The 57,671-nt window shown below is 35.3% G+C and carries 57 protein-coding genes (1 of these 57 running past the window's edge); 31 read left to right on the forward strand and 26 right to left on the reverse strand.

Annotated features, from left to right (window positions below):
* Nucleotides 1–254: 254 nt before the first annotated feature.
* Nucleotides 255–2,750, reverse strand: a complete 2,496-nt coding sequence (locus ACFOUY_RS14810; RefSeq protein ID WP_378961675.1) for a M14 family metallopeptidase — start codon at nucleotides 2,748–2,750, stop codon at nucleotides 255–257.
* An 83-nt stretch (nucleotides 2,751–2,833) separates the two neighbouring features.
* On the opposite strand from ACFOUY_RS14810, the gene ACFOUY_RS14815 reads away from it, so the two are divergent.
* Nucleotides 2,834–4,135 carry a UDP-N-acetylmuramoyl-tripeptide--D-alanyl-D-alanine ligase gene (locus ACFOUY_RS14815; RefSeq protein WP_378961676.1) on the forward strand — a complete coding sequence of 434 codons (1,302 nt, stop codon included), beginning with the start codon at nucleotides 2,834–2,836 and terminating at the stop codon, nucleotides 4,133–4,135.
* A 33-nt stretch (nucleotides 4,136–4,168) separates the two neighbouring features.
* Here the strand turns inward: ACFOUY_RS14815 and ACFOUY_RS14820 are convergent, their stop codons facing one another.
* The 3 genes from ACFOUY_RS14820 to ACFOUY_RS14830 are packed head-to-tail and all read right to left on the reverse strand — an operon-like array spanning nucleotide 4,169 to nucleotide 7,251.
* Nucleotides 4,169–4,660, reverse strand: coding sequence for a gliding motility lipoprotein GldH (locus tag ACFOUY_RS14820; protein WP_378961678.1), 492 nt, complete (start codon nucleotides 4,658–4,660; stop codon nucleotides 4,169–4,171).
* A complete protein-coding gene (locus tag ACFOUY_RS14825; protein WP_378961680.1) occupies nucleotides 4,629–6,101 on the reverse strand; it encodes a PSP1 domain-containing protein in 1,473 nt (490 codons plus the stop codon). Before ACFOUY_RS14825 ends, ACFOUY_RS14820 begins: the two co-directional genes overlap by 32 nt.
* Nucleotide 6,102: 1 nt before the next feature.
* On the reverse strand, nucleotides 6,103–7,251 hold the full coding sequence (locus ACFOUY_RS14830) for a DNA polymerase III subunit (RefSeq protein ID WP_378961682.1): 1,149 nt from the start codon (nucleotides 7,249–7,251) through the stop codon (nucleotides 6,103–6,105).
* Between the two features lie 241 nt (nucleotides 7,252–7,492).
* On the opposite strand from ACFOUY_RS14830, the gene ACFOUY_RS14835 reads away from it, so the two are divergent.
* The 7 genes from ACFOUY_RS14835 to ACFOUY_RS14865 all read left to right on the forward strand — a co-directional run bounded on the left by ACFOUY_RS14835 (nucleotide 7,493) and on the right by ACFOUY_RS14865 (nucleotide 14,966).
* Nucleotides 7,493–9,892, forward strand: coding sequence for an outer membrane beta-barrel protein (locus ACFOUY_RS14835; RefSeq protein WP_378961683.1), 2,400 nt, complete (start codon nucleotides 7,493–7,495; stop codon nucleotides 9,890–9,892).
* Nucleotides 9,893–10,012: 120 nt separating this feature from the next.
* Nucleotides 10,013–10,429 carry a Holliday junction resolvase RuvX gene (gene ruvX, locus ACFOUY_RS14840; RefSeq protein ID WP_378961684.1) on the forward strand — a complete coding sequence of 139 codons (417 nt, stop codon included), beginning with the start codon at nucleotides 10,013–10,015 and terminating at the stop codon, nucleotides 10,427–10,429.
* Between the two features lie 9 nt (nucleotides 10,430–10,438).
* Nucleotides 10,439–11,074: an O-methyltransferase gene (locus ACFOUY_RS14845; RefSeq protein WP_378961686.1), complete on the forward strand. Its 636-nt coding sequence runs from the start codon at nucleotides 10,439–10,441 to the stop codon at nucleotides 11,072–11,074.
* Between the two features lie 48 nt (nucleotides 11,075–11,122).
* Entirely contained in the window at nucleotides 11,123–11,800 is a 678-nt protein-coding gene (locus ACFOUY_RS14850) for a glucosaminidase domain-containing protein (RefSeq protein WP_378961688.1), read from the forward strand.
* A gap of 46 nt (nucleotides 11,801–11,846) precedes the next feature.
* Nucleotides 11,847–12,683 carry a glucosaminidase domain-containing protein gene (locus tag ACFOUY_RS14855; RefSeq protein ID WP_378961690.1) on the forward strand — a complete coding sequence of 279 codons (837 nt, stop codon included), beginning with the start codon at nucleotides 11,847–11,849 and terminating at the stop codon, nucleotides 12,681–12,683.
* Between the two features lie 48 nt (nucleotides 12,684–12,731).
* On the forward strand, nucleotides 12,732–13,484 hold the full coding sequence (locus ACFOUY_RS14860; RefSeq protein WP_378961692.1) for a hypothetical protein: 753 nt from the start codon (nucleotides 12,732–12,734) through the stop codon (nucleotides 13,482–13,484).
* A 480-nt stretch (nucleotides 13,485–13,964) separates the two neighbouring features.
* Complete coding sequence (locus tag ACFOUY_RS14865; RefSeq protein ID WP_378961694.1) at nucleotides 13,965–14,966, forward strand: DUF3078 domain-containing protein; 1,002 nt, start codon at nucleotides 13,965–13,967, stop codon at nucleotides 14,964–14,966.
* Between the two features lie 3 nt (nucleotides 14,967–14,969).
* Here the strand turns inward: ACFOUY_RS14865 and ACFOUY_RS14870 are convergent, their stop codons facing one another.
* On the reverse strand, nucleotides 14,970–15,698 hold the full coding sequence (locus ACFOUY_RS14870) for a siderophore-interacting protein (protein ID WP_378961695.1): 729 nt from the start codon (nucleotides 15,696–15,698) through the stop codon (nucleotides 14,970–14,972).
* Between the two features lie 96 nt (nucleotides 15,699–15,794).
* Between ACFOUY_RS14870 and ACFOUY_RS14875 the strand changes: the two genes are divergently transcribed.
* On the forward strand, nucleotides 15,795–16,064 hold the full coding sequence (locus ACFOUY_RS14875; RefSeq protein ID WP_378961696.1) for a hypothetical protein: 270 nt from the start codon (nucleotides 15,795–15,797) through the stop codon (nucleotides 16,062–16,064).
* Nucleotides 16,022–16,783, forward strand: coding sequence for a helix-turn-helix transcriptional regulator (locus tag ACFOUY_RS14880; RefSeq protein ID WP_378961698.1), 762 nt, complete (start codon nucleotides 16,022–16,024; stop codon nucleotides 16,781–16,783). The genes ACFOUY_RS14875 and ACFOUY_RS14880 overlap by 43 nt, the downstream gene beginning before the upstream one ends.
* A 96-nt stretch (nucleotides 16,784–16,879) precedes the next feature.
* Here the strand turns inward: ACFOUY_RS14880 and ACFOUY_RS14885 are convergent, their stop codons facing one another.
* Nucleotides 16,880–19,303, reverse strand: coding sequence for a DUF5916 domain-containing protein (locus tag ACFOUY_RS14885; protein WP_378961699.1), 2,424 nt, complete (start codon nucleotides 19,301–19,303; stop codon nucleotides 16,880–16,882).
* Between the two features lie 466 nt (nucleotides 19,304–19,769).
* Here ACFOUY_RS14885 and ffh point away from each other — a divergent pair, with 466 nt between their 5' ends.
* Nucleotides 19,770–21,107: a signal recognition particle protein gene (gene ffh / locus ACFOUY_RS14890; protein ID WP_378961702.1), complete on the forward strand. Its 1,338-nt coding sequence runs from the start codon at nucleotides 19,770–19,772 to the stop codon at nucleotides 21,105–21,107.
* Nucleotides 21,108–21,533: 426 nt separating this feature from the next.
* Here the strand turns inward: ffh and ACFOUY_RS14895 are convergent, their stop codons facing one another.
* The 6 genes from ACFOUY_RS14895 to ACFOUY_RS14920 all read right to left on the reverse strand — a co-directional run bounded on the left by ACFOUY_RS14895 (nucleotide 21,534) and on the right by ACFOUY_RS14920 (nucleotide 27,304).
* Complete coding sequence (locus tag ACFOUY_RS14895; RefSeq protein WP_378961704.1) at nucleotides 21,534–22,148, reverse strand: ABC transporter ATP-binding protein; 615 nt, start codon at nucleotides 22,146–22,148, stop codon at nucleotides 21,534–21,536.
* Nucleotides 22,149–22,275: 127 nt separating this feature from the next.
* A complete protein-coding gene (locus tag ACFOUY_RS14900) occupies nucleotides 22,276–22,638 on the reverse strand; it encodes a GNAT family N-acetyltransferase (RefSeq protein WP_378961706.1) in 363 nt (120 codons plus the stop codon).
* 56 nt (nucleotides 22,639–22,694) lie between these two features.
* Nucleotides 22,695–23,480, reverse strand: a complete 786-nt coding sequence (gene lpxA / locus ACFOUY_RS14905) for an acyl-ACP--UDP-N-acetylglucosamine O-acyltransferase (protein ID WP_029274294.1) — start codon at nucleotides 23,478–23,480, stop codon at nucleotides 22,695–22,697.
* Complete coding sequence (locus tag ACFOUY_RS14910; RefSeq protein WP_378961708.1) at nucleotides 23,480–24,892, reverse strand: bifunctional UDP-3-O-[3-hydroxymyristoyl] N-acetylglucosamine deacetylase/3-hydroxyacyl-ACP dehydratase; 1,413 nt, start codon at nucleotides 24,890–24,892, stop codon at nucleotides 23,480–23,482. The genes lpxA and ACFOUY_RS14910 overlap by 1 nt, the downstream gene beginning before the upstream one ends.
* Complete coding sequence (lpxD, locus tag ACFOUY_RS14915) at nucleotides 24,882–25,958, reverse strand: UDP-3-O-(3-hydroxymyristoyl)glucosamine N-acyltransferase (RefSeq protein ID WP_378961710.1); 1,077 nt, start codon at nucleotides 25,956–25,958, stop codon at nucleotides 24,882–24,884. The genes ACFOUY_RS14910 and lpxD overlap by 11 nt, the downstream gene beginning before the upstream one ends.
* 122 nt (nucleotides 25,959–26,080) lie before the next feature.
* Nucleotides 26,081–27,304 (reverse strand): HD domain-containing protein, encoded by a 1,224-nt coding sequence (locus ACFOUY_RS14920; protein ID WP_378961712.1) that lies wholly within the window; start codon nucleotides 27,302–27,304, stop codon nucleotides 26,081–26,083.
* 111 nt (nucleotides 27,305–27,415) lie between these two features.
* Here ACFOUY_RS14920 and porX point away from each other — a divergent pair, with 111 nt between their 5' ends.
* The 4 genes from porX to ACFOUY_RS14940 all read left to right on the forward strand — a co-directional run bounded on the left by porX (nucleotide 27,416) and on the right by ACFOUY_RS14940 (nucleotide 31,564).
* Nucleotides 27,416–28,969, forward strand: a complete 1,554-nt coding sequence (porX, locus tag ACFOUY_RS14925; RefSeq protein ID WP_378961714.1) for a T9SS response regulator signal transducer PorX — start codon at nucleotides 27,416–27,418, stop codon at nucleotides 28,967–28,969.
* A 128-nt stretch (nucleotides 28,970–29,097) separates the two neighbouring features.
* Nucleotides 29,098–29,514, forward strand: coding sequence for a tRNA (adenosine(37)-N6)-threonylcarbamoyltransferase complex ATPase subunit type 1 TsaE (tsaE, locus tag ACFOUY_RS14930; protein WP_378961716.1), 417 nt, complete (start codon nucleotides 29,098–29,100; stop codon nucleotides 29,512–29,514).
* Between the two features lie 97 nt (nucleotides 29,515–29,611).
* Nucleotides 29,612–30,841 (forward strand): alanine dehydrogenase, encoded by a 1,230-nt coding sequence (locus tag ACFOUY_RS14935; protein ID WP_378961718.1) that lies wholly within the window; start codon nucleotides 29,612–29,614, stop codon nucleotides 30,839–30,841.
* A gap of 39 nt (nucleotides 30,842–30,880) precedes the next feature.
* Entirely contained in the window at nucleotides 30,881–31,564 is a 684-nt protein-coding gene (locus ACFOUY_RS14940; protein WP_378961720.1) for a M15 family metallopeptidase, read from the forward strand.
* Nucleotides 31,565–31,611: 47 nt separating this feature from the next.
* On the opposite strand, the gene ACFOUY_RS14945 is transcribed toward ACFOUY_RS14940, so the two are convergent.
* From ACFOUY_RS14945 to ACFOUY_RS14960, 4 genes are all read right to left on the reverse strand, one after another.
* On the reverse strand, nucleotides 31,612–32,112 hold the full coding sequence (locus tag ACFOUY_RS14945) for a phosphoglycerate mutase family protein (protein ID WP_378961722.1): 501 nt from the start codon (nucleotides 32,110–32,112) through the stop codon (nucleotides 31,612–31,614).
* Nucleotides 32,113–32,275: 163 nt separating this feature from the next.
* Nucleotides 32,276–33,316, reverse strand: a complete 1,041-nt coding sequence (locus ACFOUY_RS14950; protein WP_378961724.1) for an aminotransferase class I/II-fold pyridoxal phosphate-dependent enzyme — start codon at nucleotides 33,314–33,316, stop codon at nucleotides 32,276–32,278.
* Nucleotides 33,317–33,327: 11 nt separating this feature from the next.
* Nucleotides 33,328–34,125 carry an alpha/beta hydrolase gene (locus ACFOUY_RS14955; protein WP_378961726.1) on the reverse strand — a complete coding sequence of 266 codons (798 nt, stop codon included), beginning with the start codon at nucleotides 34,123–34,125 and terminating at the stop codon, nucleotides 33,328–33,330.
* A 4-nt stretch (nucleotides 34,126–34,129) separates the two neighbouring features.
* Entirely contained in the window at nucleotides 34,130–35,458 is a 1,329-nt protein-coding gene (locus tag ACFOUY_RS14960; RefSeq protein WP_378961729.1) for a D-alanyl-D-alanine carboxypeptidase/D-alanyl-D-alanine-endopeptidase, read from the reverse strand.
* Nucleotides 35,459–35,508: 50 nt separating this feature from the next.
* Here ACFOUY_RS14960 and ACFOUY_RS14965 point away from each other — a divergent pair, with 50 nt between their 5' ends.
* The 5 genes from ACFOUY_RS14965 (at nucleotide 35,509) to ACFOUY_RS14985 (ending at nucleotide 39,259) form a co-directional block, all read left to right on the forward strand.
* Nucleotides 35,509–36,759 carry an aspartyl protease family protein gene (locus tag ACFOUY_RS14965; protein WP_378961731.1) on the forward strand — a complete coding sequence of 417 codons (1,251 nt, stop codon included), beginning with the start codon at nucleotides 35,509–35,511 and terminating at the stop codon, nucleotides 36,757–36,759.
* A gap of 82 nt (nucleotides 36,760–36,841) precedes the next feature.
* Entirely contained in the window at nucleotides 36,842–37,708 is an 867-nt protein-coding gene (locus tag ACFOUY_RS14970; RefSeq protein WP_378961733.1) for a phosphodiester glycosidase family protein, read from the forward strand.
* Nucleotides 37,709–37,749: 41 nt separating this feature from the next.
* On the forward strand, nucleotides 37,750–38,679 hold the full coding sequence (locus tag ACFOUY_RS14975) for a hypothetical protein (protein ID WP_378961735.1): 930 nt from the start codon (nucleotides 37,750–37,752) through the stop codon (nucleotides 38,677–38,679).
* A gap of 104 nt (nucleotides 38,680–38,783) precedes the next feature.
* Complete coding sequence (locus ACFOUY_RS14980; protein ID WP_010599196.1) at nucleotides 38,784–38,975, forward strand: cold-shock protein; 192 nt, start codon at nucleotides 38,784–38,786, stop codon at nucleotides 38,973–38,975.
* A gap of 68 nt (nucleotides 38,976–39,043) precedes the next feature.
* Nucleotides 39,044–39,259: an RBBP9/YdeN family alpha/beta hydrolase gene (locus tag ACFOUY_RS14985; protein ID WP_378961773.1), complete on the forward strand. Its 216-nt coding sequence runs from the start codon at nucleotides 39,044–39,046 to the stop codon at nucleotides 39,257–39,259.
* A gap of 41 nt (nucleotides 39,260–39,300) precedes the next feature.
* On the opposite strand, the gene ACFOUY_RS14990 is transcribed toward ACFOUY_RS14985, so the two are convergent.
* The 4 genes from ACFOUY_RS14990 to ACFOUY_RS15005 form a co-directional block, all read right to left on the reverse strand.
* The gene (locus tag ACFOUY_RS14990) at nucleotides 39,301–39,786 is read right to left on the reverse strand and encodes an anti-sigma factor family protein (protein WP_378961737.1); all 486 of its coding nucleotides are present in this window, start codon (nucleotides 39,784–39,786) and stop codon (nucleotides 39,301–39,303) included.
* On the reverse strand, nucleotides 39,783–40,364 hold the full coding sequence (locus tag ACFOUY_RS14995) for an RNA polymerase sigma factor (RefSeq protein WP_378961739.1): 582 nt from the start codon (nucleotides 40,362–40,364) through the stop codon (nucleotides 39,783–39,785). The genes ACFOUY_RS14990 and ACFOUY_RS14995 overlap by 4 nt, the downstream gene beginning before the upstream one ends.
* A gap of 143 nt (nucleotides 40,365–40,507) precedes the next feature.
* Nucleotides 40,508–40,831 carry a DMT family transporter gene (locus tag ACFOUY_RS15000; protein WP_378961741.1) on the reverse strand — a complete coding sequence of 108 codons (324 nt, stop codon included), beginning with the start codon at nucleotides 40,829–40,831 and terminating at the stop codon, nucleotides 40,508–40,510.
* Nucleotides 40,832–40,898: 67 nt separating this feature from the next.
* Nucleotides 40,899–41,465, reverse strand: coding sequence for a Crp/Fnr family transcriptional regulator (locus tag ACFOUY_RS15005; RefSeq protein ID WP_378961743.1), 567 nt, complete (start codon nucleotides 41,463–41,465; stop codon nucleotides 40,899–40,901).
* A 137-nt stretch (nucleotides 41,466–41,602) separates the two neighbouring features.
* On the opposite strand from ACFOUY_RS15005, the gene ACFOUY_RS15010 reads away from it, so the two are divergent.
* The 3 genes from ACFOUY_RS15010 to ACFOUY_RS15020 are packed head-to-tail and all read left to right on the forward strand — an operon-like array spanning nucleotide 41,603 to nucleotide 43,068.
* The gene (locus ACFOUY_RS15010; protein ID WP_378961745.1) at nucleotides 41,603–41,956 is read left to right on the forward strand and encodes a DUF6249 domain-containing protein; all 354 of its coding nucleotides are present in this window, start codon (nucleotides 41,603–41,605) and stop codon (nucleotides 41,954–41,956) included.
* A 33-nt stretch (nucleotides 41,957–41,989) separates the two neighbouring features.
* Complete coding sequence (locus tag ACFOUY_RS15015) at nucleotides 41,990–42,193, forward strand: hypothetical protein (RefSeq protein ID WP_378961746.1); 204 nt, start codon at nucleotides 41,990–41,992, stop codon at nucleotides 42,191–42,193.
* On the forward strand, nucleotides 42,136–43,068 hold the full coding sequence (locus ACFOUY_RS15020) for a serine hydrolase domain-containing protein (protein WP_378961748.1): 933 nt from the start codon (nucleotides 42,136–42,138) through the stop codon (nucleotides 43,066–43,068). The genes ACFOUY_RS15015 and ACFOUY_RS15020 overlap by 58 nt, the downstream gene beginning before the upstream one ends.
* Before the next feature lie 35 nt (nucleotides 43,069–43,103).
* On the opposite strand, the gene ACFOUY_RS15025 is transcribed toward ACFOUY_RS15020, so the two are convergent.
* From ACFOUY_RS15025 to ACFOUY_RS15035, 3 genes are read right to left on the reverse strand one after another with little or no spacing between them, the layout of a single operon-like run.
* The gene (locus tag ACFOUY_RS15025) at nucleotides 43,104–43,526 is read right to left on the reverse strand and encodes a hotdog fold thioesterase (protein ID WP_378961750.1); all 423 of its coding nucleotides are present in this window, start codon (nucleotides 43,524–43,526) and stop codon (nucleotides 43,104–43,106) included.
* Entirely contained in the window at nucleotides 43,516–44,025 is a 510-nt protein-coding gene (locus ACFOUY_RS15030; protein WP_378961751.1) for a DinB family protein, read from the reverse strand. Before ACFOUY_RS15030 ends, ACFOUY_RS15025 begins: the two co-directional genes overlap by 11 nt.
* Nucleotides 44,006–45,211 carry a sensor histidine kinase gene (locus ACFOUY_RS15035; RefSeq protein ID WP_378961752.1) on the reverse strand — a complete coding sequence of 402 codons (1,206 nt, stop codon included), beginning with the start codon at nucleotides 45,209–45,211 and terminating at the stop codon, nucleotides 44,006–44,008. The genes ACFOUY_RS15030 and ACFOUY_RS15035 overlap by 20 nt, the downstream gene beginning before the upstream one ends.
* Before the next feature lie 212 nt (nucleotides 45,212–45,423).
* On the opposite strand from ACFOUY_RS15035, the gene gltX reads away from it, so the two are divergent.
* The 8 genes from gltX to ACFOUY_RS15075 all read left to right on the forward strand — a co-directional run bounded on the left by gltX (nucleotide 45,424) and on the right by ACFOUY_RS15075 (nucleotide 54,991).
* Nucleotides 45,424–46,932 carry a glutamate--tRNA ligase gene (gene gltX / locus ACFOUY_RS15040; protein WP_378961754.1) on the forward strand — a complete coding sequence of 503 codons (1,509 nt, stop codon included), beginning with the start codon at nucleotides 45,424–45,426 and terminating at the stop codon, nucleotides 46,930–46,932.
* Between the two features lie 163 nt (nucleotides 46,933–47,095).
* Nucleotides 47,096–47,935 carry a KPN_02809 family neutral zinc metallopeptidase gene (gene ypfJ, locus ACFOUY_RS15045; RefSeq protein ID WP_378961757.1) on the forward strand — a complete coding sequence of 280 codons (840 nt, stop codon included), beginning with the start codon at nucleotides 47,096–47,098 and terminating at the stop codon, nucleotides 47,933–47,935.
* A gap of 99 nt (nucleotides 47,936–48,034) precedes the next feature.
* Nucleotides 48,035–49,186, forward strand: a complete 1,152-nt coding sequence (locus tag ACFOUY_RS15050) for a sensor histidine kinase (RefSeq protein ID WP_378961758.1) — start codon at nucleotides 48,035–48,037, stop codon at nucleotides 49,184–49,186.
* Nucleotides 49,187–49,233: 47 nt separating this feature from the next.
* Nucleotides 49,234–52,818: a response regulator gene (locus ACFOUY_RS15055; protein WP_378961759.1), complete on the forward strand. Its 3,585-nt coding sequence runs from the start codon at nucleotides 49,234–49,236 to the stop codon at nucleotides 52,816–52,818.
* 16 nt (nucleotides 52,819–52,834) lie between these two features.
* Nucleotides 52,835–53,206: a response regulator gene (locus ACFOUY_RS15060; protein WP_378961761.1), complete on the forward strand. Its 372-nt coding sequence runs from the start codon at nucleotides 52,835–52,837 to the stop codon at nucleotides 53,204–53,206.
* 1 nt (nucleotide 53,207) lies between these two features.
* Nucleotides 53,208–54,026 (forward strand): CheR family methyltransferase, encoded by an 819-nt coding sequence (locus ACFOUY_RS15065; protein WP_378961763.1) that lies wholly within the window; start codon nucleotides 53,208–53,210, stop codon nucleotides 54,024–54,026.
* Entirely contained in the window at nucleotides 54,011–54,595 is a 585-nt protein-coding gene (locus ACFOUY_RS15070) for a chemotaxis protein CheB (RefSeq protein WP_378961765.1), read from the forward strand. The genes ACFOUY_RS15065 and ACFOUY_RS15070 overlap by 16 nt, the downstream gene beginning before the upstream one ends.
* 30 nt (nucleotides 54,596–54,625) lie before the next feature.
* Complete coding sequence (locus ACFOUY_RS15075) at nucleotides 54,626–54,991, forward strand: response regulator (protein WP_378961766.1); 366 nt, start codon at nucleotides 54,626–54,628, stop codon at nucleotides 54,989–54,991.
* On the opposite strand, the gene ACFOUY_RS15080 is transcribed toward ACFOUY_RS15075, so the two are convergent.
* The 3 genes from ACFOUY_RS15080 to ACFOUY_RS15090 form a co-directional block, all read right to left on the reverse strand.
* Complete coding sequence (locus ACFOUY_RS15080; RefSeq protein WP_378961767.1) at nucleotides 54,988–55,941, reverse strand: DUF3137 domain-containing protein; 954 nt, start codon at nucleotides 55,939–55,941, stop codon at nucleotides 54,988–54,990. The genes ACFOUY_RS15075 and ACFOUY_RS15080 overlap by 4 nt on opposite strands.
* On the reverse strand, nucleotides 55,941–56,498 hold the full coding sequence (locus ACFOUY_RS15085) for a LemA family protein (RefSeq protein WP_378961769.1): 558 nt from the start codon (nucleotides 56,496–56,498) through the stop codon (nucleotides 55,941–55,943). The genes ACFOUY_RS15080 and ACFOUY_RS15085 overlap by 1 nt, the downstream gene beginning before the upstream one ends.
* A 71-nt stretch (nucleotides 56,499–56,569) precedes the next feature.
* Nucleotides 56,570–57,671, reverse strand: the 3' portion of a protein-coding gene (locus ACFOUY_RS15090) for a hypothetical protein (protein ID WP_378961771.1). 701 nt of this gene lie beyond the right edge of the window; 1,102 of the gene's 1,803 nt are visible here — the last part of the coding sequence; its start codon lies off the right edge, out of view — the gene reads right to left on this strand; its stop codon occupies nucleotides 56,570–56,572.

Below are 57,671 nucleotides of genomic sequence, written 5' to 3' on the forward strand. Positions count from 1 at the left end.
AATGAAATTTTAAACAAAACACTCATATTAAATGATGAGCAAAAATACCTGAGTCAATTATTTGATTTCTAAAATTGGGTGTCCCAGCGCGGAAGACAGGAAAAAGGTTATGAAATAAAAGCCTTTTAAAGCATTAAGATGCCCAGTCAAGCTGAGCATGACGATGCCGCCAAATTAAATTCTTTTACAATAGCTGAATTTTTTATTGTGATACAGCCTCTTTTTTTGAAAAGGGAGAAAAAATATGTAACAGGTTAATAGCTACAAAAAATAATGTTACCGAATAAGGTTTTACCATTTTCCCAGAAATTACGGAATAATGGGTCGTTTGCTAAATACACAATATTACCTCTGCCCGAATCCTGAACCCCGATTAATAAGCCCGTTTTTAAATCTTCTTTCACCTTTTTGCCTACAACACCAGCCTTTAAGCTTTTATCGCTAAGCTGCCCAACATTCCAGCCTTTAATAAGCGGTTCGTATATTCTTCTATCTGTTTTAAGTGTATAGTAAGATTTACCTATTCCATACGCGAACGGATGCGAAGCGTCCATGTTAACCTTATATATAGCCCCTGGAATGGTGTTCTCATAATCGTCTTTCTCTTTATCTTTAAAAAGAAGCTTACTAGCCTCAGGTTTTTCATCCTTTTTTACTAAAGCTTCTTTCTTTTTAATATCAAAGCCTTTTTTCTCTAAAACACTTTCAATAGCATCTTCCATTAAGATAAGTTTACCACCTCTGTTAATCCAACCTTTTAACCCTTCATCAATAAAACTACTATAACTACCATCTGGAAGGATAAGTGTATTTACTTTATTAATATCCAGATTATTAATATCGCGAGCATTTAAAATAATTGGAGATAAGCCCAAATCATGCTCTAAATAATACCAGACTTCTCCAAAAGCTAATGACGATACCTCACTTCCAGATACTACGGCAACTTTCGGCTGTTTTAATATTGGGTAAACATTAGACCCGAAATCTTTACCTTTTTCTACAAAGCCACTTGATACAGCCTGCATAGGCTTTTCGAGTTTATTTGAAGCCTGAGTAATTTTGCTTTTAAGATCTTTAACCGATTTTTCATTCTCAACGCGAAGAACAATCAATGTTCCGGCGGGATAATCTTTCCCATTTACCGAAAAAGGTTGATCTGCCTGGCGAACTTTTATATTTTCCTTTTGTAAGGCAACAAGCAATTGTAAATCTTCGCTATTTCCCCAACCAAATAACCAGGCTAATGGTTTATCAACATTCGAAGAGGTTATCTTCCCTTCATCAATAGAAGCATACTTGCCTTTAATACTTTCTTTAGATGCATATGCTTTTAAACCATAAACATAAGGAAGTGCCCATGCCGTAATATCATAAGTATTAGAATCTGTAACAAAGGTTTGTGGCTCTAAAAGCACGTTAGCCAAAACAGCTCGGGGCTGTAAAACATTAACAATTAAATCGTTTCTTCCTAAAGTATAACTTTCCTCCTTTTGTGTATCATAATCATAGCCTCTACCAGCTTTATCGCCACCATAAGCGAATTCGATTTTATTTTTCGTTAATAACTCCGCAAGTTTTTTCAATCTTGAAATGTTATCCGGCTTTATAATATAGCTCTTATAAATTCCAGGGGCAGTTGTTAATGCCTGTTGAAAATATTTTTTATACTCTTCTAATAATTTACTGTGGTTTTGAGAAGTAACCTCAACGGTAGACATACCAGTTGTAAAGTGATGCGCAATACGATCTTTTAAAGTTAAGGTATCACCATCATTTGTAACTACAGATAAACCAGCTCTTATCCCACCCTGCTCGTAAGTCATTCCTATAGAACCATTGTATAACGGATAGGTATCTCCGTAAGATGGATATAAAAGATCGAAACGCTCTTTAGTGAAATATTGCCAGCCTTGTTCATCAAAATACTTTGCATTGTTTTTTCCAACTACAACCTGAAAACTTTTTTGCCACGGCGTAATATCCTGATGAACAGGCTCTGCTGCTGGAGCAAAATAATATGGTTCGTTATAGCTTTGCTCATGAAAATCGACATGAACTTGCGGCATCCACTGATTGTACAATGCTAAACGCTGCTTACTTTCTAATTGCGTTTGCCATGCCCAATCTCTGTTTAAATCGAAATAATAGTGATTTGGTCTTCCTCCCGGCCAAGGTTCGATATGCTCTCTTGAAGATGGATCCGAATTAGGTACCTGCCCAACAACGCTATTAAAATAATTCACATACCTATCTCTGCCATCAGGATTTAAGCAAGGGTCTATAACAACAACTGTGTTTTTTAACCATTCGTTAGCTTGTGCGTTTGTACCAGATGATAAAGTATATAGCATTTTCATGGCTGTTTCGGTAGAATTTGCTTCGTTACCATGCACATTGTAACTCAACCATAAAATTGCTGGCTGTGTTGTTAAATCTACACCTATTGATTTTCCAGTTGCTAAGGATAAATTGTTCGCTCTAATCTGCTCTAGTTTGCCAATATTTTCGGGCGAAGATATTACAGCGGCAAGTAATGGCCTACCTTCGTTGGTTTTGCCATACTCTATAAGCTTTACATTTTTAGCAGAACCGGCAGCCGTTTGCCTAAAATATTCTGCAACCTTATAGTGAGGTGTGAAATGAGAACCGAGTTCATAGCCCAAAAAATCATCGGGCGATTTAACCTGAGCCTGTACAAATAAAATAGAAGACAGCGTTAGTAAGCAGATGGTAAAGAGTTTCTTCATAATTAATAATTTTATCTAATGTACTAATTTTGTTTTTTGTTGATGCGAAAGCTTAATTTTACAACAAAAATTTTTCAAATAGCATGATTACGACCGAAGAATTATACAAGCACTATCTAAAAAATCCAGTAATTTCTACAGATACCCGAAATATTTCTGAAGGTTGTATCTTTTTTGCCTTGAAGGGCGATAATTTTAATGCTAATGAATTTGCTGAACAAGCCATTGAAAAAGGAGCCTCATTTGTTGTAATTGATGAAGATAATTTTGCCGTTAGCAGCAAATGTTTAGTAGTTAATGATGTGCTTTCTACCTTACAGGATTTAGCTCGTCATCATCGTAAGCAGTTGAATATTCCAGTTATTGGATTAACGGGTAGTAATGGCAAAACCACAAGCAAAGAATTGATAAACGCTGTTTTAGCAGAGCGATACAAAACTTTTGCCACTTTTGGCAACTTAAATAATCATATTGGTGTTCCACTATCTATTTTATCAATTACAGACGATGCTGAAATTGCAATTATTGAGATGGGTGCTAATCATCAAAAAGAGATTGAATTATTATGCACTATTGCGCAACCAACTCACGGCATTATTACTAATGTTGGTATGGCACATTTGGATGGTTTCGGTGGATTCGAGGGCGTAAAAAAAGGTAAAGCAGAGCTCTACTCTTATCTTAAAAAAATCAACGGCTATACTTTCATCAATAGAAATAATGATTTTCTATTGGAAATGAGTGCTGCAGCAGGTTTAACAAAACTAATTTATTACGGGACTGAAAACGGCAACACCATTAAAGGAAGCTTAAAAAGCAGTGACCCATTTATAGAGGTTGATTGGACAAACCACGATGATTCTACATCAGTTAAAACTAATTTAACAGGAAGTTATAATTTTGAGAACATTTTGGCGGCGATTTGTATCGGCGATTTCTTTGACATGGAGGCTGAAGAAATCAACCGTGGCTTAGCTAATTATCAACCTAAAAACAATCGCTCTCAACTAACAAAAACTGAAAGAAACACTGTTATTTGCGACTTTTATAATGCCAATCCAAGCAGTATGAGTGCCGCATTAACTAATATTTCTACACTTACTGCTGATAAAAAGATTGCAATCCTTGGCGATATGTTTGAACTTGGTCCAGAGTCTGAAACACAGCATCAGCTTATTGCAGAACAAGCTTTTAACAGTGATTTAGATGAAATAATCTTTATTGGCAAATATTTCTACGCTTTTAAAAAATCATCAAAAGGAACTTTCTTCGAAACTCCAGCAGAAGCAGCCAATTATCTTAAAGCAAACAAAATTACAGATGCTTTGGTATTGCTCAAAGGCTCCAGAGGGATGAAACTAGAAAGTTTGTTAGAATATTTATAGTTTCAAGATCCGTAATTGCGAATTTTCTAATTGCTATTTCACTTCCTCTACCAAAACGCCAACATCACTTATTTCCACAAGTGGGTTATCACGCATATTTTGCTCAATTTCTATCTCGAAATTACCCGTGTGCGCAAAGTGATGATTTGTTAATAGCGGAAGTTTGTAACTAAACAAATTCCCGGAGCCACTACCTAGCCATTCGCCATCATTTTTTGCAAGGCGATATTGATAACGCTTGGTTATTATGTTTTTTCCATCCTTAAAATGAACCAAAACAAAAATATTGGCGTAATGGTAATCTGCTGTATGCCTTAACTTAAAATAGATGTTATAAGCTTTTGCGCTATCCTTAATTACAACAGGAGTTGATATATGATTGCGATAAGTCCATTTTCTTTCTGGAATTTCTACATTACCATCTACAATACTCGAAGTACAACCCGCAAAAAGTGAAGCAAAAAACATAAAAGACAGTAAAATAACTTGCCTTTTATTCAGTAGCTGGTTTATTTTCTGAGCCATTATTATTATTTCGGCGGTTATTGTTTTTCCTGCGGTTATTTCTACTTTTATTCTTGCTCGGTTCAGGCATATTTCCTCCTTCCGCTAACGGTTTAGCTTCAGTTTTAACAACAGGCTTAGCTGCCTGATTTTGCTGAGGCTTCGACCCATTTTGTGGTTTTGGCCCTTGCTGCTGAGCTTGTTGAGCATTAGGTTGTTGCTTTTGTTGATTAGGATTTTGCTGAGATTTAGGCTGCGCTGTTTTCTCGTTAACAGTAACCCTTTCTCTTTTATTTTGATTATTACTGCGATTATTTTTCTGATTAGCGTTGCGGTTCTGATTATTGTTTTTGCCTTTAGAACGCTCATCTAAACGAGTTAAACTATCCTGACCAACAACATTTTCATAATCGAAAGATTTCTCAACAACAATAGGAGCAGCAATTTGAATCGCTTCTTCTTTTAAATTAGGCGCTTTCTTACCTGCTTTATTCATTACCATGATTTCTTTTACACGAGCTGCTGCAACCGGAATCCAGTTTTCATCGCCCTGGTAACTAAACCACATAATTTTTTTGAAAATATCTGTTTTTTGGTGACGGGCATAACCTGCTTCCGTATCCAGATTTTCAATCCTATCCGGAATATCTTTTAAAGCATCTAGATAAGTATCTAATTCATAATTTAAACAGCATTTTAACTTACCACATTGTCCTGCAAGCTTTAAGGTATTTAAAGAAAGGTTTTGATAACGAGCCGCAGCTGTAGAAACCGTTTTAAAGTTTGTTAACCAGGTAGAGCAACACAATTCGCGACCGCAAGAACCAATTCCGCCTAAACGGCCAGCTTCCTGGCGCATACCAATCTGACGCATTTCTATACGAATACGGAAACTTTCAGCCATTTTTTTAATCAGTTCGCGGAAATCTACACGACCATCAGCAGTATAAAAAAATGTTGCTTTGGTTTTATCGGCCTGATAATCAACATCACTAATCTTCATAGAAAGACGTAAATCTAATGCCAGCTTACGAGCCTTATGCATGGTTTCCCATTCCATTTCTTTCGCGGCATTCCATTTTTCTACATCAGCCTCTGTTGCTTTGCGATATATTTTTTTAACCACTTGGTCCATTGGCGTTTTGCGACGCTTCATTTGCACACGAACCAACTCACCTGTTAGCGAAACATGACCAACATCGAAACCACCAGTTGGGCCTTCAACAGCAACCAGCTCACCAATTTCAAGGTAAATATTATCGTTATTTAGAAAAAATTCTTTCCTCGAACCTTTAAATTTTACTTCTGTAACCTGAAAAGGTTTATAATTAGAAGGCATATCCAGGTTGGATAGCCAATCGTGAACTTCCATTGTTTGGCAACCACCGGTGCCGCATGAGCCATTACTTTTGCATCCATTAGGGGTGCAACCACCACCTGTCGAACAACTTCCACATCCCATATTAATTGTATATATATTGAGTCCCCGTAGGGAGCGTTTTAAACTTGATAATTTTTACCAATTGTAAAGATACATCTAAAAACAGAATTTTCGGATTTGCATTTCTTTCAATGTGATAGTGTGCCTTCTCTAATTCGCCAATAATTGCCTCGGCCATAGGTAAGGTAAGCACATGCTGGCTCAATTTTTTTGCCGTTTCCATGGTTAATGGCGGTAATTTTACTAATTCTTCGGCTCCGCTAATAATTAAACAACATTCGCGTAAATAATTTACACCGTATTTTAAAAAATTCTTCTGATTTTCTCTTCCCCACTTTGCGGCCTCGTCTGTAAAATCAATTAAATCAGGTACTCTGTTTCCATAGCCCATCCTTAACCAATTAGCAAATATACCCGAACTATCATTTTGCGTATCAGCGGCTAATGCTTTTGCTTCGATTAAATTTCCATCAGCCAAGAAAGAATAATCTACAGCTTGGTGCTCGGTTAACCCACTATTTTCGAGCAGATAAGCAGAAACCTCTTCACTTGATAATTTCGGGATTTTAACAATTTGTGTCCTCGATAAAATAGTTGTCAAAATCTGATCCTGACTTTGCGCAATAAGAATAAATAATGTATTTGCAGGTGGTTCTTCTATCAGTTTCAACAAAGCATTTCCTGCCTTATCTAAATATTCGGGCAACCACATAATTAAAACTTTAGTTTCGGCCTCAAAAGCTTTATAACTTAGTTTTTTAATAATATCGTGGCATTCTCCTATCGGGATATTTGCCTGTTTATTTGCCGCTTCGAGTTTTGAGCGCCAAACATCCATATCAAAATAAGGATCGCTAAGCAACATATTTCTCCAGTCATCTAAAACATCAACAGCAGTTTTAATACTTGCTGAGGCAAAAAACGGGTAAGAAAAATGTAAATCGGGATGAATTAATCTCTCGTATTTACGACAGCTTGAGCATTCGCCGCAACTATCTGCTTCTTGTTTGTCTAAACAGTTAATAAATTGCGCATAAGCTATAGCCAAAGGTAAAGCTCCTGAACCAGCAGGCGACAAAAATAGCTGAGCATGGCTTACGCGGTTTTCTTTAACCGTTTGCACCAACTGTTGCTTAATTCTTTCCTGACCGATGATTTCTCTAAACTGCATTTGGTGCAAAGTAAGAAATAGATATGAAATGTTTGTTATTATTCACAAGATTTTGACTTTTACCAAACCTCCACAAAGCGTCAACTAATCATTAAGTTTATTACTTATAAATGATAGTTCATTTTATATTTTAACTATTCCGAGTTATTTTATCTATTTGGTTTTCATTATATTTGACCCTCATCAAAACTTCTAACCTAACTTATTGCTCATACAAATGAACTTTTTAAAGTCTTTGTTAATGCTTTTTTTATTGCTCTCAACAATAACAAGCTTTAGCCAGAAAAAAATTAAAACGATCAAAATAATCGTTTTAAACGAAAGGAATATTCCATTCGAAAACGCTACCGTTCAACTACTTTCGGCCAAAAAATTAAGCTTTATCAAAGCAGGTAAAACTGATAAAAAAGGTGTGGTAATTTTTGGTGAGCCTACTTTTGGGGATTATGTTTTTAATGCAAAAGCTGTTGGTTACGAAAGTCGTAAAACAGCTCTTGTTAAATCTCCATTTGCATTTAACAGTTTAACTGTTAAAATATTACCAACAAGCATGGTTCTTAGAGAAGTCATTGTAGAAGGTAACAAACCGCTCGTTCAGCAAGTAAAAGGTAAAATTGTTGTAAATGTTGATGCAGGTTTAACAAATACAGGAACTACAGTTTTAGAGCTTCTTGAAAAATCGCCTGGAGTCATGGTAAATCGCGAGGGTGAAATAAGCTTACAAGGTAAATCGACAGTACTGGTTATGATTGATGAAAAACCTACTTATTTATCGGGAGTAGACCTAACCAATTTACTTTCGAGCATGAGTTCTGCCCAGGTTAGTCAGATAGAATTAATTACCAACCCATCAGCTAAATACGATGCAAGTGGAAACGGTGGCATTATCAATATTAAAACAAAAAAGAACACACAAGAAGGTTTTAATGGAACAATTACGGTTATTGGTGGATGGAGTCGTGATTATAAAAACAATAACAGCCTTTTAATTAATTATAAAAAAGGAAAAATAAATGCTTTTGCTTCTGCAAGCTATAATGCAAATAATAATTTTGTTGATATTAATGCGCACAGAAGTTACCTTGGAGCAAACAACTCTATAACTGGTTTGCTTGACCAGACTACAGCAATTTCTAACCTTACGCATTATCAGTTTTTAAAAACGGGATTAGACTTTAATGCTTCTAAAAACACAACAATTGGTTTAGCATTAAGTGGTACATTAATTAAAAGAGACGGAGAAAGTGATGCACTTGCTACCTGGAAAAAAGCATCTGGCAGTATAGACTCTGCTGTTTCAACTAATAGCACAAGCTTATACAAATTTAAAAACGGTGCTATAAATCTTAATCTAAAGCAATCTATTGGAGAGCAACAAGATATATCAGTTGATTTAGATGTGTTAAACTATACCATGAATAACAATCAGGAGTTTACAAACAGGCTGTTAACATTTAATGGTTATACCCAAGGCATCGATATTGATATTCCTTCTACAATAAAAATATATTCTGCGAAGATAGACCATACCATTCATTTTGGTAAAAATGCACAGTTAGAATCTGGATTAAAGACATCTTCAATTCGAACAGATAACATTGCCGGATACACAAACTTCAATGATATTATGCGTACCATTGATTTAAACAGAAGCAATCACTTTAAGTACAAGGAAAATATCAATGCTTTTTACAGCACCTATCAACAGAAAATAGGACGAATAAGTGCTCAGTTAGGCTTAAGGTATGAACATACAAACTACGATGCCAATCAACTTGGAAATTCAGCAAAACCCGAATCCTCTTTTTCCAGGACTTATGACAACCTTTTTCCGTCGGGCTATTTAAGTTATGATATCGATTCTCTAAATTCATTTACATTAACCGCCAGTCGAAGAATCGATCGTCCTGCTTATCAAAAGCTAAATCCTTTCACTTTCATTATTAATAAATATACTATTCAAAGGGGTAATCCATATATTGTACCTCAATACAGCTGGAATTTGGAACTTAGTCACCGCTTTAAGCAAATTATTACCACATCGTTATCATACAGTGTTGTTAACAACTACTTTTCACAACTTTTTCTTTCAGAAGGAACGGATGTTTTAATTTATACCGATGGTAATGTTGGAGAAATGAAAAATCTGGGCTTATCGGTTTCCTTGCAAATCTACCCCACCAAATGGTGGGCATTGAATGGGCAGGGAAATTTCAATTATAAAAAACTCGAAGGTTACCAAAACATCAATTATCAATCTTCTATAAATCAATTTCAATTTAGCCTTAGCAACCAGTTCAATATTTCCAAAACCCTTAACGCCGAGCTGTCGGGTTTCTACATTACAAAAGCACGAAACGATTTGCAAGAACTATTATACCCTAATGATCAAATTTCGGCAGGTTTATCTAAATCAATTTTAAAAGGCAAGGGAAGCTTGAAATTTAATGCCCGCGATATTTTCTTTACACAGCGAATGGAAGGACTTACGGAATTTCCGCAAGCACAAGAATATTTCAAAATAACCCGAGATAGCAGGCTTTTTGTACTTAGTTTTACTTATCGTTTTGGCAAACCATTAAAAGTAACTAAACGCTCAAATGGTGGCGCAACCGATGAAATGAGAAGAGCTGGTTCTTAATTTCATAAAATGCTTTTCCATTCCCTACTGTTAGTGGTTATTACACCTTTTATATTTAGAAACTGGGGTTAAAAAACCCATTCCTCAAAAAACCTTACATTTGGGGCTTTATATATTTTTATGCCCAGAATTCTCGCATTTGATTATGGAACTAAACGTATTGGCATTGCCGTTACCGATCCTTTGCAAATAATTGCAACAGGTTTAGATACCGTACACCCGCTAGATGCAATAGAATACATTAAGAAATATTTATTAACAGAACAGGTTGAAGCTTTTGTTATAGGCGATCCAAAGCAAATGGATGGCTCTGATTCTGACTCTAAACAACATGCTAAAGGGTTTTCAACATTGCTAAAAAAAGCATTCCCAACTATCCCCCAATATTGGGTTGATGAACGTTTTACATCGAAAATGGCTCAACAAGCCATTATGCAAAGTGGGTTAAAAAAAAGCGACAGACAAAATAAAGAACGGGTAGATACTATCGCGGCAACGATTATTTTACAATATTTTATGGAAACCAACCGTTTATAACCAAATAAAATGAGCCTGATAAACGACGACTTACAAGATTTATTAATCAAATACTGCGAACCTGAAAGCGAACTACTACAAAATATAGATCGCGAAACCAACCTTAAAGTATTAATGCCTCGCATGTTATCTGGCCATTATCAGGGCCGTGTTTTAAGCATGTTAAGTAAAATGAATTCGCCAAGAAGAATTCTTGAAATTGGCACATTCACCGGTTATGCCACACTTTGCCTGGCTGAAGGCTTAACCGCCGATGGTTTAATTTACACCTTAGATATTAACGAAGAACTCGAAGATATGGTTCGGGAGAGTTTTAGCAAATCGGCTTATAACGATAAGATAAATTACATTTTAGGCGATGCAACAAAAACTATTAACAGCTTAGAGGATAGTTTCGACATCGTTTTTATAGATGCTGATAAAAAAAACAATGGAACTTATTACGACCTGATTTTCGATCGTGTTCGCCCCGGCGGAATTATAATTGTAGATAATGTTTTATGGAGCGGCAAAGTACTTCAGGACAAGCAGGATAAAGACACTAAAAACATAACTAGCTTTAACGATAAAATAGCTGGCGATGAGCGGGTTGAAAAGCTAATCCTTCCAGTTAGGGATGGTTTATTTATAATTAGGAAGAAATAGCATAATCTTCTTTGCTTAGCACCTTGCAATGAAGAAAACACTAAAAAAATGAAAAGAATATTTACTTTTTGCCTTTTAATAATCGCTACGGTTATTGCAAAAGCGCAAAGCACTGAAGATTACATTTCAGAACATGTAGAGTTTGCTCAAGGTTTAATGCGGGATCATAAAATTCCGGCAAGTTTAATTTTAGCGGTAGCCATTCATGAGTCTGCAGCAGGTAACAGCAGAATTGCGCAGCAACTTAACAATCATTTCGGTGTAAAAGGTCCAAATAATAATACAGAGATCCGTTCATCTTACCGTGATTATTTAAGTGCTGACGAGTCTTACAGCCATTTCGTAGAAATTATGGAAACACGTTCGCCTTTTAATAACCTGTTTGAAAAATATGATCAGTACGATTATAAAGGTTGGGCGAGAGGCATTCAGCGTTCGGGTTATGCACAAAGCAGAAGTTGGGCAAGTCAAGTAGTGGCATTGATAAAAAAGTACGAACTTTATAATTATGACGAACGCCCAGAAGGCTATGAAGAACCAGTTTATGCGACTACAAAACATCGAAAAAGAACTTCTAAAACTAGAAATAGTAAAAGTTATACTGTAAAATCGGGCGATAATTTAAGTGTTATCGCAAAAAAGAAAGGAACTACGGTTAAGACATTAATGAAAAAAAATGGTCTGAAAAAGGCTAACCTCAAACCGGGACAAAAAATCAAACTATAACCTTTTGTTTTCTACTTAATATTAAACCTATTATTTTTAACACCAAATGAATTTTAGATATCTCTATTTACTGCTAATCGTTGCTTTTCTTAGCTCTTGCGGAACACGTAAGTACTCAAAAAATAATAAACAGATAGAAAAGGCAGCAAACAAAGCCAACAATAACACTTATAAAAGCTATAATACTTTAAGTTACATAGAAGAGTTTAAAGCCGTGGCAATAGAAGAAATGAATGCGAATGGAATACCGGCAAGTATTACTTTGGCTCAGGGCATTTTAGAATCAGGAAGTGGTAATAGTGATTTAGCCAAATATGCAAATAACCATTTCGGTATAAAATGCACCTCAGATTGGAAAGGCAAGAATTATTTTAGAAATGACGATCAAAAAAATGATTGTTTCAGGGTTTATAAAGATGCTCGGGAATCATTTAAGGATCATTCTGAATTTTTAAAACGAAAACGCTATAGCGCATTATTTCAATTAGATAAAAACGACTATAAAAGCTGGGCTCAAGGACTAAAACAAGCAGGTTATGCAACTAACCCCAAATACCCAGATCTTTTAATTAATACCATAGAGAAATACCAGCTTTATCAATACGATCAATCAGAAAACGAAAAGCAAAAAATTGCTCGAGAGGATAGAGTTTTTAGTGAAATAAACCAGAATATTCCACAAGAAAAGGCAAAATTTACACCTGTTGATACGCCCCCGGCTGGTGCAAAACCGATTTTAGCCGATGGAACTTATACGGTTATCAAAGGCGATACACTTTACAATATTGCAAAGCGTTTTAACATCAGCATTGAAGATTTAAAAACGTTGAACAATATAACCACCGATGGCATAAAACTTGGGCAGGTATTGAAGGTTAAATAATGTTAATCAAATTTAATGCTGACCAGTAAATTGTAGTTTTGTTATCTAATGAAATTTTTAATTGCTTTTATATATTTCTTTTGCCTATCGGCGATGCTTTATGCGCAGACAAAACCTGTGCAAGGCGTTGTTATTGATAAAGAAACTAAACAGCGGTTGGCAAAGGTTTATATTTACAACACCCGTAGTGGCGATGGGATGTATAACACAACAAAGGGCGAATTCAGCACATTTGCAATCCCTGGAGATACATTAGTTGCAGCACTTTCTGGTTACGGTGTAGATACTGTTATTTTTAAAGGGCAGCCTGCAGCCTATTTTCAACTAAAATCGTTAGGGATTAGATTAAGGGATGTTTTAATTCAGCAAAAGAAATTATCGCCACAAGAACAATATGAAAAAACGATAAAAGAATATCGTTATGCCACCCAAAGAGGCAGCAGTAAAGATTTAATTAACTTAGGGAATGGCGGAGTTGGCCTTGGCATAGATGCAATATATAATTTATTAAGCCGGCAAGGTAAAAACGCAAGGCATTTGCAAAAAATACTCGAAAAAGATTATCGGGAAGATATGATTGATTACCGCTTTACGCCTGGCCTCGTTCAACAAATTTTAGGTTTAAAAGATCCGGAGTTGAAAGATTTTATGCAACAATATCGCCCAACTTATCAATTCGTGTTAGACGCGAATGATTATGCTTTTAATCTTTTCGTTAGAAATGCTTATAGAAGTTACCGAATGAATCCACAGGCATTGCGATTACCAGCATTGCCGCAACTTAGCATTGATAAGCTGTGAAAGCACCTATATTGATTGTTAAAAATCTACCCGCCGAAGGAATGGCTATTTTCCCTTTCATTTTACTAAAAAAGGAAAGCTACAAATCGGATAAACAGATTGTCAATCATGAAAAAATTCATTTAAGGCAACAGTTGGAGCTTTTGGTTTTCCCTTTTTATCTTTTGTATCTCATTAACTATTTAATTAATCTACTGCGATATAAAAAACACGATTTAGCCTATAGAAAAATTATTTTCGAAAAGGAGGCTTATAGATATGAAAATGACTTGAATTATCTTAAAAATGGCAACTGGTTTGGGTGGCTGTTAACTGACAAAAAACAGAATTAACTTCCACAGGGCAAAGTTTTAAAGTTTTAAATTATATGCTTTAATTTTATTCATTGACTGTTCAAAAACCTAAAATTCTAATACTCAAATTAAAATCATTTCGTTAAACCTTTTTATCTCTAAGTAATTTTCTTTTTCTTTGTAGCCAATGAAGAATTTTTTAGCCTTCCTAATCGTCATTTTAAGCCTCAGTTCAGCGAAATTATACGCACAGGAGATTGATACAATTCCTATCAATACCAAAGATATGAACATTAAGCTTAAACGAAGTCCGTTGCCGAGCCGAAACTTACCTCTATCTTTTGAGCCAGTAAAACTTCGTCCGGCTGTTGTTAATGCAAAGGTTAATTACTGGAAAACGAAAACTTCTATTGGCATAAATATTAATCAGGCACAATTTAGCGACAATTGGAAAGGTGGTGGTGTTAACTCGATTGCTGTTGGTGGTTTACTAAACTGGAAGGCAGAATACAGTAAAAATAACTACAGTTACGTAAGCGAACTTATTCTTCAGTATGGAAAAATAAAAAACAAAGATCAGCTTCAGAAGAAAACCAACGACCGTATTTTTTGGGACAACAAAGCATCGTTTCAATTATCTAAAAATTGGTATTTCTTCGGTTCCATTAACTTTGAATCTCAGTTTGATAATGGTTACTCATATACTACTGTTAATGGTGCAGAAACCGCTACTTTAATTTCTAAATTTATGGGCCCTGGCTATTTAACCGAATCTATCGGTTTTGAATACAAGCCAAATAAATATTTCTCTACCAGAATTGGTACAGGAACAGCACGACAAACTTTTGTATTAGATACCGCGCTATATCGTACGAATGCTAAAAACTTTGGTGTAAGTCCTGGCAAACAATTTAGAAATGAATTAGCCTTTCAGATAGTAGCTGCATTTGATAAAGACATTTTCACAAACACGAATTTAAAAGCACGTTACGCCATGTTTATTCCATACGAAGACATTGCTATAAAGCGAGTAGATCATAGGCTGGATGTTGCCTTAACCGCAAAAATTAATCGTTACATGAACACCAGCTTAACAGGTGTTTTGCTTTATGACATGGATACAGGAACAAACAAAGTTCAGGCCAGTCAAACTCTTGCTCTAGGCTTTGCATTTGTATTTCCACGATAAAACCTAACCTCCTTTTTTTCCGTTTTCCCAGTAACAGGTTGTTTGAATTTGCTTATAGCTAACGCCTCTTTCTTTTAGGTATTTTTTAAACCGTTGAACAGATTTACCCCTTCCTGTAAGGTAAAAACTGGCATCTTTCCACATTTCCCAACATTGTGTGTGCATATTTTCCATCCATTCAATAGCGTTTTCCGCAGGAGCAATTAGTTCAGATTGAACAGTATCAATTAACAAACTAATATTCTTCAACGCAGCATCATTTTCTGCCTTTATTTCTAAAACACCAAAGTATTCATGTTCAGATTCTACTGCAACTTTTCCAAACCATTCGTATAAGCCTACGGAGGTTTCATCACCAAAGAAAAAATGTTGGTTTGAATTAAAATTGTACTTTATTTTAGCGTTATCAGCAATTAGTTTCAATCTATCCCCTTTTTGAATATTTATAGCCCAATTATTGCCTACGCCTTTTCTATTTAAAAAGAAAATGATTTTACAGGTTTCTGTTTCCATGTTAAAATCGGCTAGAGTATAATGTCTGTATTCATTAGAATTTACTCGGATAAGCACTTCATTTCCTGGAATAAAATCTGCTGTTAGAAAATCACCTTTAAAAGTAACGCACTTCAAATTGTTGCCAAGCATTTCTGTTTCCACTACATCAACCTCGTAAATTTTATTGCTGATAATTTTTTCCATTGTATTGGCGAACCAAGAGGGTATTTTCGGCATATTATTAATTTGTTTAGTAACTTTAGCCAAAAGTAATTATCCAATGTTTGTAGTGTTTTACACCAAAAGGATAAATATTTATACCAAACGGATTTTATGGCTCTAAGCGTTTACGATAAATTGAACAGGGAGTACGTTATTGGAAATACTTTAGATAATTTTCTGATAAACCAGCCACTTGTAACCGAACGCCGAGAAAAGTTCAGCTTCCCTTTCGGCGATGCCGAGCTTGTACAGATTGGTTTTTCGGGGATTTTTATTGTTTATGGTGATGTAATGGTGCGGGAAAATCAACTGCGTATTAAATCTTTTGACGAAATGAATTGGTTGAGCTTCATTTTTCTATTTATGGCGGTGGTATTGTAGAAAACTTTCTAACTAAAAGGCGTATTGCTATTAAGCCTAATCATCATAACATTGTTTACACGCCAGATTTTGATGGAACCGCAGAATTTCCAACACATCAGAATTTAAAATTTTTTGAAGTTCATTTTGATCGGAAGCGATTTATTGATTTAACAAAAGATAGCAGTGTTTTGCTTAGAAGGTTTGCAGATAAGATTATGAATAATAAATCTGTAGAAATATCGCAAACCGATTTACCTATAAGTTTAGCCATGCATAGTTGTCTTAACGATATTATGAATTGTCATTTTACAGGTGGCTTAAAGCTATTATTCTTACAATCCAAGTGCATGGAATTGCTTGCACTACAGGCTCAAGCTTTTGAATTAGAAGATAAAAAAACAGAAAAACCTAAGTTAAAATCTGCCTATGATAAAGACAGAATTCATTACGCCAGAGAATACTTGCTTAAACATGCAAATAATCCTCCATCGTTAACTGAATTGTCAAAACTTGTAGGTATTAATGAATTTAAGCTGAAGCAGGGCTTTAAAGAAACTTTTCAAAATACAGTTTTCGGATACCTTAGTGATTATAAGCTTATGAGAGCTAAAGAGCTTTTGGCCGATGGAGGAATGGATATTAAAAACATTGCAGACGAGTTAGGCTATTCTTCTGTTCAGCACTTTAGCAATGCATTCTGTAAGAAGTTTGGTGTAAGTCCGGGCAAGGCAAGGTAGGCTAAGCTAAACAATTAATCATCTGCATCAGACGAAACAGATTGCCGTAATATAGGGGCTTAAAATTCCAGGAATTATGCCCACTCCTTTCAAATATTAAATTTTCTTGTGCTTTTTCTTTAAATCGAGATAATCTACATAGTACAACACCTTAACCGAAAGACTGTTATTTTGCGGCGATGCTAAAATTCCGCTCAAGTTTTTATTATAACGCTGGGTGTAAAATGTATCATAGGTTTCGGCGGCATCCTTGTAAGATAAAGAGAGGGTGCTACCAGGAGCAAATTGCCAGGTATAAACAAAATCGATATTGAACACATTGTAGTTTCTATCGGTTCCAGTTAAGGTTGGACCTTGATAATCGGTTAAGTTTCCATCAGGTTTAAGCAGATAGAAATCCTTATTTCTTCTATCGCTCCAATAATGTCTTAAAACCACCGTTAAACCCATTAAATTGGTAAAAGTGTACTTCGCATCAAAAGAGTTTTCTACCGTTCTTCTATCATATTTAGAAAATATTGCCTGGCTTCCTTGCGATGTTACCCAGTTAACATAATTGTAATTCGGATTGAAATTTAAGTCTAAACCGAAGGCTATTTTATCATTTAACCTTAAATTTTGGAAGAAATAGAAATTGTATGATTTCCCTTTAAACAACTCCTGCTCGCGATAACGAATATTACCGCCAAAATTATAAGCCTTTGCTCTGTTTGGATTAATGTACAGACCAATTGTGAAGTTTTCTGGCGCTTTATATACCTGCCCGTTTCTGGCTTCGTAAAAGTCGTTAGCTTTCGCATCATAGTTAACATCTAATTCCGCTGACCACAAATTTTTAAATCGAACATAAGAACCTGCCTCAATTCCGAAACTTTGATAATCGCCTGGAGTTGCCCTTCGCGAATATGATGTATTAAACCAGTTTTGCCACTCGTTATACCATTTACTAGGCTTAAAAATATTATATCCGAAACCTATACGCTGATCTAAAAAGTTATTATTGGTGAAAAAACCCATATCCGACGGATCGAATTTATCATCTGCATAAACCTGGTTGTAGCTCCAGGTAAAATTGCCGCTCTGTTTACCAAAACGTAAGGTATAACTATAGCCAGTACTAGTTTCCTCGCCGCGTAAGTAACTCATTTTACCACCGCCATTAACAAAATATTTATTGCCTTTGTTATTTAAATTAAAAAGTAGCGCACTCACATTGGCATCATAAGCGCTGCCTTGTCTTAAAACATTTGTATTAATAAACGTTGCTGAGCTATTGTTTTTTAATGATTGATCGAAAACTAAAATATTGTAATTGGTTAAAGGCTGTGTTTCAACCTCACGAAGGTTCCCATTTGCATCTTCTACTTCAGTTTGCATACTATTGGTTATCGCGTTAAAAATACCAATACCTAAACCTTTTGCCGTACGACCTGAAATTTTAGTAGCATTTAAAACTTTAGCTTCGGTTTGGTCTTTGATAATTTTATCATCGCCTTTTATTTCGCTGTAATTGGAATATGCAGGAATAGAGCCAATTCGTTTCGAATAAAACAAATCGCCTTTGTTAAAAAGCTCTGTTCCTTCGGTAAAAAACTGTCGGTTTTCATTAAACTTAACTTCGAAAGGTGTAAGATTTAGAATTCTATTATCAGATTGGACCTGACCAAAATCGGGTACCAGAGTCATATCTAAAGTAAAACTATTATTAATGCCATATTTCACATCCATACCGCCATTAAACCTTGAAGTCATATTTTTTACCCCAGGAATATTTGCTGGATAGTGATTTGCATACGCTGAAATATAAGGGGAAAATGATAAACGAAGCGGTGGTTTAATATCCTTTATTCCAGTCCAAAGCCCTTCCTGATTAATAAAGCCATTAACGGTTGGGCTTACAAAATTCCAAAAGGTTTGGGTATTTGATCGCTGAATTCTTCTGCTAAAATTTAAGCCCCAGTTTTGAATATCTTTACCTGAAAAACGCAAAGCCGAATAGGGGATTTTCATTTCGCAAGTCCATCCTAAGTCATCTATTTTAACGGCACTTTCCCAAACAGCGTTCCAGTTTGGGTCTTCATCACCAACCTGCGAATATTTAGCATCGAACTGAACACCTGCAGCGGTAACAAAAAAACCATTTCCATTCATTTTATCGTAAAACGGATCCAAAATAATGGATATAAAATCTGCATTACCAATATTATCACGAGATACCAGCTCGTGCGAAACACTATCCTTATTATCGTACATTCTAGCACAAACGTACACTGCAACATCATCGTAAATTACTTTCATTTCTGTGCGCCTATCCTTTGCTTCAACTCTTCCGGGTACAGGTCTAATCTCAAAAAAATCGGTTGCAATTGGTACATTTATCCAACAGCCATCGTCTAAAACACCATCAATTTTGGGTATATCTACTGTTCTGACAGCAGGTAATTGCTTTTGCTTTGCAGAATCCTGAGCCTGAGTACAGGTATAAAAAAATATGCTCAATAGAAGCAATAGGAATTTCATTTGGATGGTTTAGTCATCATAAGACTAATGCTTTGCGAAAATGTTGCACCAAAAGAAAAAAATAACCCAGGTAATTTAGATTTTTTTGAAGCGCAAAAGTTCTGCCTTTCAATTTCTTGCTTCCCGTGTTTCGCGGTGTCATGCCTCCTTGCTTCAGGCTATAGCGCTGCACCCAAGGCTAAAAAGGCAAAATAGAGGCTATTTTAACGTTCTTCAACAAGCCACTGTCCCTAACGACAGAAGCGGGGCAGCCCCGAGTATTTAACGAGGGCTACAGCGAATGGCGGGGCTGAAGTTTCCGAATGCTATAGACCGTTCATTTTCAAAAACCCTGTAAAACTGTTTCATCAAAAAAACATTTTTGATACTATGTTGCAGCGATTTACCATCAAAATTTGATACATTTGCGTTTCATTAAAATCATTAGCTTTTGCTTCAGGGCAACAAGCTTTTAGCTTATAAAAAGATGTTTGATAATTTACAGGACAAGCTAGACAGAGCATTTAAAGTATTAAAAGGACAGGGCAGCATTACGGAAATCAACGTGGCAGAAACCATGAAAGAGATTCGTAAAGCATTATTAGATGCCGATGTTAACTATAAAACAGCCAAAGCATTTACCGATGATGTAAGGCAAAAGGCGTTAGGGCAAAACGTGCTAACAGCCGTTTCTCCTGGTCAGTTGCTTACCAAAATAATGAACGACGAACTTGCTGCTTTAATGGGTGGCGAAGTTGCAGAGTTAGAAACAAAAGCAAACCCAACAATTATTTTAATTGCAGGTTTAAACGGTGCGGGTAAAACCACATTTGCAGGTAAATTAGCATTACACTTAAAAGGTAAAGGCAAAAAACCTTTATTAGTTGCTGGCGATATGTATCGCCCGGCTGCTGTAGATCAGTTAGAGGTTTTAGGAACTTCAGTTGGTGTTTCAGTTTACGCCAACCGCGATTCGAAAGACCCGGTTGCTATTGCTTTAGAAGGTATTGCTCACGGTAAACAAAATGGAAATAACGTAATTATCATCGATACAGCTGGTCGTTTGGCGATTGACGAATCTTTGATGAACGAAATTTCTGAAGTTAAAGCTAAAACCCAGCCACACGAAATTTTATTCGTAGTGGATTCGATGACTGGTCAAGATGCCGTAAATACCGCAAAAGTATTTAACGATAGATTGGACTTTACAGGTGTTGTTTTAACCAAATTAGATGGCGATACACGTGGTGGTGCTGCGCTTTCAATTAAATCGGTAGTTAACAAGCCGATTAAATTTATTGGTACTGGCGAGAAAATGGAAGCACTTGATGTGTTTTATCCAGACCGTATGGCATCGCGTATTTTAGGTATGGGTGATGTGGTTTCGCTTGTTGAACGTGCTCAAATGCAATTCGACGAGAAAGAAGCTGCAGAGCTACAGAAGAAAATCCGTAAAAATAAATTCGATTTCAATGATTTCTACAACCAGATTCAGCAAATTAAGAAGATGGGTAATATGAAAGACTTGATGGGAATGATTCCTGGGGTTGGCAAAATGATGAAAAATGTTGATATCGAAGATGATGCATTTAAATCAATCGAAGCTATAATCCAATCGATGACACCTTTCGAAAAGGAAAACCCAGATAGCATACAGCAAAGCCGTCGTTTACGTATTGCAAAAGGCTCTGGCCGCAAAATCGAAGAGGTTACCAAACTAATAAAGCAATTTGAAGATATGCGCAAAATGATGAAGCAGTTTTCTAATCCTGCCGCAGCAGCAGCAATGATGAAAGGTATGCCGAAAATGCCATTCGGAAGATAATATAAAGCTTAAAGAATATTAGAATCTCAATCAGAAATGGTTGAGATTTTTTTTTGGAAATGATTTATCATTTTATGATTGCTGCCATTCGGCTTTTCTTTCTGCACATATAAAATCAAAGCTTATTCAACCTAAAAAACACCGTATAAAAGAAATGCCTTTGGGAACCACTCCAAAGGCATAATCAACCTAAACCTCAAACTAAACTATGAAAACTCTTTGCCTTTTCAGGCTATATTATCAACTCTGCGCTTGCAGAAATATTATCATTTCCTTTAGGAGATAAAATAAATAATTTCTTTCTCTTTTTGGTGGTGCAAAGGTAACAACAATTTTTCAATTACAAAATATTTATTTAAAAATAATTATTTAATACAAATCCGTGACAATTAGCGTGTTTTATACAGTAAAAATATTCAAATTAAACTACTTATAATCAGAGATTTGAATATAATCCGTACAGAAATCATATTCCTGAATTTGGTTAGAACCAATTATTGTTAACCTGTCTTTAGCAAAGTTTTTCATCAATTCTCGATACCAATTAATACCCTGAACGTCTAAATTGCTGGTAGGTTCGTCTAAAAACAATATTGGTGTATCTGCGCAACAAGCCAAAGCTAGTTTGGTTCTTTGCTTCATTCCCGACGAAAAATACTTAATTTCTTTGTTTGCAGATTTTTCTAAACCTAACAGTGAAATCAGCCTCTTTGAATCTAAATCTTCGGCTATTTTTTTAAATTTGAAATGGAAATCAATGATTTCCTTAAGTGTAAAGGTTTCAACCAATTCTAAATACGGAGCGGCTAAACTAATATGCTTATAAATATCTTCAACCGGAATGTCTTTGGTATCCGAAAATGATATTTCGCCTTCAGAAGGAATTAAGCTACCCATCAAAACACTTAATAAAGTTGATTTACCAGAGCCATTTGGTCCAAGTATAGCGTAACTATTACCTAATACAAATTCTTTATTAAGCCCTCTAAAAATCCATTCTTTATTAAAACGGCGACCAACATTATCTAATTTTATCTTCATTATTTAAGTATCACGTATCAAAGTTCCTTTCAGACACTTAAAGGTTTTTTCATACAAACGCTATTCTCTACACCAATATACTGACCATAATTTTCTGTGATTTGATAACCAACCTTTTGATAGAGCGCTATGGCTTCTGGTTGCTTTTACCTGTTTCTAAAACGCATTCAGAAAAGCCTAATGCTTTAGCCCAAGTTTCTAATTCATTTAGAATTTCGGCGGCAATACCTTGTTTTCTGTAATTAGGATGAACAAACATCCTTTTTACTTCAACGGCATTTTTAGAGAATGGCTTAATTGCACCGCAAGCTACAGGCACATTATTTTGGTAAGCAACAATAACTTCTTTAATTGTATCAATCTTATTAAATTGAGCATAAAAAGCATGTCCATTACCATCTATTACGGCTAAATCTTCATCCAATAAAACGACCAATTGTTTAAAATCAGTATTATCTGAATTGCTTCGAATTAGCGTTAAATTAATCATGAATATTTAGATTTTGTTTTAAGGTTATTGGTTTTACCTTAATACCTTTCACTTTACTAGCTTCCCATCCCGAAGCCCTTCATCACACCTCTGTTAGAATTGCGGATAAAATCTACAATCTCATCGCGAATTTCGGTAGGTTTAAATTCTGCCTCAATCATATCTAAGGCTTTAGTTACATTATTGTGCTTTACGAAAAGTACCCGATAAATTTCCTGAATCTCATCAATTTGCTCATTTGTAAAGCCTCTCCTACGTAAGCCAACGGAGTTAATACCAGCATATGAAAGTGGCTCTCGAGCGGCTTTAACATAAGGCGGAACATCTTTACGAACTAATGAACCACCAGTTACGAAAGCATAAGAACCAACTTTAACAAACTGATGTATTGCAACCAATCCTGCTAAAACTACGTTATTTCCAATGGTAATATGACCGGCTAAAGTTGTGCTGTTAGAGAAAATACAATTATTCCCAACCTCACAATCGTGAGCAATATGCGAATAAGCCTGGATTAAGCAATTGCTACCAATTGTTGTTTTCCATTTATCCTTAGTACCACGATTAATGGTAACGCATTCTCGGATTGTTGTATTATCACCAATTTCTGCGGTTGTAACCTCGCCGGCAAATTTTAAATCCTGGGGTTCACCAGAAATAACTGCGCCTGGAAAAATACGACAGTTTTTACCGATACGTGCGCCATCCATAATGGTTACGTTCGAACCAATCCATGTGCCTTCTCCAATTACAACATCTTTATGTATAACTACAAATGGCTCAATAACTACGTTTTCGGCAATTTTTGCTTGTGGGTGTATGTATGCTAAAGGCTGTATCATTATTGAGCTGGTTCTATTTGTTTAATTTTAGATATTTGAGCCATCATTTCAGCCTCAACCACGATTTTTTCGCCGACCATACCAACACCTTTCATTTGGGCAATGCCTCTTCTGATTGGCTCCAGTAAGTCGCAACGAAAAACAATTGTATCGCCAGGAAGCACTTGTGCTCTGAAACGTACATTATCAATTTTTAAAAAATAAGTTAAATAATTCCTTGGATCAGGAACGGTACTTAATACCAAAATACCGCCAACTTGCGCCATTGCCTCAATCTGAATTACACCAGGAAAAACTGGCGCACCAGGAAAATGTCCTTTAAAAAACTCCTCGTTCATAGTTACGTTTTTAACGCCCACAACGTGATTTTTCGAAAGTTCTAATATCTTATCAACAAATAGAAAAGGCTGGCGATGTGGCAATATGTCCATAATTTGAACAATATCATATAATGGCTTTGCGCTTGGATCGTACACCTTTTGAATTTTTTTATTTTTCTCCTTTTTAATCGCAGCCTTGATTTTTTTGGCAAAAGCTACGTTTGCAGCATGACCCGGACGGGCAGCCATGATGTGACCTTTCAAATGCATACCAACCAAAGCTAAATCGCCAATCATATCTAATAATTTATGACGGGCAGGCTCGTTTTGATAGCGAAGTTCCATATTATTCAGGATTCCCTGAGGAGCTACATCAATATCTTTACGGTTAAATAATTTTGCTAAATGATTTAACTCATCTTTGGTTACTTCTTTATCTACAATTACAATTGCATTGTTTAAATCGCCACCTTTAATTAAGTTATGTTGTAACTGATATTCTAATTCGTGCAAGAAACAGAAAGTTCTGCAAGAAGCTATCTCCTTTTTAAATTCAGCTATTGTGTTAATTCCAGCATGCTGACTTCCCAAAACAGGTGAGTTATAATCAATCATGCAAGTAAAACGATAGTCATCCAATGGCATGGCTACAATTTCTACTTTTCTATCGGCTTCAGTATAAGTTATGTTATGAGGAATGGTAAAATATTCGCGGTCGGCATTTTGTTCAATTGTACCAGCCTCTTCCAATAAATCTATAAACTGAATAGAGCTGCCATCCATAATTGGTGTTTCAGGACCATCAAGTTTAATTAGAACATTATCCAAATCCATACCCACTAAAGACGCCATAACATGCTCTACAGTACTTACGCTTGCTCCATTTTGAGTAATTGTTGTACCTCTTGAAGTATCGGTTACGTTATCTGCATCAGCATCGATAATTGGTTGTCCATCCAAATCAACACGTTGAAATTTAAACCCATGATTTTCTGGTGCAGGGCAAAAAGTTAAGGTAACATTAGCACCGGTGTGTAAACCCACTCCCGAGGCTGATATTTCTTTGTTAATCGTTCTTTGTCTAACGTTCATTGTTTATTGTATTCTTTTCCAGTTCTGATGTAAGTCTTTTCAATTCTTCTTCGAGCACGTTAATCCTTTTTTCTACATCTGGAAGATGCTTAAAAATTACAGAGGCACGCATCCAGTTACGCAAAGGTTGTGCTGGGCTGCCATGCCATTGTTTATTTTCTTCGGTGATATTAAAGTTAATCCCAGCTTGAGCACCTATCTGTGTGCCTTTTGCCAATGTTAAATGGCCTGCGATACCTACTTGTCCACCGATGACACTGTTTGGTCCTATTTTGGTACTACCAGAAACGCCCGACTGCGCAGCTAGAACTGTATTTTCGCCAATTTCTGCATTGTGCGCAATCTGAATCAAATTGTCGATTTTTGCACCTTTTTTAATAATTGTAGAACCCATTGTAGCTCTATCAACAGTTGTATTTGCCCCAATTTCGACATCGCTTTCTATGATAACATTGCCTATTTGTGGTATTTTATTGTAAGTGCCATCTTTTTGCGGCGCAAAGCCGAAACCATCGCTACCAATAACTGTGTTAGAGTGAATGATTACTCTATCGCCTATTACGGAGTTATGATATATTTTTACGCCAGGAAAAAAAGTGCAATTTTCACCGATTTTTGAATTAGCACCAATATAAGTTTGCGTAGTTACTTTAGTTCCTGCAGCTATTTCGACATTTTCTGCTACATAAGCAAAAGCACCAATAAAAACGCCTTTTCCTATTTTAGCGGTTGGGTCTACGTAAGCTAATTTATCAATACCAGATTGTTGTTCCTGAGCGTTTATAGCCTCATTATATTTATCTAATAAAACGGTAAACGAACTATATGGGTTTTCGACACGAATTAATGTGCTTGTAAAATCTTGTGTAGGATTAAAGTCTTTAGAAACGATAACGACCGATGCACGAGTTGAATACAAAAAGTTTTCGTACTTAGGATTGGAAAGAAAAGACAAAGAACCTTCTTTACCATCTTCTATTTTAGAGAGTTCAGTTACAGCTACATCAGGGTTACCATCTATGGAACCGTTTAAAAACTCGCTTATCTGCTTGGCAGTAAATTGCATCGTACAAAGGTAAATGTTAAATTGATATGAACAAAAAAACCTGTGAGGGTTAAATCTTGTATATTCTACACAATAATAAGACTTAAAACGGCACCAGAACTTAAATATTTTGTTAAAAAAACTTAAATCCCCCGAGGGTAGCAAAGGATATATTTTTCTACTGTTTTCTGCAACGACTCTAAATTAGATAAATCGGATGCTTTAGCAATATCAATAATATCGTTATTTTTCATTAATATCTTAATATTACCTACGCCGGCATTGTATGCCCTATTCTTAATAGAATCAGTAAAAACGAAGTATTTAGCTTCTTCGGGTTTTATTTCGAGCAAATCAATCGCTGCATTTTGTAAAAACGCAATACGATCAGCGTTAGCCATTTCATTACTCATTTCCACTTTGTACAAATTTCGTGAGGTTAACATTTTACAAAGCGTTGATAAAATTTTATCAGGATGCTTAACCCAAACTTTAACCGCAGCATAAATATCCTGATCATCTAGATTGGTAAAATGTTCTAAATTTTCTTGCTGCTCAAAGAAATTTTCTTCATTGATATCGTTTTTAAGGAAATAATTGAGTGATGGCGCAGCAAATAAGTTTTCGCCCGCGGCAGATAATTGCTTGGCCCTTTCGAGCAATTTAACTAAAATCATTTCGCCCGAAATAACGGTTTTATGCAAATAAACCTGCCAATACATCAACCTGCGAGCAATTAAAAATTTCTCGATAGAATAGATGCCCTTTTCTTCAATAACTAAATCGTCATCAAAAATGTTAAACATTTTAATGATCCTATCAAAACTGATTACACCCTCACTTACCCCAGTAAAAAAACTATCGCGGTTTAAATAGTCCATCCTATCCAAATCCAGCTGACCAGAAATTAACTGATGAAGGAATCTCTTAGGATAAGTACCATTAAAAATTTCTATTGCGTGGGTAAGTTTCCCATCGAAATGCTGATTCAATTCCCGCATCAGCTTTGCTGAGATATCCTCATGCTTAATACCGGTAACCAAAGAATGCTCCAATGCATGAGAAAATGGCCCATGACCAATATCGTGTAGTAAAATAGCCAATATGGCCGATTCTTCTTCGCCATCAGTAATTACATGGCCTTTACTTTTAAGCAAGCTAATAGCCAAACTCATTAAATGCATGGCGCCCAAAGCATGGTGAAAGCGAGTATGTAAAGCGCCAGGATAAACCAAATGCGTCATCCCGAGTTGCTTAATGTATCGCAAACGCTGAAAATACGGATGAGAAATTACATCGTAAACTAATTCTGTGGGAATACTGATAAACCCGTAAACCGGATCATTTATTATTTTCTTCTTATTCAATCGTTAAAAATAGTTAAATAGATAGATACGGTACAAAAATTGCTATTTTTATTTATAGTTTGATTAACTGCCAAAATATTAACGCAGTACTTATCCTTTTTTTACAAAAACATGCAAGAAACTAAAATATTGTGGGCCGATGACGAAATCGACTTGCTTAAACCTCATATATTATTACTTAACGATAAAGGTTATAACGTAACCACTTTCACCAACGGAAACGATGCGCTTGAAGCTTTCGGCAAAAGTCATTTCGATTTGGTTTTCTTAGATGAGAATATGCCTGGAATGAGTGGAATTGAAACACTTTCGGCTATAAAAAATCTAAATCCTGATGTTCCGGTTGTGCTGATAACAAAAAGCGAAGAGGAAAATTTAATGGAAGATGCTATCGGTAGTAAAATCGATGACTATTTAATAAAACCCGTAAACCCAAAGCAGGTTTTATTAACCATTAAAAAACTGATTGATAAAAAGCTTTTGGTAAGCGAAAAAACATCAATGGCTTATCAGCAAGATTTTCGCAGATTAGGTATGACGCTCGGCGACAGACTTAACTATGAAGAATGGGTAGATGTTTACAAAAAAATCGTTTTTTGGGAACTAGAACTAGAAAAGTTAGATGACCCACAGATGCATGAAATTTTAACCATGCAAAAGCAAGAAGCCAATACACAGTTCTCTAAATTTATAGAAGAACATTATTTGGATTGGATTAAAAATAAAGATAAAGCACCTTTACTTTCTAATGAATTACTAAAGAAGAAAGCTTTCCCACATATAAATGATACAACGCCGGTGTTTTTCATTTTAATTGATAACCTGCGTTACGACCAATGGAAAATTATCAATCCGTTAATTTCTGAATATTTTAGAATTGATGAGGAAGATATGTACACCAGTATTTTACCAACCGCAACTCAGTATGCACGTAATGCTATATTTTCTGGCTTAATGCCTCTAGAAATGGAAAAACGTTTTCCGAGCTTATGGCAGAATGATGATGACGAGGGTGGAAAAAACATGCACGAAGAAGCTTTTTTGGCAGATAACATTAAACGCAGTTTACGTAAAGATTGCAAGTTTAGTTACAATAAAATTCTAACTTTTGAGCAAGGAAAAGATTTGGTTGAACAAACTAATAACCTGCTTAAAAATGATTTCAATGCAATTGTTTTCAACTTTGTTGACATGTTGAGCCACGCAAGAACAGATATGCAAATGATTCGTGAGCTAGCTAATGATGATGCGGCCTATCGTTCGTTAACCTTATCTTGGTTTGAACACTCGCCACTTTGGGATTTATTAAAAAAGATTTCGCAGAAACAAGTTAAAGTAGTTATTACAACCGACCACGGAACTATTCGCGTTAAAAAACCAGTTAAAGTTATTGGTGATAGAAGTACGAATACAAATTTGCGCTACAAACAGGGCAGAAACTTAAATTTTAACGCAAAAGAAGTTTTTGCAATTAAAAATCCACACGATGCATTGTTGCCGAAAATTAACATCAGCAGCAGTTACATTTTTGCTAGAGAAGACAGTTATTTTGTTTACCCGAATAACTATAATCAGTTTGTTAATTATTACAATGAGACGTTCCAGCATGGTGGGATTTCTTTGGAAGAAATGATTATCCCTGTGATAACTTATTCACCAAGATAGTTAATTGCAAACTTCATTTCGAGCCTAGCGCAGTGTAGTGGTCGAATTGACGCCTTAGTTATACGCTTGAATTCAAAAGCAAAAGCGATGCATTTATGTATTACTTTTGCTTTTATTATTTCTAAGCAATGAAAATACAAGTAAACAATTTAGATGATTTGCCTGGAGTTGCCGATAAGCTTTTGGCTTTTGCAGGCAACCAGAAAATATTTATTTTCGATGGCGAAATGGGTGCTGGTAAAACAACTTTTATTAAAACATTTTGTAAAGTTTTAGGCATCGATGACACTGTATCAAGCCCAACATATTCAATTGTGAACGAATATAAAGCTGAAAACGAATCTGTTTATCATTTCGATTTTTATCGAATAAAAAACATTCAGGAAGCTTACGATTTAGGTTATGAAGAATACTTTTATGGAGGAGGAATTTGCCTGATTGAGTGGCCAGAGAAAGTTGAAGAATTATTGCCAGAACATTATATAAAAGTAGAAATATCCATTGTGGATGATAGTGCAAGAATCTTCGAGTTCACTTCAATATGACAACAAAACTTCTTCGGCTTACATTTAGTTATCAGGATTTTAAGAGATTTTCCGTACCTTCATCAACCTTAAACTCAAAACATTTTTATAACAGATCATGGCTACAGGATTACGAGAAGGAATGGCCGATATAGCTCGTCAAGGTTTATTACAAACACAAGAAGCGACGCTGGAAACCAGAAACAGAAAGAATAGTCTAAATATTGGTATCCCAAAAGAAATCTCTTTTCAGGAAAATAGAATCGCTTTAACGCCATTATCTGTGGCACTTTTAGTTAATAATGGACATAGAGTAATTTTAGAAAGCGGAGCAGGAATAGCTGCTAATTTTTCTGATACAGAGTATGCCGAACAGGGTGCTAAAATTGCCTATAATAAGAAAGAAGTTTTCGATTGCGATATTCTGGTGAAAATAGCGCCTCCAATGCTCGAAGAAATTGCCATGATGCACAAAGGCCAAACCTTAATATCATCATTACAAACCGGAACGCTAAAGCAAGAATACCTTAAAGCATTAATGCAGAAAAAGATTAATGCTTTGTGTTTTGAAAATCTTCGGGATGAAGGAAATGTTTTAAGCGTTGTAAGAGCAATGAGTGAAATTGTTGGTTCTACATCTATACTTATCGCCGCAGAATACTTAAGTAATGTTACTGGCGGAAAAGGCCTAATGCTAGGAGGATTTACCGGGGTTCCGCCAACTGAAATTGTAATTTTAGGCGCAGGAACCGTTGGCGAATATGCAGCGAGAACAGCTTTAGCCCTGGGCGCTGAAGTAAAAGTTTTTGATAGTTCTATTTATCGTTTACGTCGTCTTCAAAATAACTTAGGTAATAGCCGTGTATTTACTTCGGTAATGCAACCAATTGTTTTAAATAAAGCTATTGTAACTTGTGATGTTGTTATTGGCGCTATACGTGCAAGTCATGGTCGTAGTCCTTGTATTGTAATGGAAGAAACAGTTGCTAAAATGAAACCGCATTCGGTTGTAATTGATGTGAGTATTGACCAGGGCGGTTGTTTTGAAACTTCTGAAGTAACCAATCATACTAACCCGGTTTTTAGAAAACACGATGTAATTCATTACTGTGTTCCAAATATTGCATCAAGAGTACCAAGAACGGCATCTTATGCGCTAACTAATATCTTCGCTCCTATTTTGCTTGATATTGGTGAATACGGAGGCTTAATGAATATGGTTTGGAACAATCCCGGTATTCGCGAAGCCTTATATATTTATCAAGGTAACGTAACGAATAAAGATTTAGCCGATATGTTTAATTTACCATTTAAAGATTTGGAGTTGTTGGTCGTTTCAAATCAGTAACTGAAGTATATCTTCATTGGTCGCGTAATAAAACTCTGTATGAAAATTACTTTTCTAATGTTTTTCTTGTTTATTTCTTTTGCTGCAAATGCCCAAATACAACCTGTTGCTCCAAAAAAACTGATGGTAATAGATTCTTACAATCAATATTTAGCATCAGTAAAAAGCAATCCAAACAACCAGCTTGTCGAAATAAAAAAGCTCATTCCCAACATTAAACTGGATATTCGATACGCAACCAAAAACAATTTTATGCAACAGGTAATGTATAATCAGGCAAGAGCTTTTGCCCGTAAACCAGTTGTAGAATCGCTAAAAAAAGTACAGGCCGAATTAAATAAAAAGGGCTTAGGTTTAAAGATTTTCGATGGTTATCGCCCATACACCATTACCGTAGCCTTTTACAAAAAAGCGAGTGATAAAAATTTTGTTGCAAACCCTGCAAAAGGCTCTAAACACAATAGAGGTTGCGCAGTAGATTTAACCATAATCAATTTAAAAACAGGCAAGGAAATTCTGATGCCAACACCATATGATAGCTTTTCGGCCGCAGCCGCAGCAAATTATCCTGGCGTATCTGCCGAAGTAAAAAAGAATAGAGATTTTCTTATCGCTATAATGAAAAAGCAAAAGTTAAATGTGCTTGAAAACGAATGGTGGCATTATGATTTCCAGGGCTGGCAAAATTATGCTCTGATGGATATTCCCTTTGAAAAACTGTAAAAGAGTTCAGGTTAATTGGCTAATTAGTTGAGATGATTTTAGTGAAACTACAAATGATGCGGAACACCGTATTGACTCATTTTAACCTTCGCTTTATCTCCTTTAACCGTTAAACGAAAAATAAAATCATAATCATCATCTGTTAATTCTTCTCTGGGACGTTTTCCTCCAAAAGCTTCAATAATTTCTAACACGGTATTTGAGTGACCAGCAATAACGATTTTTTTACCAACATAATTAGTCTTAACGCTATCCACTAAAGATTTAATATCGTTGTATTTAATAACCTTTGGAATAACCAGCGAATCTAAGGTTTGGTTTGTTCGCTTGTATGGTGTGCTGAAAGCAACATCGAATTTTTCTTTTTTTAAATAAGTCGCTAAATCTCCTGCCCTTGTTCTGCCTTCTTGTGATAAATCGGGATTCTTTTCCTGTGGATTTGATTTATCTTTTTCTGCATGGCGAACAACCCAAATTTCTGTGGTTTGCGCATTTACCGATTGATAAAATAAAAAGATTACAGATAAAAGTAACAGCAGCTTTTTCATTAATTTTTGTTTGAGTTATAAATATTCAAAAAAATATCCACTTCGGGAAATTGAAGTTCATTAAAACAAAAGAGACCGTCTTAAAAATATAGAATTGTCTCCTGTTTTATTGTTTAAGCTATGTATTTCCCATTTGCTGCAAAGCATTAACACCTTTAAAAGCTCATAACAAAGCCGAAATCAATGTGGCAATATTAGATTCTGTGTGCCAACTAGATAGCACAATTCGATTTAAAAGCTTATCACTTGGGGTTGGATAAGGAAAAGAAGAGATTAGAATTTGCTTTTGCAAAAGTTTTTCGGCTAAATCAGCATCGCCAAGTAAAAAAACCGGAAAATCTAATTCAAATTTCCATGCTAAATTGGCTGCAGTTTGAAACGACAGAATGTTGTCCTTCAATTCCTTTAATGCCTTCTGATATATTTTTTCTCCGAGTATAAATGCGTAAAGTCCAGCAGCTGAAGGCGGCGAAGCCCCAATAAAAGTACTTGTATTTTTAAGTTGACTAATAATTTTGCTCGATGCTAAAACCAGACCAGCATCTACACCCAAGGCTTTCGCCATAGAAGCTACAACAACGTTTTCGATATTTTCCAGCTCTGGAAGATTGCTAAAAGCACCTAATCCATTATTATTTACGCCAATTCCATGCGAATCATCAACAATAAGAATTATTTTTTTATCCTTATCAACTGATTTTAAAAAATCAAAATCATAAATTTCAGGAATAAGGTTATTCATCGAATTGCTTATCAAAACCCAATTTTTATCGGGTGATGAATTTATGGTTTCGACAGTTTTTACAGCCCATTCCTTAAACGACATCAAAGCATCCATCTGGGTTTCTAACCAAAGTGCAGGATGTGAACCTGGAGCATAAAGCATATTTCCGAATGAAGACAATTCTTTAACTGTTAACTGAGCCGCTAAATATCCACTTGAGGTAACAAGCGCATCCTCTGCTTTAAATCTATATGCCGCGATTTTTTCAGCCTCGCTATAAATCCCTAACTGAATGTTATTATTTCTGCTTGTGCCATTATTTAGACCGAATTTTTTAATGCCTTCAATATATAAATCGATAAACGCTTGATTTTGGGGTATCCCCAGATAAGCCGTACCTCCGAAATACAGGTAATCTTTCCCATTGATGTGAATAGAGTTAGAAAAAGGTTGGGTCAGCGATTTAAATTTTGCACTCATCAAAATTGATGTTATTGAGTTTTTACAACCTGCTTCGAGAAAAACTCGAACTGCTGCTTAATAGATTTTTTCCAGTAAGCAGAATTATGCGTGCCTGGTTGAGAAATGTATGTTGCGCTTATTTTTAAGCTATCGCATTTCTTCTTCATTTCATTATTTGATTGATAAAAGAAATCATCAGAACCACAATCGAAAATAATTTCCTTTTTACTTCCTGCAAGCTTATCTATATTTTGAATTACCGAGTATTTTAGCCAAATGTCGCTATCCTGTTCCGGGTTACCCAACAGCTCGGGTACGCCGAATTTACCAATGGCATCTCTTAAATTAATACCCCCGCTTGTACTGCCAGCACTTTTAAATTCTTCGGGATGTTTTAAGAATAACCAAAGCGCACCGTGGCCGCCCATGCTTAAACCAGTAATAAATAAATTCGAGGTATCGACCTGATAATCTGTTTTAATTTTTGGCAGCAATTCATCAAAAAAGAAGCTTTCATACTGCCAATCTTTTTTTGCCGGACTGTTTAAATACCACGATTTAAATAAACCATCAGGACAAATCAAAATATAACCATAATCATCAGCATACTTTTGGGCATCCATAATGTTGTTCCATTGCTTATAATTTCCACTATAACCATGCAGCAAAATTACAGCCGGAACTTTATCTCTTTTACTGAGTTTTTTAGGAGTAAAAACCCAGGTTGTATCTGCCTGAGGCAAGTTTCTAGAATTAAAAATAATTTGATGCTGTCCAAAAACACCTCCAGAATAGAGCGCCAAAATTGCAACTAAAAAAGCTTTCATATTTTCAAAAATTATCGTGAATATAGGTTACAATTCTAACCATTTCGGTTCTAACGGCTGCTGTTGGGTTAACAAAATTGTTATTCATAAAAGAGTAGGTATAAATTTTTCCCTTCTTGGTAACCACAAAACCACTTTGATTATGAACGCCTGTTAACGAGCCTGTTTTACCAAAAACGAAAGGCTCGTTTGTTTTTGGATAAGCGTTTTTCAACGTTCCGCTTTTACCGCCAGCAGGTAGCATATCAAACAACTTCGCCCGATTATTTACTTCATCGTAAATCAGATTTAGGACCGTAACCATATCTTTTGGAGAAAACAGATTCATCCTCGATAAGCCAGAACCATCAACCCACCTTGGTTTTTGAGGTAAAGCTGCCAGGTAGTTTTTTAATACATATTGAATCGTTTTATCGCTATTCAAAGTATCGCTAAGTTTATCGCCACAAACAAGCAGCAATTGCTCTGCAATGAAATTATCACTTGGCAAAAGCATCGTTTTTAAAACAGAATCTCGGCTGGCTCCGGGTAAAGTTTTGGCATCTGCGGGCATCTTCATCTCAATTAATTCAACAGACTTATGAAGTGTATCGGCCAGCAAACTTAAAGTCGTTGCGTTACTAACCTTAAATGGGATTTGCTGTGCAAAGTTTGCTTTTACATGTACAGCGTTGTATTCAAACTCGTTAGTATTAAATTTACGTTTCACAAAAAAATCGCCTGTTGTATTCGTAGAATCTTTAACAAAGCACGATGTAAAACTTTTAGGTGTTATAGAAAATCCACCTGCTTGATTTCCTTTTACCCAAACCGTATTATCTAACAAAGGTAATTCGTTAATTTCTGCCTGATAATAATCGTTATAATCATCCCAAGCCCAACCACTGCCAAAAAAACTGCCTGTATATCTACCCGGAGCAAAAAATAGTTTCTTATTGGTTGATGAAAGAAAATTATATGCCGATTTATCTTTCAGTTCTGATTGAAGAAAAGAAGGGTCGCCTGTGCCCCAAAAAATAAGCGAATCGTTTCTTTCAATATAACGAAGCGCAGGCATTCTTTCAGGAATCATTTTCAATGCAGCATAAAAGGTAAATAATTTTGTGTTTGAAGCTGGCGTAAATTGCTTATCAGCGTCTTGCTCAAAAATCATTTTCTTTTCTTCGAGATTGTACAGCGCAAAACCAACCTGATATTGTTTAATTAGAGATGATTTTTTAAACTCTTTCGAAACTTTATTCGTAATTAATTTATCGGTAGAACAGCCAAATAACATGCTGAAAGATAGAATTATGGCGTATAAAGTCGGTTTAAATAATCTATTGTAAATCATCTTTTTAGGTTATGGGCAATAATACAAACTAAATTATTAAATTTAAGTAAATGTTAACCAAATATAAGTTTGATATGCGTTCTATGTTTCGCAGATTAGTTATTTGCGTTGGCATTATTTTGCTCTTTTTTACCTCAGCCCTTCCTCAGGACTTCCAATTTCTCGATCGTCAAAAAAGGCAATCAATACACTTTAAATCTATAAAAAATCTAATTGTAATTCCCGTTTATATTAATAATAAGGGGCCATATGACTTTCTTTTGGATACTGGAGTGGGTCCCATGATTATTACGGAGCCATCCATTATTGATTCTTTAGACTTTACCACAATGCGAAAAATTAAAGTTTCGGGTTTAGGTATTGAAACTGTCGAAGCTTTTGTATCACAAAACATTAGTGCAAGAATAAACAGGGCAAAAATGGATCATGTACCAACGGCTATTTTAAAAGAAGATTTTTTCAATATATCAGGTCATCTGGGTACTAAAATTTATGGTTTAATTGGGTACAGTTTTTTTGATAGTTTCATTGTTGATATTCGTTACTCAGAAAGCCGAATAATTTTCAGCAGGCCAGATGTTGATGTTAAATATAAAGGCAACAAAATTCCAATTACGATAGAAAACCTTAAGCCATATGTTTACGCCGAGGTTGAAGTACCAGATAGCGGAAAGGTAAATGCAAAATTTTTAATGGATACGGGCGCCAGTCATGCGTTATCAATGGAGATGTTTAATGGCGATAAATTTCCATTGCCATATACTAAAATAAAAGCGAATTTGGGAATGAGCCTTAGCGGACAAATAACCGGGTTTATGGGGCGCATAAAAGAGTTTTCCATTGGCCATTTCGATTTTAAAGATGTTATTTCTGGTTTTCCTGATTACAGTACAATATCTCAAAAAATAGATCTTAAGAATAGAAACGGAAATTTAGGAGCAGAATTATTGCGCAGGTTTAATATTCAGTTTAATTACCGCGAAGGTTTTATGTATGTTAAACCTAATGCCAATTTCAAAAATCCATTCGAACATGATATGATTGGAATGGTCGTTTACCTGGATCATAAAGAATATAAAAGATTTTTAATCGGAGAGATAGATGAAAACTCACCTGCAGAAAAATCCGGATTGTGCCCTGATGATGAAATTATAGGCATTAACTTCAGGCCAGTTGATTTATACTCTCTAAATGAACTAGCTGATTTGTTTAAATCAAGCGCAAGTAAAAGTATAATACTCGAAATTTATCGTGATAACAAAACATTCTTCAAAGTTGTTCATTTAGAAAGAAGAATTTAATCAGGTTCCAAAGTAATTTTCAGGTTACAAGTCAATTGTCAGTTTACCAGCGTTTAAATTTGCTGTTCCAAAACTGAAACTTATGTTCAAAAAATCACTATTGATTTTCTTATTCGCTGGCACAACCTTTTCGGGCTTTGCACAAGATTTAGACTCTGTAACTTTTGTTAAAACGAAGTGGCAAAAAACACGAGTTGCTAAACAAGTTAAACTTTTCAAATATCATTTTAACAACAAAAATCTATTTGCTGCAAACGAAAATATCTCTTTTATTGAAGTTAAAAATACTGGTAGAAAAGCAGTTTTTGCAATAGATGCCGAAGATAAAGAACTAATTACAACAAGTAATTTTGGTTTAAGAGATACGGCAATTGCAGCAATTAATGGCAATTTTTTCGATGTTAAAAATGGAGGTTCGGTAGATTTTGTTCGTGTGGGTGGAAAAAAAATAAACGAAAATCGTTTAGAAAAAAATAATCAGAGGGCCAGGCACCAACAAGCAGCTGTAGTTATTGATAACGGAAAAATTGCAATTAAAAAATGGGATAAACGCGAAGATTGGGAAACTAAGTTATCAGAACAAAACGTAATGCTAAATGGCCCCCTTCTCGCCTATAATGGCATTAAAGAGGATTTGGATACTACAGACTTTAACAGATTGCGCCACCCAAGAACCTGCGTAGGGATAAAACCGAATGGCAGGGTTATTTTACTTACTGTAGATGGTCGTAATGATAATTCGTCGGGCATGAGTTTATCAGAACTAACTAAAATTATGAATTGGTTAGGCTGTGAAAGTGCAATAAACTTTGATGGAGGGGGCTCTACAACACTTTGGATAAATGGTTTTGCAGATAATGGTGTAATAAATTATCCAACAGATAACAAAAAATGGGATCATGAAGGACAGCGAAAAGTGGCTAACGTAATTCTGGTTAAGAAAAAATAAATTATTTTAGTCGAAAATTGCGTTTACTGCGTTATATAGCTATGATTAAAAATTTTTGCTACCTCCTATTTTTACTAACACTATTTTCGGCTTGCGAATCGGGTAATAAATCTATAAACCCAAAATTAAGAGATTTTAGATTTGAGCCGGTAAAAGGAATCAGGTATACAGAGGTTAGGAGAAGATTTAGCAATGGGCTCTCTTTTAATGCAGAAGGATTTATGCAAAAGCCATCGTGGATTATTGAGGTTGTAAAGGAAGATACCATGAGCGCCTGGAGCCCTCAAAAAAACAGAATGCAGAAATTCTACCTCCAATTCGACCACGGAAACCTTTATAATTTCGCAGAAGAATGGTTTAAGGTAAAGCATATAAGCCGAGATAGTTTAGTTTTTCAACGTGTTCAGGTTAACAATAAAATTATTGCACAGGATTTCCGCTCGGATGTAAACATGACTTTCTATGCGCAAAATTACATTAAGAACAAGCTAAAAGCTGTTGCTGAGCAACTTCAAAAACCTACAAAAGCAGATACCGCATTTATTAGGAAGCGTTCGGCAGAGGTTAACACAAGTAGCGATAGCAGCTTTGCTGCAACAGAACCTGTAACCTTTATTCCGAAAAGCAAAATTGTTACCGTTAAAAAATTTGAGCAGCCTGGCGATAAACTATCTGGAAGAACCGTTTCCTATAACTACATGTTTCCTGAGTATAGAATTGAAATCAACCGGGCATACAGAGATTTTGTTTACCAATTTACTGCAATAGTAGATTTTAATGGAAATATTCATGTAAAAAGTTTAAATGGTATACTGCCAGAAGATATGGAGCAAAAAATTAAAGTGGTACAAGGAATTGCAGATATCTATATCCGAAATCTTTTTACCATTAAAGCAGGAACAACTTTAGGAATTCCTCATAATAGCCAAATTTCTGTAGGGGTTGTTGGCAAAGCAATTAAAAAGCCTTAGTAATGTGGTCTTTACAAAATTTTAACGTTAAAAAAATGTTAAAATTTATTTTGATTTTAAAAATTAAAACTTACCTTGCGTTCTTAATTTTAATATTTAATACAATGCAAGAAGGCACAGTAAAATTCTTCAATGTAACTAAAGGTTTTGGTTTTATCATCCCTGCAAACGGCGATAGCGAAATCTTTGTTCATTCAACAGGTCTTATCGACGAAATCCGTGAAAACGACAAAGTACAGTACGAAGTTGCTAACGGTAAAAAAGGCTTAAACGCCGTTAATGTGAAAGTAATTTAATTAACTATCATATTTACAAAAGAGCCCCGACAAAATCGGGGCTTTTTTAGTTTAAAAATTCTTGGAAAATCGTATATCTAAAATCCTTTCCATTGATGCAAATTAATTTTAAAAGAATAGTGGTTGCAAGTATAAATGATGAATGGATATCGAAGGAAAGAGACGAGTTTTTTGCCAAAAACTGGGGAAGCGAATTAATTAGCATCGGCGAAGCTGGCCATATTAATGCTGCTTCGGGTTTTGGTGAATGGAAAGAAGGTTTGGAGATTTTAAAGTCTATTTAATGGAAATCCTGCAGATTTAGAATCCGCGAGGCATAGCATAATTAATCTCTTTGATTCAGTTTTCTTCTTAAAAAGTAATCCATAAAGATTAAACCTATGATAATATCAAAACCTATAAAAACATACATGGCAGTTGGTGTTATGTATTTATCTAAGCTGAAATTTGAAGTAAAATATTTTCCAAAATCTGGCATCGTAAAGGTAGAATTGTAAAAAATATACCCCAAAAGGGCTAATATCGATAGCACAAAAAAGCTGCCAATACTAAAAATAATCCTTGTATCTACTTTTGTTTTTAACGAAATAGGTGCTGGCTCGAGTGCAACACTTTCCATCACATTCCTGGTGAAAGACATAGAAGGTTCGTCAATCTCCATCTCGCTAAATGCGGCGTTTAGATTTAACAATTCTTCGTACTGCAATTTCACCGCAGCATCCGTTTTAATTTTTTCTTCGATGTTTTTTCTTTGGATTTCGTTTAGATTTCCATCAATATAATCCCAAAGTTGTTGTTCTATTGTGTTCATAGTAACTCCTTTACTTCATCCTTTAACAAATATTGTAATTTTTCTTTAAGCCTTTGCCTGGCACGATGCAATTTTACTTTTATCGTGTTTGGCTCCATATTTAATGCAATACCAATTTCCTCTAAACTTTGCTCACCTTTATAAAACAAGGTTATAATCGCAGCATCATCGGGCATCAAATGTGTAATGGCTTCATTTAAAAAAGCGTGACTGTTTTGTTGTTCGTAAACATTTGCATTAAAAGCAGATGTGTGGTTTTCTAACTGCAAAAAAGTTGCTTCATCACTTATAGATGAAGTAGCTAAACGTTTCTTGCGTAAAAAAGTCATTGCGGTTGTATAAGTAATCGTGTATAACCAGGTGCTAAATTTTGCCGTTTGTTTAAATGTTCCTAATGCTTTGTAAGCTTTTATAAAACAATCCTGAGCAATTTCTTCAGCATCTTCACGATTTTTCGCAAAGCGCAAAGCAAGTGTAAAAACAAACCGCTGATGGCGCTTTACCAGCAAAGCGTACTGCCCGGTATCACCAGTCAATACATTTTGGATCAGCTCTAAATCTGTTACCTCTTGCTTCATACTTAGTATTAAGACTACATTAAAGATAGGCAGGTTACAGGCTATTTGGAAAAAAATTGCTGGGTATGAGTCAAAGGCACTTGATTGGGTGCTTAAAACTGTAAAGTATAAACGCCCAACCACTTAACCCGCAAATGAAAACCCTATGAATGCGATGCGAAAAATTTTAAACCAGCAATAGAACCTATCAACGTACAGATAAAAAACAGCCTCCAAAATGTAGCGGGTTCATTAAAATAAATAATACCAATCATTACGGTTCCAACGGCGCCAATACCTGTCCATACAGCATAAGCCGTTCCCATTGGCAAAGTTTGCGAGGCTTTATTCAGCAGCAAAAAGCTAAACATAATACAAATAAAGAAGCCTACGCTCCATTTTACGTTAGAAAAGTTGTTAGATAATTTAAGGCAAGTTGTAAAGCCAATTTCGAATAAGCCGGCAATAATTAGGATAATCCAGTTCATAAAAATGTGTTTGCCCAAAGTTATAAATGTGAATTGGAGGCGCATTTTACAAATGTTAAATAATGAATTATTTTATTGTAGCTCTAATTCTGCTTAGCGTAACCTGTGTAACGCCTAAGTAAGATGCAATATATTTTAGTGCCACTTTTTTACCCAACTCTGGTGTTTGTACCAAAAAATCTTGATATCGCTCTGTTGCAGTTTTAAAAAGTCGGTCGATTAATCTCTTTTCAGTTACGATTAATTCTGTCTCAATAATTTTCCTCCCCCAGTTAGCCAGTTCAATATTTACAGCATACAGGCATAATAAATCAGCAATTTTTATCTTGTAAAGTTTACAATTTTCAAGCAGTTCAATATTTTCGTAACCAGGCTTATTATTTATGTAACTATTATAAGAAAAAAGAATGTTGTCTTTTTGACCAAACCAAAAAGTAATCTGCTGGTTTTCTCCATCAGAATATGCCCTCGCAATTCCTTCTATAATTACATAAAAATAGGGTTCGGTTTTTTCAGCCTGAACTAAAATTTCGCCTTTGTAATGATTTACAACGCTAAAACACTCAGCGAGTAGCTTTAAAGCTTCATTGCTTAGCGAAGAAAAGATTCCTATATTTTTTAGTTGATTATGCAAGGCCTTGGTAAAGAATATAAAGCTATAAAAACTTTTTTCTATTACGGTGTAACCTGATTAAAAAGCATGTAGTCATAATACACAGAACAAGTTCAAAAAAAGAAATTAAAATATTTACACATTAAAAAATTATAATCATGGAAGCTATATTAGTCCCAATCTCAATTTTCCTAGGCACATTTGCAATGGTGTTTGGAATTCGTTATTTATCAAATAAAGAAAAAATGGCAATGATCGAACGCGGTATTAATCCGGGTATAGGCAAATCTGCACCAAGACCATACTTAAGTTTAAAATTTGGTTTATTATTAGTTGGTTTAGGTATTGGTTTATTAGTAGCGCTATTTACAGTTAGAAGCGTGTTTGGTCCAAATATGACACACAATGAAGAAGGACAAGCCGCTGCCGTTTACTTCGGATGCTTAGGCATTTTCGGTGGCTTTGGCTTAATTACCTCGTTCGTAATCGAAAAGAAAGCAATTGATAAGTAAGAAATAAACGTGGCATATAAAGAATTTAAAATTATGTTAAAGCCAGTTTATGCCCGTTTACTCCTTGTCAGCTTTATTCTGATAAGTACATTTTCTACTTATTCGCAAAGCCTTGAAACAAAAATCGATAGTTTAATTCTGAGTGAATTTAACGATAAAGATGGCCCTGGAGGCGTTTCATGGTTGCTCAACACGGAAAAGCAATTTATCAAAAGGCTTTTGGCAAAGCCAATTTAGAATTAGGTGTTGATTTAACCACAAAAAATGTATTCCAATTAGGCTCTATGACCAAACAGTTTACAGCCGTAGCAGTCTTAATTCTTGAAGAACAAGGCAAATTAAATGTGACTGAGGCAATTTCTAAATATATTCCAGATTATCCATCGGGAGATAAAATAACAATACATCATTTGCTTACACATACTTCGGGGATTAAAGATTTTACAAAGATGAAATCGCTTTCCAGCATTGCCCAAAAAGATATGACGCCCAAAATGATGGTTGATTTCTTTAAAAATGAGCCAGTCGATTTTCTTCCTGGTGAAAAATTTGAATACAATAATTCTGGCTACGTGCTTTTAGGTTATATTATCGAATTGGTATCAGAAGAAACTTATGAGCAGTTTATCAAAAACCATATTTTCGATAAATTGGGGATGAGCAATTCTTACTATGCAACCGATAGGCAAATCATTAATAAAAGAGCCTATGGCTACCACAAAAAGGAAACCGGATTTGTTAACAAAACGGTAATCAATTTTAGTGTTCCATTTTCGTCTGGCTCTTTAATGTCTACCATAGCTGATATGTTGAAATGGCAAAATGCTTTAAATCAAAATCTATTACTCAATGTTAAAGAAACTCAAAAGGCTTTTAGCAAATACAAATTAAATAATGGATCCGATTTTACTTATGGTTACGGCTGGCACATTAAACAAATAAACGGAACACCAACCAGAGAGCACGGTGGGAGTATATTTGGGTTCAAAACAATGGGTATTTATATTCCGAATAAAGATATTTACGTTATTGGATTTAGTAACTGCGATTGTAATTCTCCAACAAAAATTACAACGGATATTGCCAAATTAGCTTTGGAAAAGTTAAAATAACAACCAATACGCATGTAAAATTATAGGCTCATTGGTTATTGTGGTTTATTAATAACTGCTACAGTTAAGCGACTTATACAATTCATTTTCCCACGTTCATCGTAAATTTTTATATCCCAGATATGAGTTTTTGCACCCCTGTGAATAATTTTACAAATCCCTTTAACCAAACCGCTTCTTACAGGCCTAAGGTGGTTCGCATTTACTTCCAAGCCTACTGCAACATATTTTTCAGGATCGATACACATATAAGAGGCAATACTGCCTAAAGTTTCGGCTAAAACGACCGATGCGCCACCATGCAAAATACCAGCTGGCTGATGCGTGCGTTCATCTACAGGCATGGTTCCGACAATAAAATCTTCACCAATTTCCGTAAATTTTATATCTAACAATCCACCGATATGGTTTTTCGGGCGACTGTTTAAATCTTCAATCGTAAATTCTTTAAACCACATTGTAACGTTCTTTTAGTACTCCAACATGATGGATAATATGCCCTGCAACAATAAATAGAATCGATTTTACGCTAATCACTCTACCAGATGCTGTTCCAACTCGACTTAATTCTTGATCATTTAAACTACGGAAAAGGTATAAATTTGCCTTACGTAATGCGGCAAATTCGTCAATCATATCTTCATAATTGCGTTCGTTAAAACGAGCGTTTAAAACGTAATCATCTTCCTCAAAACCGGGTAAATGCTGTTTTTCATTTCTGGCAAAAGCTGTAATTCGATAAGCAAAAATGCGTTCACAGTCGATAATATGGCCCAACATTTCTTTTACATTCCATTTGCCTTCTGCGTAAGCATAGTTCTCTTTTTCCTTGTTTGTTTCGAACAAAGCAGGAATGCTAAAAACCTGTTCTTCGAGTATTTCAAAAATATCTTTATCTACTTTACTAATGTAAGTTTCTCCCCATGCAGGATATTCGTTAGGCTGTGGTCGGTTCATAAGTTAAACTGCTTTTTAATATTATTCTAAAAGTGGTTCCTTTTCCTATTTCAGAATCTTTTACAAAAATTTCGCCACTGTGGTAATTCTCTACAATACGTTTTGTTAAGGATAAACCTAAGCCCCAACCACGTTTTCTAGTCGTGTAACCTGGTTGAAAAACCGCGTCAAATTTAGATCGCGGAATCCCTTTTCCTGTATCGGTAACATCAATAAAAACCTGCTCTTTAGCCAGGTTTTCGATAATATTTATAGATATCGAACCTTCATTCTCTATCGCATTAGCCGCATTTTTCAGTAGGTTTTCCGTTACCCAATCGAACAATGGCACATTCAGCATTGCTCTTACTTGTTCATCGCCAGTAATACTAAATTTAACTTTATCAGATGTTCTAACTTTAAAATATCTAATAAAATCGCTTATCACAATGTAAACAACATGATCTTCCAAAATCGGTTTTGACCCAATTTTCGAGAATCTGTCGGTTATAATTTCAAGTCGCTTAATATCGTTTTCCATTTCAGCAATAAGCGGGTCATCTTCTGCGTCAAATTTCGATTTCATTAGCTCCACCCAAGCCATTAACGACGATATTGGTGTGCCTAACTGGTGTGCTGTTTCTTTTGCCAAACCTACCCAAACGTGATCTTGCTCATCTCGCCTTGCAGAACTAAAAGCAGCATAAGCAGTTAACAAGAAAAGAAAAATTACACCCATCTGGATGTAAGGAAAATAACGAAGTTGGGTTAAAACAAAAGAATCCTTGTAATAAGCATAAGATTTTATACCATAAATATTCATTACAGCAGGATTATATTGCGCTTTCATTTTTGAAAGTTCGCTTTTAAAATAAGATGGGTCGTAGGTTAGCCCTTTCGCATCTTCATAAATAGTTTTAGTGCTATCTAAGCCCTGAAAAGAGATAATTGAGCCAGAAGAATCGGTAACAATAACCGGGACTTTTGTGTTTTTCCGAACAAAATCAACAATCTCTGTATAGGTATCATTGTCATAAAGCATAGCAGAACGCTCGGTAACCTTTACCCAAAGTTGAAACTGATTGGCTTCTTCACGCTGCATTTTTTTCACAAAAGAATCGGTATAAAATACTGATGCTATGCCGATTAGGATGGCAAAAATGAGAAGGAAAAATTTCCAGCGGCGTTTCTTTTCGTAAGGGTTCATGCTTTCGGTAGCCAAATTACAATAACAAAACGAAAAAAACGTAAAACCATTATGCTTTTTCAAAAACCATAAAGCAATCATTTTGAAAACATGATTGCTTCATTAAATATAAAACAGATGAAAAACATATCTTTGTGCCGTCTTGCGTTTGCGCATGGTGATAAGCGTTAGAAGCGCCTACCGCCTATCGCTTATCGCTCAACAAACCAACAATGGATAAAAAAGTTAGAGTAAGATTTGCACCAAGCCCAACAGGAGGCTTGCATTTAGGCGGTGTTCGTACAGCCTTATTTAATTATTTGTTTGCTAGAAAACACAACGGAACTTTTGTTTTGCGTGTGGAGGATACTGACCAAAATCGCTTCGTTGAAGGCGCCGAGGAATATATAGTAAACTGTTTAGATTGGTGCGGAATTACCCCCGATGAAAGTCCTAGTAAACCAGGTAATTACGGCCCATATCGGCAAAGCGAACGTAAGCCAAGTTATCGCAAATTTGCAGAGCAATTAATTAATGATGGCTATGCTTATTACGCTTTCGATACACCTGAAGACTTAGATGCAAAACGAAAAGAAATTTCAAATTTTCAATACGGGCAGTCAACACGTATGCAAATGCGCAATTCTTTAACTTTAACCATTAGCGAAGTTGAAGATTTATTAGCTGCAAAAACGCCTCATGTTATTCGTATTAAAGTTCCGGAAAATGAAAATGTACATTTTAACGATTTAATTCGTGGCGATGTAAGTTTTGAAACTGCCATTGTTGATGATAAGGTTTTGCTTAAGGCTGATGGAATGCCAACTTATCATTTAGCCGTTGTGGTTGATGATAAAGCTATGGAAATTACGCATGCTTTCCGCGGCGAAGAATGGTTGCCATCGGCTCCGATTCATATTTTACTTTGGAAATATTTAGGATGGGAAGCAGAAATGCCGCAATGGGCGCATTTACCTTTAATTTTAAAACCAGATGGACATGGTAAATTAAGTAAACGCGACGGCGACCGCTTAGGTTTCCCGGTTTATGCGATGAACTGGACCGACCCAAAAACTGGTGATGTAACTAAAGGTTTTAAAGAAATGGGCTTTATGCCCGAAGCTTTTGTTAATATGCTTGCGCTTTTAGGCTGGAATGATGGAACAGAGCAGGAAATATTTACGCTTGCAGAATTGGAAGAGAAATTTTCTATCGAAAGAATAAGTAAAGCTGGTGCCAAATTCGATTTCGAAAAGGCGAAATGGTACAACCACGAATGGATAAAGCAATCGGCTATTGAAAAACTTCAACCACTCGTTAAAATAGAACTAGAGAAAGCAGGTATTGAAATAAAAGATCAGGTTTTTTTAAATACAGTTATCGATTTAATTAAAGATAGATGTACTTTATTACCTGATTTTGTTAGTCAAAGTGCTTACTTTTTCACTTCACCAGCTGAATATGATTCTGCTTCGGTAAAACCAAAGTGGACGGTAGAAAAAGCAGAATTCTTTGCAGCTTTCGGTGCAAATTTAAATTTGAGCAATGGTGATGATGCTGAAGTTGCATTTAAAGCTTTGGCTGAAGAAAAAGGGTTTAAACCAGGAGAATTAATGCTACCATTCAGAATTATGTTGGTTGGTGGCAAATTTGGCCCCGGTGTTTTTGATATTGCAGTTTTACTTGGAGAAGCTGAAACAAAATCCAGAATTGAAAAGGCAATTGCTGTTTTTAATCTTTAGTAGTAAGCACACCCATTTTTAAAAAGCTCAAAATAAATTATTTTGAGCTTTTTTTTCAAATTCGAGAAAGTATATATCCGCTAATTATTAAAAAAAATATTTTATACTTTAGTACAACAATTCAATTAATAAAGGGTTATCCATAAAATAAAAAATTAAGGCTATGCAATGGTTTGGTAAAGGAAGTAATAATGTTGAAGATGGAAGAGGTGGTGGAGGCGGGAAAACTGCTTTAGGCGGTGGTGTTGGGATTATTATTATTGTGTTAGGTTTAATTTTCGGTAAAGATTTAACCGGTTTGGTTAGTCAGTTACCACAAGGCGAAACAACAGAAGTTAAACAAGGTGTGCCAGCAAACGATGCACAAGGACAATTTGTTTCTGGCGTTTTGGAATCTACAGAACAAGTTTGGGATAAAGAGTTTGAAGCAATGGGTAAAACTTACGAACATCCGAAAATGGTTCTTTTCAGCGAAGGTGTTCAAACAGCCTGTGGGAGTGCGAGCGCGGCAGTTGGTCCTTTTTATTGTCCTGGCGATCATAAAGTTTATATCGATTTAACATTTTATGATGAATTAAAAAACCGTTTTGGTGCAGCAGGAGATTTTGCGCAAGCTTATGTTATAGCACACGAAGTTGGCCATCATGTTCAAAATCTTTTGGGCATTTCCGATAAATTACAACAAGCTCGTGGTCGTGTTAGCGAAACAGAATATAACCGCTTATCTGTTAAATTAGAATTACAAGCCGATTTCTTTGCAGGCCTTTGGGCACATAATGCACAAAATTTAAAAGATTTTAAATTAGATGAAGGCGATTTAGAAGAGGCTTTAACTGCGGCAAATGCAATTGGCGATGATAAGTTACAAAAACAAGCCACGGGAGAAGTAACGCCAGATTCTTTCACTCATGGCACATCACAACAACGTATGTATTGGTTTAAAAAAGGTTTTGAAACTGGTGATATTTCGCAAGGCGATACTTTCAAATCAAATAGTTTATAATTTTTAAAACTTTTTTAAAACTATACTGTTTGTTTACATTTAAGGGATTTTCCCTTAAACCAAACATGATTAACAGGCTTCCCTAATGTTTTATAAAAGATGATCCTTATTGTTGATGATAGGCCCGAAAACCTAATTTCTTTACAGAAAGTACTGCAAGCTCATAATTTTGAAGTTGATACTGCATCTTCTGGTGAAGATGCCCTGAAAAAAGTTTTAAAAAACAACTACGTTCTCATCATACTTGATGTTCAAATGCCTGATATGGATGGCTTTGAAGTAGCAGAAGCCATTTCGGGCTTTAGTAAAGCAAAAGACACAGCAATTATTTTTCTCTCTGCGGTAAATAAAGAATTAAGATTTATAACAAAAGGCTATCAAAGCGGTGGTTTAGATTACATCACCAAACCGGTAGACATAAACATTCTTCTGCTTAAAATAAAAACCTTTTACCGGATTTACGAACAAAATAGGAAGCTTAACGAAGTTCAGGATAAACTTCTCGAAGAAATAGAATTTCGAAAACAAGCAGAGCACAAAAAAGATGAATTCATAAGCATTGCCAGTCATGAATTAAAAACTCCACTAACTAGTGTGAAAGGTTATATTCAATTACTTCAGCGTAGTTTGAATAAGGATGATAAAACCATGGCTCAAAATCATTTAGCAAAGGCAAGTATTCAGTTAGAAAAATTAAATGACCTGATTGTTGATTTATTAGATATTTCAAAGATAGAAAGTGGTAAATTGAAGTTCAACATGCAGCTTTTTTGTGCCGACAACATGGTTAATAATGCTGTCGAAATGTTACAGCAATCCAATCCCGATTTTAAGATTAACAAGCTAGGCAAAACCGATGAAATGATTTTTGGTGATGAAATTCGGCTTGAACAGGTGGTTATTAATTTTATAACTAATGCCATAAAATACGCTCCCGGAACCAATCAAGTTAATGTTACGATTAATATTAAAGATGGTAAATTTTTCCTCTCGGTAAAAGATTTTGGAATTGGTATACCGAAAGAACAGCAACATAAAATATTCGATAAGTTTTATCGGGTAGAAGAAAATAGTAATCGCTTTAATGGTTTGGGCATCGGTTTATACATTTGCTCAGAAATTATAAAAAGGCATGGCGGTATAGTTGGCGTTAATAGCGTTGTAGAGGAAGGCTCGGAATTCTATTTTATCATCCCTATTGATGAAGAAACTATATTGAAATCACAACACGAAATCCCAATACAAGCCTAATTGAAATCCACCTAATCATCAATCCTAAATAAAAGAATAAAATTTTAATGAAAACAACTCTTAAAAATAATTTACGGTTAGGCTTGGGCTTATCGCTTATTATTCTTTTTATCAGTTCTCTTGCTTCATACGTAAGCATTAGTAATTTGATTAAAAGCACCGAATTGGTTAAGCATAGCGATGAAGTAATTTTAAATGTTGAAGGTGTAATTTCGACTTTAAAGGACGCCGAAACCGGACAAAGAGGTTACCTTTTAACAGGAAACAAAGTTTTCTTAGAACCTTACAATGGCGCAACGGATACTGCACTTACAGCGCTCGACAAAATTACAGAAAGCACAAAGGATAATCCAAACCAACAAAAAAGTGTTGCTGAATTACGCAACATTATGGTGCGCAGGTTAAACATCATAAAATCTACCATAGAAATTAAATCCCTTGGCGGAAAAGTAGACCCAACAGTTTTGTTTCAAGGCAAAATTTACATGGACCAAGCTCGTGCTGTTGTGCAAAGAATGGTCAAAGAAGAACGCGACCTACTGGAAATAAGAACAATAGAGCTAAACAAACTTACTTCTTACACACCAATTTTAATTCTTTTAGCCGCTATTTTAGCTATTGTAATTACCTTATTTTTCTATAGAAAAGTTTCAATTGATTTTGATGAGCGGGTTTTATTACAAAAAGAAATTGAGGATAAAAAGCTCGAAATGGAGAAAAGAATTGCCGCCATCAAAGAAATTGCACAGCAAATTTCTAACGGCAATTATGGTGTAACCCTAGATAGCCAATCACAAGATGATATTGGCGAACTTTCTTATTCGCTAAACAACATGTCTGTATCATTAAAAAAATCTTTTGATACATTAGAAGAAAATGAATGGCTGCAAACGGGCGTTGCCAACCTAAACGTTAAAATGGTTGGAGAAAAAGATGTTTTCCACTTAGCCGACGATATTATTGAGTTCTTAGCAACTTACACAAAAGCCCAAATTGGTGCAATCTATCTGTTTAAAGATGATGGTTATCTGCATTTAAAAGGACAGTATGCCCTACAAGGGCAAAGCTTAAGCCCGGTTTTAGAACTTGGACAGGGCTTGATTGGCCAGTCGGTTAAATCGGGCAAACAAATCTTTTTGAACGAAATTCCACAAGGAGACGTAACGGTTTCTTATGCAAGCGGAAATATAAAACCTGCGCAACTAATTGTACTGCCGATTGTAAGAAATTCTGTTTCTATTGGTGGTTTAGAACTGGGCACAGTTGGTACTTTTAGCGAATTACAATTACACTTTTTAAATCTTGTACTTTCTGATGTTGGAACCGCATTATTAGGTGCACAAAATCGTCAAAAATTACAGCTATTATTAGAAGAAACGCAGGCACAATCAGAAGAGTTACAGGTGCAGCATAATGAATTGGAAGGTATGAATGCCGAGTTAGAAGCGCAGGCACAAAAGCTTCAAGCCTCAGAAGAAGAGTTAAGAGTACAACAAGAAGAGCTATTACAAAGTAATCAGGAATTAGAAGAAAGAAGCAGTTTGCTCGAAGAAAAGAATGAACTAATTGAAGAACGTAACGCAGAAATACAATCTAAAGCCGAAGCGCTTGAGCTAAGCACAAGATATAAATCGGAATTCTTAGCGAATATGTCCCACGAGTTACGCACACCTTTAAATTCAATTTTACTTCTATCAAGATTGATGGCCGAAAATGAAGCCATGGATAGAGAACATCAGGAATATGCTGAGGTTATTCAAAGTTCAGGACAAGGTTTGCTAAGTTTGATTGATGAAATTCTTGATTTATCAAAAATCGAAGCTGGTAAAATGGAGCTTGACAGAGAAAACATTAAGATTGATGAGGTAATGTCGAATATGGCTTCATTATTTAATCCAATGGCAAAAGAAAAGGACTTGATGCTTGTGATAGATAAAACAGTTGATGTTCCTGAACATTTCCATACTGATAAAATGCGTTTAGAACAGATTTTAAAAAATCTGCTCTCAAATGCAATCAAGTTTACGTCTAAAGGTTCTGTAACCCTAAATATCGAGCAAAACGAAAAAATTAATGCGCTAATATTTAGAGTTGAAGATACTGGTGTTGGGATTGCAGAAGAAAAGCAAGCAATGGTGTTCGAGGCGTTCCAACAAGCGGATGGCTCTACGCGTCGTAAATTCGGCGGAACAGGTTTAGGGCTTTCGATTAGTAGAGAATTAGCTAAACTTTTAGGCGGTTACATCGATTTAAAAAGCAAGGAAAATGAAGGAAGTACTTTCACATTAATCCTACCAATTGATAAAAATAAAAGCCTTGAGAGCGATATTAAGAACCCTTCGGAGAAGCCATTGGTTTTAGAACCAGTAGCCCCGAAAGTTAACCGTTTAACTGTATCAAGTATTCCACAAGAAATTGAGGATGACAGAGATAATATAGAGCCAGATGATAAAGTAATTTTAATTGTTGAGGATGATACTCCTTTTGCCAAAACACTACTGGATTTCACAAGAAAAAGAAATTACAAAGGATTAGTGGCCGTTCGTGGCGATGTTGGTATTGAGATGGCAAAAGCTTACAAACCAGTTGCCATATTACTTGATATTCAATTGCCTGTAAAAGATGGCTGGCAAGTAATGGAAGAGTTAAAATCAGATCCAGATACTAAACCAATTCCGGTACATATTATGTCATCGTTGCAAGTTAAAAAAGAAAGCTTGTTAAAAGGTGCAGTCGATTTTATCAACAAACCATTCGCCTTTGAGCACATGCAAGAGATTTTTCAAAAACTCGAACATGCACTTGGCCGCCACCCAAAAAAGGTTTTAATTGTAGAAGAAAATGAGCAGCACGCAAAAGCCTTAAGCTACTTCTTAAGCAATTTTAACATTCAAACAGAAATAGTAAATCAAGTAAGTGAAGGTGTTTCGGCATTGCACAGACCTGATGTTAACTGTGTAATTTTAGATATGGGTATTCCCGATAAACATGCTTATGAAACTTTAGAAGTGGTTAAGAAAACGCCAGGATTAGAAAACTTACCGATTATCATCTTTACAGGTAAAAATTTATCAAAAGGAGAAGAAAATAGAATTAAACAATATGCAGACTCAATCGTTGTAAAAACGGCACATTCATATCAGCGCATTTTAGATGAAGCTGGGTTATTTCTTCATTTGGTAGAAGAAAAAAGTAAAGAAAAAACAAAAACACCAAAAAGATATTCAGAATTGCAAGATGTTTTGAAAGATAAAACGGTACTTGTAGCTGATGACGATGTGAGAAATATCTTCTCGTTAACTAAAATGTTAGAGCAACACCAAATGAAGGTTTTAGCTGCAACAGATGGTAAAGAGGCCTTAAAGTTACTCAATGAAAACCCTGGAATAGATGTTGTTTTAATGGACATGATGATGCCAGAATTGGATGGGTATGAAACTACAACTGCGATTAGACAGGATTTTAAATATAGAAATTTGCCTATTTTAGCAGTTACTGCCAAAGCCATGATGGGCGACCGTGAAAGGTGTATAGCCGCAGGTGCTTCAGATTATATAAGCAAACCTGTGGATATGGATCAGCTCGTTTCTCTATTGCGTGTTTGGTTATACGAAAATCATCATAATTCTTAATCCTCCCATTTAAAATATGTCTCAAAAGTTAGTACTTATAATTGATGATGATAATCGAAACATTTTCGCTCTCAAAGCTGTTTTAAGAGCCAAAGGTTTTGGTTGTTTATCAGCTCCTGGCGCAAAAGAAGGTTTCGCCATTATAGAAGAAAATAAAAATATTGCTGTTGTATTGATGGATATGATGATGCCAGATATGGATGGTTACCAAGCGATTTCTACTATGAAAAAGTCAGAAAAAATGTGGAATATCCCAGTTTTGGCAGTTACAGCACAAGCAATGGTTGGCGATAAAGAAAGATGCATAAGCGCTGGTGCTTCTGGTTATGTTTCCAAACCCATTAACGTAGACGAACTATTAGAACAAATACAAGAAGTTACAAAATAAAGTGATTAGTGACGCAATAGACAACGAACAGATAGGAACGCTTTTATGTGATGTATTGGAAGCGCATGGGTACGATTTTTTAGAATATTCTCACGCATCAATTAAAAGAAGAATAACCCGTTTATACGCGTTAGATAACTTTGTTAGTTTTGCAGAATTTAGATATACAATTAGAACAGACAAACAGTATTTTAAGCGTTTTTTAGAAGAGATTACGGTAAACGTTACAGAAATGTTTCGAGATCCCTCCTTTTATAAGGCGCTTAGAAATGATGTTTTACCTGCACTAGGTACTTATCCTTTTATTAGAATTTGGGTAGCTGGTTGTTCTACCGGAGAGGAAGCATATTCATTAGCGATTGTTTTAAAAGAATTAAACCTGCTACATAAATCTCTTATTTATGCCACCGATATAAATCCATCGGTTTTGGAGAAAGCAAAAAAAGGTATGTTTCCATTAAACTACTTAAAAGCCTATTCAGAAAACTACGTCCAATCGGGCGGTTTAAAAGACTTTTCATCCTATTACACAGCTAACTATTCTCTTGCAAAATTTGATGAAACGCTGAGCTCTAAAATGATTTTCTCAACACATAACCTCGTTTCCGATCATTCTTTTAATGAGTTTCAGTTAATTTTATGTAGGAATGTACTTATCTATTTCGATAAAGAACTACAACACAAAGTTTTTCAGTTATTCGATAACAGCCTCGAAAAGCTTGGCTATTTAGCTTTAGGCAGTAAAGAGAGTTTAGATTTCTGGAGCAGATCGAAGGAATATAAGCGCATCAAAATGGAAAAAATATGGCGGAAACTTTAGAGTCCAGAAAATGCAGTGCATTAGTTATTGGTGGCTCTGCAGGTAGTTTAGATGTTCTGCTCGAAGTTTTTCCAAATTTGAGCAGCGATATCAACTTTCCAATAATCATCGTTACCCATAGAAAAGCCGGTCGAGATTCTTTGCTTGGCGATTTGCTGAAAAACAGAACAAAGTTAACGGTTAATGAAGCAGAAGAAAAAGAAATAATCCGCCCAGGAAATGTCTATATCGCCCCAGCAGACTATCATTTGCTAATCGAAGAAGATCATACTATCTCCTTAGATTATTCGGAAAAGGTAAACTATTCTAGACCGTCGATAGATGTTACTTTTCAATCGGCGGCACAAGTTTTTAAAGATGAACTGGTATGTATTTTACTATCTGGTTCTAACGCAGATGGCGTAGCCGGACTAAAAACTGTAAACAATTTTGGCGGTTTAGTCGTTATACAGAATCCAAATACCGCAATTATACCCTACATGCCGCAGCAGGCCTTAAATGAAATAAAATCGGCGGAGGTTTTGGATGCAAATAGCATGGCAGAATTTATAAACAACCTAATTAAATAAAACAGCGTTACCTTTTCAGGAGATAAATTTATGGCGGAGGCAAAAAAAGTATTTGTTTTTGATGACAACAGAGATATTTTAGATTTGTGTACTTTCATTTTAGAAGATGCAGGTTATGAAATAAGAACCTCTGAAAGTGCGAATGATATAGAAAATCAGGTAAAAGATTACATGCCCGATATCATTTTTATGGATAATTGGCTGCCAGATTTGGGTGGAATTGAAGCGACAAAAGCAATAAAAAACCACCCCGATTTAAAGCACATTCCCGTTATTTACTTTTCTGCCAATAATGATATTTCATCATTGGCTGATGAAGCTGGTGCAGATAGTTATTTATCCAAACCTTTTGATATTGCAGCCTTAGAGGAAATTGTTAAAAAGCATTTGAGTTAATTTTTACCCCAAATTCTAGTATTCAAATCTAGTTCCGGAACAATATCATACATGAAATTAATTACGGCAATATCCTGATTTAGCAATTCGGGATTTAACAACGATTTAAAAACCGGAGCTTCAAAATAGTTTCTATTTAGCGGAAAAGCGATATACATTCTGCTATCTATAAATGACAGCGAAACTGTATTTCTCGAATTTTTATTTAAAGTTAAAATGCGCTCCATCATTGCTGGAGTTAAAATGTATCGAGCCTCAACTTGGTCTGTAGAATGTGTAATAAAGGTTTTGTCAAACTCTAGACTTTCAAGGTTAATTACGTTTTTATCACTAAAAGAAAATAGATTTTTCGAAAACCAAGCGCCCATTGTACCAAAAAGATCTTTAGGTTTTACGAGCGTAACACCGTTAAAGTTTTTGTTAAAATCGGCAGCAAAAATAATACCTTTAAAAATATCGTTCCATTCGGTGCGGGTACCGTTTTTGGTTTGCACTTCTCTTTTGTATTCTGCATGAATTTCAGCAAAATAAAACCTTGTTTTTCCAGCATGCCCACTTACTAAATCTTCGGTATGATAGCGATCTGGTTCTTCTGAAAAGAGCTGAGTACCAACAAATTCTGGAGCATAAATACCACCTTTAGGCTCTATTATTAAACTATTATCTAAAGATTTAAGGGCAGCCGCAATAACCTGTATTTTAAACGCTTCCTTATATGCGCTAAGTTCATCAGAAATTTTGTAGAGAATTATTCCACCGTAAACAGCACCAAACAAACCTAGAATTATTCCAGGAACTGGAATACCCCAAATGGATAAACCTATTGCAACAGCAATTCCTAAACCAATAAATAAGTAGCCTTTCTTCTGGGTAGAAGATATTTTAGTCCGTTCAATTTCTAATGTAGCAAGTATATTTTGCAGTGCTACATTATTTTCAATTTTTACCATTAATTATTGAAAAGGCCTTTTGCGCTAATGTTTTTGCGTTCTTCTTGTGCTGTTTCTAAAACCGTCATCGGTTGGAAATTCAACATTGCGGCAAACATACTTCCCGGAAACATCATAATCGCATTATTGTAATCCGTTACAGATGAATTATACGTTCTTCTAGCCGCAGCAATTTGCTCTTCACTTTCTGTCCAGGTGGTTTGTAAATTAATGAAGTTTGTATTAGCTTTTAAATCAGGGTAATTTTCTACGTTAAGCATTAAGCCTTTTACACTGCTGCTTAATTGTGCATCGATAGTTGCCTTCTCTGCATCGCTTATGTTTCCTGAAACGGCCTTCGACCGCAGTTCAACGATTTTAGTAAGCGTTCCTTGTTCGTAAGTTGTGTGTTGCATTACAACTTCAACCAGATTTGGAATTAAATCGAAGCGCTTTTTTAGCATTACATCTATTGCAGAAAATGCATTTGTAACCTGATTTTTCTTCCCTATTAATGAATTGTAAAAGAAAATTCCTATTAAAAACAGAAAACCGATAATAACAAGGGCAATAATCATAATGTTAAAGTTTTAAGGTTTAAGGTTTAAGGTTTAGAGCATAAATATATTAAAACGTTACAAGTATTTAGTTAGCGTTCATTTTCCCTTTTTCTGCGTCTTTCTAATCTTTTTTGTTTGCGCACTTCGTGGCTTTCTTTCATCTCCTTAAATTTAGCAATATGCTGTTTAATTTCAGCCTGTTTTTCTTCGGTTATACCTACACTATGTTTAATGCCGATAAACAGACTTTTCCATATCATACTAAAAAAAGAAGTATTTTCTGGTCTTTTATAATCGACCTTTTGCGTGACCAATAAGCCATCAGGACCTGGGTTTTCAGATTTAATAATTAAAGCATTTGCCAAAAACGAAAGCAAGCCACGTTTTACTAAATGGTCTTTTTCAGGGTCGTTTTTCATCAAAGCTACAGATAAATCGAAGTAAGAAAAATCGACCGTTCCTTTCGTTCCAAAATCATCCGCTTTAAAATCAAATTTAAGCTTATCTACATTGCCACGATTTATCCTAACCAAACCCAATGGCTTTGTAATTTGATTTAGTACTCTCGCATTAAAGTTTTGTAAAACACCACTGTAAGAAAAATTGCCAGTATTAACAGCCATGTCAAATTTAAAATCAACATCAAGCTTGCCTTGCCCTAATAAATAAGTGTTTAACTTTGCTTCCAAAATAGGATTTGCTGCCTTTATTTGCGCAATATTTGTTGCATTAGAAATTATTCCCGAAGTATGCTCGAAAGAAATTTTTCCTCTTTGCTGACTTTCCTCATTATAAACTGCGTAACTAATATCGATATCCTTAAGCTCAATTTTATTAACCAAAATCGGGGCACCAAGTGTTTGTAAAAGTTGATGTGGATATTTACCAATTCTATTTTCCTTCTGTTTTTTGGGCAAGCCATTATTGTTAAAAACGGCAACAAAGCCGTTAGCGATTGTCATCTCTTTTGCTCTTAATTCTTGCCTGCTTATATAGAGTGGTAAATTGATTCCTCTTAAAGAAATATCATTCATTAAAATATTAAATCTATCTCTTGCATAACCTGCAACTTCACCAAATTTCATTTCGTCATAAAGTGGTTCTACTGCAAATTTATTAACTCTTAATGTTCCGGTTGATGCCCTAAAATCAAGCTGATTTAACTTAAGATTATACATTTTATCTGGTGTA

Source organism: Pedobacter jamesrossensis (assembly GCF_042650905.1).
Lineage (GTDB): Bacteria > Bacteroidota > Bacteroidia > Sphingobacteriales > Sphingobacteriaceae > Pedobacter > Pedobacter jamesrossensis.

Coding starts and splice junctions, on each gene's coding strand:
- ACFOUY_RS14810 (WP_378961675.1), bottom strand. CDS start 2,750: ATGAAGAAACTCTTTACCATCTGCTTACTAACGCTGTCTTCTATTTTA.
- ACFOUY_RS14815 (WP_378961676.1), top strand. CDS start 2,834: ATGATTACGACCGAAGAATTATACAAGCACTATCTAAAAAATCCAGTA.
- ACFOUY_RS14820 (WP_378961678.1), bottom strand. CDS start 4,660: ATGGCTCAGAAAATAAACCAGCTACTGAATAAAAGGCAAGTTATTTTA.
- ACFOUY_RS14825 (WP_378961680.1), bottom strand. CDS start 6,101: ATGGGATGTGGAAGTTGTTCGACAGGTGGTGGTTGCACCCCTAATGGA.
- ACFOUY_RS14830 (WP_378961682.1), bottom strand. CDS start 7,251: ATGCAGTTTAGAGAAATCATCGGTCAGGAAAGAATTAAGCAACAGTTG.
- ACFOUY_RS14835 (WP_378961683.1), top strand. CDS start 7,493: ATGCTTTTTTTATTGCTCTCAACAATAACAAGCTTTAGCCAGAAAAAA.
- ruvX (WP_378961684.1), top strand. CDS start 10,013: ATGCCCAGAATTCTCGCATTTGATTATGGAACTAAACGTATTGGCATT.
- ACFOUY_RS14845 (WP_378961686.1), top strand. CDS start 10,439: ATGAGCCTGATAAACGACGACTTACAAGATTTATTAATCAAATACTGC.
- ACFOUY_RS14850 (WP_378961688.1), top strand. CDS start 11,123: ATGAAAAGAATATTTACTTTTTGCCTTTTAATAATCGCTACGGTTATT.
- ACFOUY_RS14855 (WP_378961690.1), top strand. CDS start 11,847: ATGAATTTTAGATATCTCTATTTACTGCTAATCGTTGCTTTTCTTAGC.
- ACFOUY_RS14860 (WP_378961692.1), top strand. CDS start 12,732: ATGAAATTTTTAATTGCTTTTATATATTTCTTTTGCCTATCGGCGATG.
- ACFOUY_RS14865 (WP_378961694.1), top strand. CDS start 13,965: ATGAAGAATTTTTTAGCCTTCCTAATCGTCATTTTAAGCCTCAGTTCA.
- ACFOUY_RS14870 (WP_378961695.1), bottom strand. CDS start 15,698: ATGCCGAAAATACCCTCTTGGTTCGCCAATACAATGGAAAAAATTATC.
- ACFOUY_RS14875 (WP_378961696.1), top strand. CDS start 15,795: ATGGCTCTAAGCGTTTACGATAAATTGAACAGGGAGTACGTTATTGGA.
- ACFOUY_RS14885 (WP_378961699.1), bottom strand. CDS start 19,303: ATGAAATTCCTATTGCTTCTATTGAGCATATTTTTTTATACCTGTACT.
- ffh (WP_378961702.1), top strand. CDS start 19,770: ATGTTTGATAATTTACAGGACAAGCTAGACAGAGCATTTAAAGTATTA.
- ACFOUY_RS14895 (WP_378961704.1), bottom strand. CDS start 22,148: ATGAAGATAAAATTAGATAATGTTGGTCGCCGTTTTAATAAAGAATGG.
- ACFOUY_RS14900 (WP_378961706.1), bottom strand. CDS start 22,638: ATGATTAATTTAACGCTAATTCGAAGCAATTCAGATAATACTGATTTT.
- lpxA (WP_029274294.1), bottom strand. CDS start 23,480: ATGATACAGCCTTTAGCATACATACACCCACAAGCAAAAATTGCCGAA.
- ACFOUY_RS14910 (WP_378961708.1), bottom strand. CDS start 24,892: ATGAACGTTAGACAAAGAACGATTAACAAAGAAATATCAGCCTCGGGA.
- lpxD (WP_378961710.1), bottom strand. CDS start 25,958: ATGCAATTTACTGCCAAGCAGATAAGCGAGTTTTTAAACGGTTCCATA.
- porX (WP_378961714.1), top strand. CDS start 27,416: ATGCAAGAAACTAAAATATTGTGGGCCGATGACGAAATCGACTTGCTT.
- tsaE (WP_378961716.1), top strand. CDS start 29,098: ATGAAAATACAAGTAAACAATTTAGATGATTTGCCTGGAGTTGCCGAT.
- ACFOUY_RS14935 (WP_378961718.1), top strand. CDS start 29,612: ATGGCTACAGGATTACGAGAAGGAATGGCCGATATAGCTCGTCAAGGT.
- ACFOUY_RS14940 (WP_378961720.1), top strand. CDS start 30,881: ATGAAAATTACTTTTCTAATGTTTTTCTTGTTTATTTCTTTTGCTGCA.
- ACFOUY_RS14945 (WP_378961722.1), bottom strand. CDS start 32,112: ATGAAAAAGCTGCTGTTACTTTTATCTGTAATCTTTTTATTTTATCAA.
- ACFOUY_RS14950 (WP_378961724.1), bottom strand. CDS start 33,316: ATGAGTGCAAAATTTAAATCGCTGACCCAACCTTTTTCTAACTCTATT.
- ACFOUY_RS14955 (WP_378961726.1), bottom strand. CDS start 34,125: ATGAAAGCTTTTTTAGTTGCAATTTTGGCGCTCTATTCTGGAGGTGTT.
- ACFOUY_RS14960 (WP_378961729.1), bottom strand. CDS start 35,458: ATGATTTACAATAGATTATTTAAACCGACTTTATACGCCATAATTCTA.
- ACFOUY_RS14965 (WP_378961731.1), top strand. CDS start 35,509: ATGTTAACCAAATATAAGTTTGATATGCGTTCTATGTTTCGCAGATTA.
- ACFOUY_RS14970 (WP_378961733.1), top strand. CDS start 36,842: ATGTTCAAAAAATCACTATTGATTTTCTTATTCGCTGGCACAACCTTT.
- ACFOUY_RS14975 (WP_378961735.1), top strand. CDS start 37,750: ATGATTAAAAATTTTTGCTACCTCCTATTTTTACTAACACTATTTTCG.
- ACFOUY_RS14980 (WP_010599196.1), top strand. CDS start 38,784: ATGCAAGAAGGCACAGTAAAATTCTTCAATGTAACTAAAGGTTTTGGT.
- ACFOUY_RS14990 (WP_378961737.1), bottom strand. CDS start 39,786: ATGAACACAATAGAACAACAACTTTGGGATTATATTGATGGAAATCTA.
- ACFOUY_RS14995 (WP_378961739.1), bottom strand. CDS start 40,364: ATGAAGCAAGAGGTAACAGATTTAGAGCTGATCCAAAATGTATTGACT.
- ACFOUY_RS15000 (WP_378961741.1), bottom strand. CDS start 40,831: ATGAACTGGATTATCCTAATTATTGCCGGCTTATTCGAAATTGGCTTT.
- ACFOUY_RS15010 (WP_378961745.1), top strand. CDS start 41,603: ATGGAAGCTATATTAGTCCCAATCTCAATTTTCCTAGGCACATTTGCA.
- ACFOUY_RS15015 (WP_378961746.1), top strand. CDS start 41,990: ATGTTAAAGCCAGTTTATGCCCGTTTACTCCTTGTCAGCTTTATTCTG.
- ACFOUY_RS15020 (WP_378961748.1), top strand. CDS start 42,136: ATGGTTGCTCAACACGGAAAAGCAATTTATCAAAAGGCTTTTGGCAAA.
- ACFOUY_RS15025 (WP_378961750.1), bottom strand. CDS start 43,526: ATGTGGTTTAAAGAATTTACGATTGAAGATTTAAACAGTCGCCCGAAA.
- ACFOUY_RS15030 (WP_378961751.1), bottom strand. CDS start 44,025: ATGAACCGACCACAGCCTAACGAATATCCTGCATGGGGAGAAACTTAC.
- ACFOUY_RS15035 (WP_378961752.1), bottom strand. CDS start 45,211: ATGAACCCTTACGAAAAGAAACGCCGCTGGAAATTTTTCCTTCTCATT.
- gltX (WP_378961754.1), top strand. CDS start 45,424: ATGGATAAAAAAGTTAGAGTAAGATTTGCACCAAGCCCAACAGGAGGC.
- ypfJ (WP_378961757.1), top strand. CDS start 47,096: ATGCAATGGTTTGGTAAAGGAAGTAATAATGTTGAAGATGGAAGAGGT.
- ACFOUY_RS15050 (WP_378961758.1), top strand. CDS start 48,035: ATGATCCTTATTGTTGATGATAGGCCCGAAAACCTAATTTCTTTACAG.
- ACFOUY_RS15055 (WP_378961759.1), top strand. CDS start 49,234: ATGAAAACAACTCTTAAAAATAATTTACGGTTAGGCTTGGGCTTATCG.
- ACFOUY_RS15060 (WP_378961761.1), top strand. CDS start 52,835: ATGTCTCAAAAGTTAGTACTTATAATTGATGATGATAATCGAAACATT.
- ACFOUY_RS15070 (WP_378961765.1), top strand. CDS start 54,011: ATGGCGGAAACTTTAGAGTCCAGAAAATGCAGTGCATTAGTTATTGGT.
- ACFOUY_RS15075 (WP_378961766.1), top strand. CDS start 54,626: ATGGCGGAGGCAAAAAAAGTATTTGTTTTTGATGACAACAGAGATATT.
- ACFOUY_RS15080 (WP_378961767.1), bottom strand. CDS start 55,941: ATGGTAAAAATTGAAAATAATGTAGCACTGCAAAATATACTTGCTACA.
- ACFOUY_RS15085 (WP_378961769.1), bottom strand. CDS start 56,498: ATGATTATTGCCCTTGTTATTATCGGTTTTCTGTTTTTAATAGGAATT.